Below are 53962 nucleotides of genomic sequence, written 5' to 3'. Positions count from 1 at the left end.
GCTTCCGCGACCTGACGATAGACGTGTTGCGCGAACAGCAGCGTGATGTTGACGCTGATGCCCTTGGAGATGAGATGCTTGATGGCGGCGAGGCCTTGCCGGGTCGCCGGCACCTTGACCATCAGGTTTTCGCGCTTGACCGTCTCCCACAGCCGTTCGGCTTCGACGATCGTCGCTTTGGTGTCGAGCGCCAGATAGGGCGACACTTCCAGGCTGACGAAACCGTCGCGGCCTTCCAGCCGGTCATAAGTCGGGCGCAGCACATCCGCTGCGTGTTGAATGTCTTCAACAGCGAGCGCCTCGTACAATTCGCCGACCGAACGATCACCCTGCTTCAGGGCGGCGCCGATCGCGCCATCATATTCGTCCGACGAGCCGATCGCCTTCTCGAAGATCGAAGGGTTGGAGGTCACACCCTTCACACCGTCATCATCGATCAGTTTTTTCAGATCGCCTTTGGCGATGAAGCCGCGGGCCAGGAAGTCCAGCCAGATCGACTGGCCGTGTTTTTCGAGCGCTTTGACGGGATTCATATGTGTGTCTGTCATTCGGTGCGAGGGGGCCTCGCCTGCATTTCCGTCCGGGAGCGGAAACTTGTCAACACGTCGATCTCACCGGTCGCGGGCGGACATGGCAGAGCCTGATTGACGCGCAAGCCTCCAAAGGGTTCCGGATCTGGACCTATCGCAATGCTGTGATGACCCGATGAACGACGCTTCGAAGCGGTTGCCTTCGAAACGGGCAATGGGTCCGCAGTTCGCGTTCAGGACGCGGCAAGGTCGGACTTAGTCAAATCCCACAACAGCTTATAGACACCGGCCGATATCAGCTGCGTCCCGACGGTGCTTTCGAACCGTTCGCTGAAAGCTGCCTTGACCGGTGCAACGTCGGTGCCTTCGATCACCACGAACCAGTCCGACGCGCCGGGGCTGGTCACGCCCGGCGGATCGGTGAGCGGCCGCGACAGGGTGGGATCGCTTTCGAGCAGGTGAATCGAAATCAGCCCGACGCATGATGTGGGATCGAACTGAGCGGCGATGTCTTGGCGCAGTGCCGCTTGCTCGCCGGTGCGCGGGCGAATGCGGACCAGACCGAGCACGGCGCCGCGTCCCTGGCCTTGGCTCGCCGTGATCCGTGCGACGCCGCGGATCATGTTCTTGAACTTGGCGATGTTGCGGTTGGACCACTCGGTCTGATTGGCGAGCGCCGCCCGATAGGCGGGACTACTCAGCACGTCGAAGCTTTGCGTCGAATACAACGCCAGATATTTCGGCGCCGCGTCGACCGCGACGTAGCGGCGCGCTTCGACAAACCCCTCGATGGCGACGCGCTCGGCGAGATGTTCGCGGTCGTACCATTGATTGAAATCGGCCTCGTCGTCGGGATCGATGTCCATCGACGTCAGCAACATTCCCTTGGCGGCGAGCGGCATCCGGCGATCCTTGTGCTGCGTTCAATGCGACGACAGGCGCGCGCCTGTCTTCTTCGTCTTTCGTACCGATCGCGGCTGCAATGTGGTGTCGCCGGGGGCGAGCAACCGGCCATCCTCGGCGTGGAGTTCGAGCTTTCGCACCGGGCGGCCGCCGTCGCGATCCACCAGCACCGTAGCGATTTCGTCCGGATGGGCGTCGAACTCTTCGCTCCACTGCCGCAGCGCGACCAGGATGGGGAAGGCGCCGCGTCCTTTGGGGGTCAGCCGATAGGCGTGATACGCGCTGCCGTCCGATGCCGGAACGATCTCCAGAATGCCGTGCTCGACGAGCGCGCGTAGCCGGCTGGCGAGGATATTCTTCGCCATTCCAAGCCGAGCCTGGAATTCGCTGAACCGCCGAACGCCCAGCAGGGCCTCCCGGATGATGAGCAGCGACCAGCCGTCGCCGAACGCATCCAGGGCGCGGGCCACCGGGCAGGGGTCGTGCTCAAAACTCGTCCGCTTCACCATCGTCGCCACCTGCCGATCACGCGCTTGTGTGGTTGCAATATAAAACTACTGCGGTACATCGCAATTAGTTTCATCATGCAACTAGAGAGAAGCGACCATGAGGCTGGCGGGCAAGACGGCACTGATCACGGGCGGCAATAGCGGCATCGGGCTGGCGACGGCGAAGCTGTTCGTCGCCGAAGGCGCTAAGGTGACGATCACCGGGCGCGATGCCGGGCGACTGAAGGCCGCTGCGGGCGAGCTGGGAAACGCGGCGCTCGCGGTCGAGGCGGACGTCAACGATGTGGCCGCGCTGGAGCGCGCTGCGGCACAGGCGGCGGAGAAATTCGGCAAGCTCGACATCGTGTTCGCCAATGCCGGCATCCCGGGTTCGACGCCGCTCGGCGCAACCACGCCCGACGCGTTCGAACAGGTGATCCGCACCAATCTGACCGCACCGTTTTTCACCGTGCAGGCGGCGCTGCCGCACCTCAACGACGGCGCCTCGATCATCCTCAATGGTTCGGTGATTTCGGTGCTCGGCAATCCCGGCTACGCGGCCTATGCGGCCAGCAAAGCCGGGCTGCGCGGCATGGCGCGGGTGATGGCGTCCGAACTGTCGCCGCGTAACATCCGCGTCAACGTCGTTGCGCCGGGGGCCGCTCGCACGCCGATCTGGAAGGGCGCCGCGCCGACCGATGCGGCGATGGCCGTGCTCGAGGGCCGCATTGCCGCCGCGACGCCGCTCGGCCGCATCGCCGAGCCGGAGCATATCGCCAGGACGGTGCTGTTTCTTGCCTCCGACGATGCCGCGCATATTCAAGGCGTCGAGATCTTCGTCGACGGCGGCGCCACCGGTCTGCCGGCAGGCGCGCCGATCTATCGCGGCTGAGGATCAGCGCGCGCGTTCGCTGCGATCGGCGACGTCGTTGATCGCAGCGATCACCGCATCACGAATGCCCGGGTCGTACAGCAAATGGCCGGCGGCATCGATGGTGCGGACCTCGCTGCCCGGCCACGCCGCGCTCAGCCGATGCGCTGTCGCGGGTGGGCACAGCAGATCGTAGCGGCCCTGCACGATGATGCCGGGAATTCCGGCGAGTTTGGCCGCCTCCGTCATCAATTGATCCGGCCTCATGAAGCAGTCGTGCACGAAATAGTGCGCCTCCATGCAGGGAGTCGTGGGAAGCGGCCTTGTATCACCGGCTTTCAACGGCTCGAGCCGCGTCCGCTTCGGTGCGATCTGCGACAGGATCGCCTCGGTCTCGCCCCAGCCGCGCACTGCGGGAGCGTGTATCACCGGATCGGGATCGAGAATGCGCCGCCAATATGCATCGAGCGGTGTCGCACGTTCATGCGCGGGAAGTCGCGCCAGGAAGTCGGCGTGAAGCTCGGGATAGAAGGTCGGCAGAGCCTCGAGAAAGGCGGCCTCCAGTTCAGCGCGGGTACCGAGAAACGTCGCCCGCAGCACGATGCCGCTGACGCGGTCCGGATGCGCCTGCGCATAGGCAAGCGCCAGCGTCGCGCCCCATGAGCCGCCGACCACCAGCCAGCGCTCGATGCCGAGCGTCGTCCTGATCGTTTCCATGTCGGCGATCAGATGCGGCAACGTGTTCGCCTCGCGGCCGCCCTTGGGCCGGCTGCGGCCGGCGCCGCGTTGATCGAACAAGATCGCGTGAAAGCGTCGCGCGTCAAACAGGCGGCGATGATCGGGCTGGCAGCCACTGCCGGGGCCACCATGCAGATACGCCGCCGCAACACCGTCGGGATTGCCACTGGTTTCGACGTACACCTCGTGGCCGTCGCCAACGTCGAGCATCCGCGACGTCAGCGGCGCCGCGGGGGTGGTGGTGGCGGGGCGGAGCTCGCGTTCTGCTTCGGGGGCCATTGGGTCTGGTTACAGCCAAATGCGGCGGAACGCGAGCTCGGCAAGGCACTCGCGCGGGCAGGCGCCATGCGGCGGACAGGGTTGCGGATCGCCGTCCGCGCCCTCACTTTCCACCAAAGCACGTACGGAAGGTTGGATGCCAAAGTATTATTTCAATACCAGGATCGGCGCGGAGCTGATCCCAGATCCCGAAGGCGAAATTCTCCGGGACGCAGATCACGCCTGGGAAGTGGCGCGCGCCACCATTCGCGAGATCGTCAAGACCGAGGCTGCGCAGGTCGATCTGATCCGCGCCAGTCTCGAGGTGACGGACGAGCACGGCGAGGTCGTGCTCGATTTTCCCTTCAGCGAAGCCTTGATCGACATGCCGGCGATCCCCCGGAACCGGCACTGACGCGGCCCGATTTGGCGGTGGCGCAGGGCCGATGCCCGCGTTATCACGTCAGTGTCGATCGGGGGTAATATGCAAGACATCTGGCGACTGTCCGCTACCGAACTGGCCGCGCTGATCAGCGCCCGCAAGCTCTCCGCCCGCGAAGCGACCCAGGCGGCGCTGGATCGGCTCGATGCCGTCAACCCTGCCATCAATGCGGTGATCGATCATCGTCCTGCGGAGGCGCTGGCGCGGGCCGATGTCGTCGATGCGGCGCTGACGCGCGGCGATGAGGTCGGGCCGCTCGCCGGCGTGCCGGTCACCGTCAAGGTTAATGTCGATCAGCAAGGCTTCGCCACCACCAACGGCGTCACGCTGCAGCGCGACCTGATCGCGGCTTCGAACAATCCGGTGGTCGACAATCTGCTGAAGGCCGGCGCGGTGATTGTCGGCCGCACCAACACTCCGGCGTTTTCCTTCCGCTGGTTCACGGCCAACAAGCTGCACGGCGAGACCCTCAACCCGCGCGACCCGTCGATCACGCCCGGCGGATCATCCGGCGGCGCAGGCGCCGCGCTGGCCGCCGGCATCGGCCATCTCGCCCACGGCACCGACATCGCCGGCTCGGTGCGCTATCCGGCCTATGCCTGCGGCGTGCATGGGCTGCGGCCGACGCTCGGCCGCATCGCCGCCTTTAACGCCTCGTCACCGGAGCGTGCGATCTGCCCGCAGATCAGCGCGGTATCCGGGCCCCTGGCGCGGACCATCGCCGATCTGCGGCTCGCGCTCGCGGCATTGTCGCAGCCCGATGCGCGCGATCCATGGTGGGTGCCGGCGCCCCTGCAGGGCCCGCCCCGCGACAAGCGCGCGGCGCTGTGCGTCGCGCCGGACGATCTCGCGGTGGTGCCGGAGGTTCGCGACGCGGTGCTGGATGCCGGGCGGCGGCTCGAAGCGGCTGGCTGGACGGTTGAATTGATTGAGACTACGCCGCCGCTGCGCGAAGCCGCCGAGCTGCAGGCGCAGTTCTGGCTCGGCGACGGCTACCGGGCGATGCTCGACGCCGCAGAGCGCGAAGGCGACGAGGGCGCGCTCGCCTGCCTCAATGGCAACCAAACCCGCGAGATCACCGACGCGGCAACGCTGTCGCGCCTGCTGGTCCGCCGTGCGACGCTGACCCGCGACTGGGAGATGTTCTTCCAGCGCTACGCGGTGCTGCTGATGCCGGTGTCGGGCGAACTACCGTTCCCACAGCGGTTGGATTTGAAGGACGAGTCTTCCTTCAAGCGAGTCTGGGCCGCGCAGATGCCGCAAGTCGGCATTCCGTTCGTCGGGCTGCCCGGACTGACAGTGTCGACCGGTCTGGTCGGGCGCGTCCCGGTCGGCGTGCAGCTCGTGGCCGGGCGTTATCGCGAGGATCTGTGCCTGCTCGCCGGCGAGGCGATCGAAGCAGGCGGCACGCCGCCGTCGCCGATCGATCCGGTGCAGTAAGCGCGAAGGGCGAGCGGCGATGACCTCGATCTATGACTTCTCTGCGAAGACGCTGGGCGGCGAGGATATTTCGCTGAAGCAGTTCGAGGGGCAGGTGCTGCTGATCGTCAACACCGCCAGCGCCTGCGGCTTCACCCCGCAATACAAGGGGCTGGAGGCGCTGCAGCAGCGCTACGGCGGACGCGGCTTTTCTGTGCTGGGCTTTCCCTGCAATCAGTTCGGCGCGCAGGAGCCGGGCGACGATGCTGAGATCGCGCAGTTCTGCTCGCGCAACTACGGCGTCAGCTTTCCGATGTTCGCCAAGATCGACGTCAACGGCGCGCAGGCGCATCCGCTGTACACTTTCCTGAAGGGTGAGAAGGGCGGCCTGCTCGGCGCCGGCATCAAGTGGAATTTCACCAAATTTCTGGTCGACCGAAGCGGCCATGTGGTATCGCGTCACGCGCCGACGACCACGCCGGAGTCGCTCGGCAAAGACATCGAGACGTTGCTATGACCGATCCGACTGAGAACATCGAACTGCCCGACCGCCTCTCGGTCGAGGAATCCAGCCCGTACTACAATGAAGCCGTGCTGGCGCTCGACGTCGGCATCCGCTTCAAGGGCCAGGAAAAGACCAACGTCATCGAATACTGCGTCAGCGAGGGCTGGATCCGCGTCGCCGCCGGCAACGCCAAGGACCGCTTCGGCAATCAGCTCGCCATCAAGGTCCACGGTCCGGTCGAGCCCTTCGTTCGGCCGCGAAGCTGAGAGCGTCGGGCGCCCAGCTCGGACCATCGCCGGTACGGGCCGCGCCGATGACGACGCAATGACGATTTCGGTCTGTTTTGACCGAAAAGATGCGGCATTTTCGCAACGATCGGGCGGGCGGATCGACCGTCTGCGCCTGAGCCGGCTGATTACACTTGCGGCCGCGCGTGGTTCTCGTCAGCATTCCCAACGAACTTGCTGCTACGCAGTCCGACCGGTCTGCGTTGATCACTTCGATCGCAGGGGATGGCTGGTGTCGATTGCCGAGAACCGCCAGAAGCGCCGCTTCCAATTGCTGCTGATCAAGCCGTCGCATTATGGCGACGATGGCTATGTGATCCGTTGGTGGCGCGCCACCATCCCCTCCAACTCGCTGGCGAGCGTCTACGGCATCGCGCAGGACAGCGCGGCCCGGCAGGTGCTCGGTCCTGATGTCGAGATCGACATCGAAGCGATGGACGAGTTCAACACCCGGATCGACATCCCCAAATTACTCAAGCGGTTCGCCGCCAACGGCAATTTCGGCATGGTCGGACTGATCGGCGTGCAGTCGAACCAGTATCCGCGCGCGCTCGACATTGCGCGGCCGTTCCGCGCGGCCAACATCCCGGTCGCGATCGGCGGCTTTCATGTGTCGGGGTGCCTGTCGATGCTCGACGGCAAAGCGGTCGATCTCGACGCCTGCCGCGACCTTGGCGTATCGATCTTCGCCGGCGAGGCCGAGGGGCGGATCGATGCGTTGCTGCGCGATGCGGCCAGCGGCAAATTGCAGCCGGTCTACAACTATCTCGACGATCTGCCCGGCATCGAAGGCACGCCGGTGCCGTATCTGCCGCTCGCCAACGTCAAGCGCACGCTCGGGCTGTCGACCTCATTCGATGCCGGTCGCGGCTGCCCGTATCAGTGCTCGTTCTGCACCATCATCAACGTCCAGGGCCGCAAGTCGCGCTATCGCTCGCCGGACGATGTCGAAGCGCTGGTCCGCGCCAACTGGCAGCAGGGCGTTTCGAAGTTCTTCATCACCGACGACAACTTCGCGCGCAACAAGGATTGGGAAGCGATCCTCGATCGGCTGATCTGGCTGAAGGAAGAGCAGGGCATCCCGCTCGGCCTGCTGATCCAGGTCGACACGCTGTGTCACAAGATCCCCAACTTCATCGAGAAATGCAAACGTGCCGGCGTCACCCGCGTTTTTCTCGGGCTCGAGAGCATCAACCCCGAGACGCTGCTCGCCGCCAACAAGCGGCAGAACAAGATCACCGAATATCGCGCGATGCTGCTCGCCTGGAAGGCGCAGGGCATCATCACGCTGGCCGGTTATATTCTCGGCTTCCCGGCCGATACGCCCGAAAGCATTCTGGCCGACATCGACATCATCAAGCGCGAACTGCCGATCGACATCCTGGAGTTCTTCTGCCTGACGCCGCTGCCAGGCTCGGAAGATCATCAGAAGCTGTGGAAGGCCGGGATCGCGATGGATGCCGATCTCAACAAATACGACATCGAACACGTCTGCACCGCGCATCCGAAAATGTCGCAGCAGCAGTGGGAAGCCATCTATCAGCAGGTCTGGCGGCACTACTACGAGCCGGCACACATCGAGACGCTGCTGCGCCGTGCCGGCAAGACCGGTATCAAGATGGACAGCATGGTGAAGCTGCTGCTGACTTTCTCGCTGGCGGTGTCGCTGGAGAACGTCCATCCGCTGCAGAGCGGCATCTTCCGGCTGCGGCATCCGAGCGAGCGGCGGCCCGGCCTGCCGCGCGAGAGCGCGCTGCTGTTCTGGCCGCGACTGGCGCTGGAGCTCGTGCGCAAGACCGGCGTGATCCTGTCGACGGCGTGGGGGCTTAGCAAGGTCGCCTACCGGGTGGCGCGCGATCCCAAGCGCTACGACTACATGGACGCAGCACTGACGCCGGTGACGGACGGCGACGAGACCGAGCTGGAGATGTTCACCCACACCGCCGCCGCCAAGCAGGCGGTGGCGCATCGAGCTAAGGTGCTGAGCCTGACGAAAGGCGCGGCCTGACGCCGCGTTAACGTTTGGAGCGAGATTGGCCGCCACGTTGCGCGTAGTGGCGAGCAGGTGTTGTGGGAAGCTCGGCCACTCTCACCGACATCTAGCCGCCCAGCAGGCTTGTTTGCTGATTCGCGGTGATTCGTCGCCGCTTCGTTCTTCGCGTGTTCCAGACGTTAAGATCGGCTGCGAGCAGTGTCACAGCGCGGGACAGCGATGATGTGCGGCTGAAGATCGGCGCGAGTAAGGCTCGGGAAGCTGAGAGCGGCCGCAAGCCGTGCGGTGTTAACAACTTCTCCGCGTTTCGCACTCCAGAGGAGATGCCGCGCCATGATCTCCAACATCTCGCAACCCTGATTTCCTCGACTTCTTGAGGGGGGCGACAGCCTGCATCCTGATTCGCTCCGATTCGGGCCCGCTTCGTTCCGCCGCTGTTCCAAATGTTAAGATGCGGCGGCAGCCTTGTCGCAAACCGGAACAGCTGGTCAGGAGGTCAGGCTTGCTTGGCCCGCGCCTTGGCGACCAGGCTCCGTCTAAACGCGCGATCGCGCTTGAGGTGCCATTCGCGGCTCATCGCGTCCTGACGGCAGGTGAAGCGCTCGCTGTGGATCAGCACCCAGCTGCGCCCTCGCGTCGAGCGCGCGCCGGTGCCGGCGTTGTGCTGTCCGAGCCGGCGGTCGAGATCGAGCGTCCAGCCGACATAGGTCAGGTAGCGGCCCGCGCTGGCGCAGCCGAGCACATAGACGAAACACTCTTCTTCGGCGGCGATCTCTTGCATCGGGCGAATCTCGCATGACGCCGCGAGTCCGGCAACCCGCCGCGGCATGCGGGCGTTGACAGCACTCGGCGAAAGCCGCTTGCTGGCCTGCAATCAAGCATGGAGAGACCGATGATCTGCAGAGCCCTGGCGTGGACGATGGCGACGGCGCTGCTCGGCAGCACCGCGGCGCTGGCGCAGGACGTTCCTGGCATCGAGATCTGCACCGTCGAGAAGACCATGGAGCGGCGCACCAGCTGCCTGCAGAGCAATGTCGACTTCCTGAAGAAGTCGCTCGACAAGGCGCGGCTCGAACAGCAGCAGAAGCTCGATGCGGCCAACCGTCAGATCGAGGCGCTGAAGACCGCGCTGGCGGCGATGCAGAAGAGCGTCGAGCAATTGCAGGCGCCGCCGAAAAAGCCGGAGCCGGCTGCGCCGGCCCAGGCCGCGCCTAAGGATGCGGCCAAGGATGCGCCTCCGGCCAAGACTGACGCGAAGTAATAACCGCGCGTGCCGTTCCACGGAATTCCGCAACGGCGCTCTGCTTGGCTTCGCCTGCCGACATGCCTAACATCCCGGCCAACTCGGCGCGGGATGCATCCGCCCGGCAACAACAACCATCGGGAGGATTCATGTCCAACATCCGCGTACTCGCCACTGATCTCGCTTTCCCTGAAGGCCCGGTGGTGATGGCCGATGGCTCGGTGGTGCTGGTCGAGATCCGGGCGCAGCAGCTGACGCGGGTCTGGCCCGACGGCCGCAAGGAAGTCGTCGCGAAGATTCCGGGCGGCCCGAACGGCGCCGCGCTCGGGCCGGACGGCAAGATGTACATCTGCAATAACGGCGGGTTTGGCTGGTTTCCGTCACGCGGCACGATGATGCCGGGCGCGCCGGCCGCGCACGAATACATCGGCGGCTCGATCCAGCGCGTCGATCTGCAGAGCGGCGCGGTGGAAACGCTGTTCGACACATGCGGCGAGCATCCGCTGAAGGGGCCGAACGACCTCGTCTTCGACAAGCACGGCGGGCTGTGGTTCACCGATCTCGGCAAGCGCCGCGCCCGCGACATGGACGTCGGCGCGGCTTACTACATCAAGCCTGGCATGAGCGAGATCACCGAGCAGGTGTTCGGCACGCTGCCGCTCAACGGCATCGGCCTGTCGCCGGACGAGACCACGATGTACGCGGCCGAAACCCCGACGGCGCGGTTGTGGGCTTACGACATCTCTGCGCCGGGCGAGGTCAGGCCGCGCGACGTGATCTATCGCGGCGAGAAGGGCAAACCGATCGCCGGCCTCGGCGGCTATCAGATGTTCGATTCGCTGGCGGTCGAAGCCGGCGGCAATGTCTGCGTCGCGACGCTCGTCTCCGGCTGCATCTCGGTGATCGCGCCGGACGGCACGCTGGTCGAGCAGGTGGAGACCGGCGACCGCGTCACCACCAACATCGCATTCGGCGGCCCCGAACTGAAAACGGCCTACATCACGCTGTCCGGCAAGGGCGAACTCATCGCCATGGACTGGCCGCGCGGCGGCCTGCCGCTCAATTTCTTGAACAAGTAAGCGGTTGTCGACGAGCCACTACGACTGCTTCGTCATGCCCGGGCTTGTCCCGGGCATCCACGCCTTGCAGCGATGCGCCGAAAAAGACGTGGATGGCCGGGACAAGCCCGGCCATGACGGCTAAGTTGAGCGCCTCATCAACAAGGAAGCGCGCAGATGCCCTGGCTCGAACCCGTCACCCTCAGCGGACCGCACGCGACGCTGGAGCCTCTGCAGCCGGCTCACCGCGACGGGCTGATCGAGGCCGTGCAGGACGGCGAGCTGTGGAAGCTGTGGTACACGTTCATCCCGGAGCCCGCCAAGATGGAGGCGGAAATCGCGCGCCGCCTGGCGCTGCAGGCGCAAGGTGCAATGCTGCCGTGGACGGTGCGCGATGCGGACGGCCGCATCGCCGGCATGACCACCTACATGAATGTCGACGCCGCCAACCGCAGGGTCGAAATCGGCTCGACCTGGTATGCATCGCGCGTCCAGCGCACCGGGCTGAACACGCAATGCAAGCTGCTGCTGCTGAGGCACGCATTCGAGGCGCTGGACTGTATCGCGGTGGAGTTCCGTACTCACTTTTTCAATCATCAATCCCGCCGCGGTATCGAACGGCTCGGCGCCAAGCAGGACGGAATTCTGCGTAACCATCAGATCGCGCCGAACGGGACGCTGCGTGACACGGTGGTGTACTCGATCATCGCGCCGGAGTGGCCGACCGTGAAAGCGCATCTGAACTATCAGCTGGCGGAGAAGCCGCGGTCGGCCAGCCGGGTTCCCTGTGATCTCTTTCAGACTGCTAACTGCTTGCTGAGCCAAAGGGTGATCGGCTAAGCTCGGCTGGTTTGATTTACATCATTTCGGGGCCGGGCCGGCTCCGCCATGCTGCGACGATGCCGTTCTACCGCTTTCATGTCTGCGATCCGATCAACCGCGTCGATGGCCCGGGCCACGACGGGGCGGCTCTGGCTGACGACATCGACGCGACGCTGTTCGCGGCCGGCGTGATCCAACGGCTGATCCAACTGCAACCGACCGTGCCCAAAACCTGGGCGATCGAGATCATGCAAGACCACCGCCGCGTCTGCGCGCTGCCGTTCGACAAAGGCTGCCAGGTCATGCTGCGCCCCGAATGGGTGTGCGACCAGCCGACGGATGTGCACGAGGGGTGGCGCTGAGCGCCTCGATTCATCGAAGCGCGTCCTAACCTCTCCCCGCGCGCGGGGAGAGGTCGACCCGGCAGAGCGAAGCGAAGCCGGGGCGGGTGAGGGGGCGCGTCCGCGAGCCTGAGCCTTCAATATCTTGTACGATATCGATGAATAGGGTGGGCAGCTCGGCTGCGTGGAAACGCCCCCTCATCCCACCCTTCTCCCGCGCGCGGGGAGAAGGAACTGGCCCTGCCCGGGGAGGGGTTACTTCGTTCCAGAACGTAAAGGGCTTACGCCGCCACGCCCGGCAGTTCATCCGCCCGGTACAGCGTATCGATCGTCACCGTTCCATTCGCGCGCGATACGCAGGGGCAGATCTTGCCGTTGTGCTGCTTCTGCTCGGCGCTGAAGAACACGTCGCGGTGGTCGATCTCGCCGTCGACACGGGCGACGTCGATCGCGCAGACGCCGCATTCGCCGCGCTGGCAATCCGAGATCACCTCGAAGCCGGCGGCGTTGAGGACGTCGAGCATCGAGCGATCGCGCGGCACCAGGATTTCCTGCCCGGTGGTCTCGATCCGGATGCGGAATTCACGGGTCGGCAAGCGGCCGCTTGAGCCGAAGGTCTCGAAGCAGAGATCGCTGGCCAGGCGGCCGGCGTCGGCCCAGGCGTGCTTGGCAGCCTCGAGCATCCGCAGGGGGCCGCATACCACGGCGATCGCATCGGTCGGCAAGGCCGCGAAGGTGGCCGCGAGGTTCAGCCGCGCGCCCTGTGAACTGGCGTGAAGGGTGAAGCGGTCGCCGAGCAAGGCGCTCAACTCATCATGCAGCGCGGCGTCCTCGCGCGACTTCGCTGCGTAGTGCATCGACAGGCCGACGCCCTTGCGGGCCAGCGCCGCGGCGATGCCGAGCATCGGCGTCACGCCGATGCCGCCGGCGATCAGGCAGTAATGCTGCCGGCTCCAGTCGATCTCGAACAGCGAGGTCGGGTTGGTGATCTCCAGGCGGCCGCCCGGCTGCAGCGCCCACATCGCGCGCGATCCGCCGCGGCTGTCGTCGGCGAGGCGCACGGCAATGCGCAGCAGGCCATCCGCACACGGGATCAGCGAGTAGCTGCGCCGCTCCGGCTGGCCGTCGATCAGCACCGCGACGCTGATGTGGCTGCCCGGCGCCCAATTGGCCGCCGGCAGGTCCGGCTTCAGCGTGATCTCGCGAACGGTCGACGACAGATCGCGCGTCGCGACGACGGTGGCGTGGCTCCAGTGCTCGGCGAAACGCATGCGAGGCTCCTATCTGTCCGCCGCCGAGGTCACCAGCGTCAGCGCCGGCAACAGATCGAGATGCGTGCGGTTGCGTAGCGCCAGCCGCAGATTGCGCACCGCGAGCCGCGCGTGCTCGCGCATCACCGCCTCGGCGCGGCCGCCTTCGCGGTTCTCGATCGCATCGACCACGATGCGGTGGTGATCCTGCGCGATCATCAGGATCTGATGCGCCTCCGGCAGCGCCGACTGCGCCATCACGAACGCGCTCGGCGAAGCGAAGGGCAGGGCGGCGACGCGGTCGATCTGCCGCATCACCGGGCCACTCCCGGAGAGTTCGTTGAGCAGCGCATGGAAGCGCGCGTTCAAGGACACGTAGGACGAGAACGCTTCGACCGAGATCGGGTCCTGCTTCACCAACAGATCGATGTCGGCGAGACATTCCTTCAGCGGCTCGAGCTGCCGCGCACTGGCGCCGCGCTCGGCGGCGAAGCGGGCGGCGAGGCCTTCCATCGTGCCGCGCAGCTCGATCGAGTCGAGGATGTCGCGCTCGGAAAACGCCTTGACCATGAAGCCGCCGGACGGGATCGCCTGCAGCAGGCCTTCGTCCTCGAGCCGCACCAGCGCCATTCGCACCGGCGTGCGCGACACCCCGGTGATCTCGACCGCCTGCAGTTCGGAGATCCGTTCGCCGGCGCGAAGCTGGCCGGACAGCACCATGTCGCGCAGCGCCAGCTGCGCCCGCACGGTCTGCGACATCGAGCGGTCGGCGACCTTGTCGTTCATCGCCTACTCCGCAGCCTGCAGCCGTGGTGCGGCTTCCTGCGCTGCCATCCGGTCGATCAGCTTGCGCGACCACATCGCGCCGGCGTCGATGTTGAGGTTGTAGAAGACGCGGTCCGGGTTTTCGCTGATCGCGCGCTGCTGCGCTTCGAGAATGAGCTCGTCCTCGCCGAAAATGCCGGCGACGCCGTCGCGGATCTCGGTGGTGAGGCGCTGCTCGGTGAGCCGGTAGTTACGCACGAACGCCCAGAAGTAGTGGCAGGTCGTCTCGGTCTCCGGCGTCATGGTGTTGAGCACGAAGCCGTTGACGCCCTGCGAACGATCGCCTTCCGGCGCACCACTTCCCGCAGGAGCGACGCCGACGTCGATCGTCACCGTGCCGGGCGCCTCGAAGCGGATGATCTGCCAGCGGTCGACCAGGCCGGGCTTGCGCAGCTGCGCGGCCCAGAACGGCGGAGCCTCGATGCCGCGCATCCAACGCGTCACCGTCACGGTGCGATCACCATGGGTGACGTCGAACGGCGCCTCGGCCACCGCCTCGTTGCCGATCGAGGAGCCGTGTACGTAAGTCTCGTGGGTGAGGTCCATCAGATTGTCGACCACCAGCCGCCAGTCGCATTTGACGTGGATGGTCTTGCCGTCGCCGGCCCAGGCCGGATCGTCGTTCCAGTGCATGTCCGGCACCAGCGCCGGATCGGCCAGCGTCGGGTCGCCCATCCACAGCCAGATGAAGCGATGCCGCTCGACCACCGGATAGCTACGCACGCAGGCCGACGGGTTGATCGTCTCTTGCGACGGCATGTAGGTGCAGCGGCCCTGCGGGTTGTACTTCAGGCCGTGATAGCCGCAGACCACGGTGTCGCCTTCGAGCCGCCCCTTGGATAGCGGCACCAGCCGGTGCCAGCACGCGTCTTCGAGCGCGGCGACCGTGCCGTCGGCCTTGCGATACATCACGACGTGCTTGCCACAGATCGTGCGCGGCAACAGCGCGTGCTTGATATCGGCGTCCCACGCCGCCGCATACCAGGCGTTGAGCGGAAAAGCAGGCATCACGGCCTCCCTGACAGTCGTTCTTATTCTGAGTTCAGATTGTATACCAAAATCGCGGGACAGCAAGTCTGTTCCAGTTAAAAAGGTAGTTTGATACTTATTCTTGTATACCATCAACGAGCCGACAGTCGAAAGGAACATCCCGACTTGGCCTGCTGGGCGGTCTGCTCGTTCGATGCGTCTCCAACATGGGGGCCGCGATGACCGATCTCGAAACATTGGACGATGCCGCGCTCGTCGCCGCATGGTTCGACAGCCTGCCGCGCGACGAAGAAATCGAGCACGTCGGCGCCTACAACCGCCGCTTTCAAGAGAGAGCCCGACAGCGAGGCAGGATCGTGCAGGTCCTGCGCAGCCGAGGCGGGGCGTCGTTACGAGGGCTGCTCGAACATGCAGATCCAACCGTGGCCAAGGCCGCCACGCTGGCCTTGGAGCAGCCGGACGGTCCGCTACCGGCGCAAGTGCCGCCGTTGCCGCCGGAGCATCCGGCGTTCTGGATGATCCGCAATCCTCCGCCTCCGGCCTTGTCGGCGGCGGAGATCGCACATCGGCTCGGCAAAATCCTGCCCGATCACACCGACGCGCTGCTTCGCTGCTTGCGACCCGCTATCGGTCTATGGCCGCAAGCTGAACGACCGGATGCACCGGTGGACGGTTCACGCCTCGGCGGAATGCCTTATGCGCCGCCCGGGTGGGACTGGCCCGTCGCGGCGGGCGAGCCGATGCTGTTCATCGGTCAGATCAACTGCGCAGACGTGCAAGGCCTGCCGGGCGCCGAGGTATTACCGCATCGCGGCCTGTTGTCGTTGTTCGCTGATCACGACACCGCGATGGGCTGCTTGCTCACCGGGCAGGGCGGCGCTGTGTATCATTGGCCTGATACGGACGGCCTCGTGCCGGCCGAGCCGCCGCTGAAGGTCCTGATGCAGCTCGCGCGGGCCGAACTGCTGTTCAGGCCGATGTTCGATCTACCCGATCCGAACAGCAGCATCATCTCCGCGATCCTCCCCGACCGGGAGCATCTAGGCGTCTATGAGAGCTTTTGCCGCGAAATGACCACCTACGGTATGCCCGAGGCATGGAGCGGCGCGAGCGGCAGCAAGCTGCTCGGCTGGCCGGACCTTCTGCAGGACGAGGACTTTGCACTCGACGAGCCATTCGTCGGCTATCGGCTGCTGCTGCAACTCGACAGTTATACCAACGGCCAGGATTTCGTGGATTGGGGGCCCGGTGGCTATCTTTACTACTTCCTCAGCGGCCAAGCGTTCGCACAGCAGCGCTGGGACGCGGCCGAGCTCGCGATGCAGTGCACGTAACGGCTACGCGACCGCGCAAACCAATTCGGACTCGACGGGCGCCCGCTGCGCAAGCGCCCCGGAATGACTGGGACTGGAATAAGTAACAAGCATTTCGTTCGTCATTCCGGGATGCGCCGCGCAGCAGCGCAGGCCCGGAATCGATACTCCCCGTCCTAACTGTGAGGCACGAAGGCCGAGCGGCTGTGCAATAAAGCGAGCACCGACGGTGGATTCCGGGTTCGCGCTACGCGTGCCCCGGAATGCCGGGTCGAGAGGCAGTCAGTGTTGCAGGGCAGCGCCGTGCAAGGGGCAACGGCCGCCCTTACACTTCCCGCCGGCTCAGGAACGCGAGCCGCTCGAAAAGGTGAACGTCCTGTTCGTTCTTCAAGAGCGCGCCGTGCAGCGGCGGGATCAGTTTGCGCGGGTCGCGTTCCTTCAGCTGCTCCGGCGTCATTTCCTCGTTGAGCAGCAGCTTCAACCAGTCGAGCAGTTCGGAGGTCGACGGCTTCTTCTTCAAGCCTGGCACATCGCGGACTTCGAAGAAGATTTTGAGGGCTTCCGCCACCAGCCGCTGCTTGATGCCGGGGAAGTGCACGTCGACGATGGCCTGCATCGTGTCGGCATCGGGGAACTTGATGTAGTGGAAGAAGCAACGGCGCAGGAAGGCGTCGGGCAGCTCCTTCTCGTTGTTCGAAGTGATCACCACGATCGGCCGCTTCTCGGCGCGGATGGTTTCGCCGGTCTCGTAGACGTGGAATTCCATCCGGTCGAGTTCGAGCAGCAGGTCGTTCGGGAATTCGATGTCGGCCTTGTCGATTTCGTCGATCAGCAGCACCGGACGTTGCGCGTGCGTGAAGGCATCCCAGAGCTTGCCGCGCTTGATGTAGTTCTTGATGTCCGAGACGCGCGGATCGCCGAGCTGGCTGTCGCGCAGGCGCGAAACGGCATCGTATTCGTACAGGCCCTGTTGCGCCTTGGTGGTGGACTTGATGTGCCAAGTCAGCAGCGGGGCGCCGAGCGCTCGCGCGACTTCCTCGGCCAAGACGGTCTTGCCGGTGCCGGGCTCGCCTTTCACCAAGAGCGGCCGTTCGAGCACGATCGCCGCGTTGACGGCGACCTTGAGGTCGTCGGTCGCCACATAGTCCTTGGTGCCGGTGAACTTCATGCGTTTCTGCCTCGTCTGTGATCAGGCGGCGCGCGCCATTCTTGTTGTTTATTGTTTGCTTGTCGGGTCCTGGATGTGGTCGCCCCCGGCGCTGCGACCTGACGAGAGCAGCGCCGGGGGCTTGCGTATCAGGCTCTGCGGATCATGGCCAGCAGCACCAGCACGATCACTGCGCCGATGGCGGCGTTGATGATCGCCCGAAAGATGCCGGTGCCGAGTGAGACGCCGAGGAACGGCAGCAGCCACCCGGCAACGACGGCGCCGACAATGCCGACGGCCATATTGCCGATCAGCCCGAAGCCGCCACCGCGCACCAATAGGCCTGCCAGCCAGCCGGCGATTGCGCCCACCAGAAGCCAAATGATGATGGAATCGATACCCATGGAAGATCCCCCTCGATCCTGAGCATGCGGGCAATGCGCCGCAGCACGCCGACTTTACGGGAAACCAGCCCGCAGGGTCTAGGCGTTTGGAACTTGACCGCGCGGGCTCGTCGTCGTCGTCGGGCCTGGAGCTTCGTCCGGAACCAGCGGAGTCGCATCGTCTACCTGGACGACCGCCGCGATGCTGCGATTCCGCCCGCTGCGCTTGGCTTGATACAATGCCATGTCGGCGTCGCGGACCAGCTTCGCTGGGTCGTTCATCGCGGCGGTCCGGCTGGCTACGCCGATGCTGACGGTCAGATAACCGGCAGGAGAGGCGGGATTTGCGAGGCCCAACTGACGAACCGCGCGGCGAACTTGTTGGGCCAGACGCATCGCGGCTTCGATATCGCTGCCGGGGAGCACGATGGCGAATTCCTCGCCGCCATAGCGGGCCGCGTGGCCGCCGGATTCGGCGGCCGCGGCTGCCAGCAGTGAACCGATCAGTTTTAGACCCTGGTCGCCCGCCTGATGGCCCAGACAGTCGTTGAAGCCTTTGAAGTAGTCGACGTCGATCATCACCACCGACAGCTGAAGACTGGTCTTGAACGCAGCCTCGAGGAACTCCTCGTGGGCGCGGCGGTTCGGCAAACCCGTCAGGCCGTCAGTCCGGGCCAGTTCCGTCAGGCGGCAATTCAGCGCATCGACCTCGTCTTCAACCGCCTTGCGACGCGTGACGTCGCGCAGCGTGCAGACGATATGGTTACCCGGTCTGCCGTTCTGACGCGTGAAGCGGAAATTCGCCTCCAGCCAGATCAGCGTGCCATCGGTGCGCTCCATGCGGAATTCGGCCCGCAGCCCGTCGCGGGAATTCGCGAGATGCTTGCCCATCGCGCGCAGGCCGGCGACATCGTCCGGATACAGCATGTCCATGCAAGGACGGCCGACCATCTCGTCGGGAGTGAAGCCGAGCACCCCCTCGGCGGATTCCGAGACGAAACTCACAACGCCGTGGTCGTCGAGTAACACGACGACGTCGGCGATATTGGCGTCGATCAGGCGGTGGCGGGCGTCGCGCTCACGCAGAATTGCATCGAAACGCTGGCGGTTGCGCAATTGCCCGGCGAGCACGGCAGCTAACAGCACGATACAGGCGAGCATCGCGGTGGCGACCACCGTATCCGACCGGACGCCTTCCCGCCATCGGGCCAAGACCGAGTCTTCGGTGCGGGCCACCGTCACCACCAGTGGATAGCGCTGCACGCGTTCATAGGCGTAGTACTTGACCAGGCCGTCGAACGGGGACTGCTCCAGGCTGTAGCCTTTCGGGCTGTGCGGAAGCAATTCGCGGAGCAGCACGGAATTGGCGAGGTCCCTGCCTTCCATTGCGGCCGGCCAGCGGATCATGACCCTGCCGTCGTCTGCGGCGAGCGTGATCGCCCCGTCGCGGCCGAGATCGAGAGTTTTGTAGAAGGCGGTGAAATAGTCGCGTTCGATGGTCGCGAGCACGACGCCGCCGAAGCTGCCGTCGGCGTTGTCGATACGCCGCGTCAATGCGATGATCGGCCGCCCTGAATGTCGCGACAGGATCGGCCCGGTGATTTGCAGTGCCTTGGCCGCGCTGTCGCGATGATGAATGAAGTACTCTCGATCTGCGTTGTTGAACGAAGGCGGCGATGCCAGTGAGGCGTAGCGAAGATCGCCGTCGCGGTCGAGAATCATCAGGTCACTGATCTGATCGAGCTTGTCGACAATTTCGCGCAGCCGGGCATCGAATTTCTGGCGGTCAGGAAGGGTCTGCTGGCGCACGGACGTGACAACATCGTCGATCGCGATGTCGATGGTCTGAAACGTGTGCGAGGCGTGTTCCGCCAGCGAGTGTGCCAGATTTCGCAACTCGGTCTCGCTTTGCGCGATGGCGTTCTGTCGGGCTTCGTAGCCTTTCCAGACAACGAGGCCGAGAACGCAGGCGCTCAGGGCGAGCACGAAAAGGGTCACGACCAGAATCGGCGTCGTCAGCCGACCGGTCAAACTCGGCGATCTGGTGTTGCGGGCGTTCATCGGCGCGTCGGGTTATCTGCGCCTCCACACCTGCACAGCTTTACTTACCCAACCCATAATCGGATTGTTCCGTTTGACGGCATTCCGGGTTCCGCCGACTGTTTTCAACAGCCGGCGGCCCGGCCTGTACCCTTGACGCCCGGCACCACTCGGGCAATCTGTCGTTCATGTTCCTTCAGTTCTTCACGTCGCTGCGCGACGCCCAGGTGCCGGTCACTCTCCGCGAATATCTGACCTTGATGGCGGCGCTCGACGCCGACCTCGCGGATCAGAGCGTAGAGAATTTTTACTATTTGTCGCGGGCCGCCCTGGTCAAAGACGAGCGCAACCTCGACAAGTTCGACCGGGTGTTCGGGGCCACCTTCAAGGGCTTGGAAAACCTCCTCGACGCGATGGAGAAGGCTGAGATCCCGGCCGAGTGGCTGAAGAAGCTGGCCGAGAAGTATCTCACCGAGGAAGAGAAAAAGCAGATCGAGGCGATGGGCTGGGACAAGCTCATGGAGACGCTGAAGAAGCGCCTCGAGGAGCAGAAGAAGCGCCATCAGGGCGGCAACAAATGGATCGGCACCGCCGGCACGTCGCCGTTCGGGGCCGAGGGCTACAATCCGGAAGGCGTGCGGATCGGCCAGGAGAAGAGCCGCCACCAGCGCGCCGTCAAAGTCTGGGACAAGCGCGAGTTCAAGGATCTCGACGGCAATGTCGAACTCGGCATCCGCAACATCAAGGTTGCGCTGCGCCGGCTACGCAAGTTCGCCCGCACCGGCGCGCCCGACGAACTCGATCTCGACACCACGATCCGCGAGACCGCCAATCACGGCTATCTTGACGTTCATATGCGGCCGGAGCGGCGCAACGCCGTCAAGGTGCTGGTGTTCTTCGACATCGGCGGGTCGATGGATTCGCATATCGCGCAGGTCGAGGAGCTGTTCTCGGCGGCGAAGAGCGAGTTCAAGCACATGGAGTACTTCTACTTCCACAACTGCCTCTATGAGGGAGTCTGGAAGCAGAACAAGCGCCGCTTCACCGACCGCACCCCGACCTGGGACGTGCTGCACAAGTTCCCGCACGACTACAAGGTTGTGTTCGTCGGCGACGCCTCGATGAGCCCATATGAAATCATGGTGCCGGGCGGCTCGGTCGAGCACGTCAACGAGGAGGCCGGCTCGGTCTGGCTCGACCGCGTGCTGCGCACCTATCCGCATGCGGTGTGGCTCAACCCGGTGGCGCAGCGGCATTGGGACTATTCGGAATCGACCACGATCATTCGCCGCCTGTTCTCCGAGCGGATGTATCCGATCACGATCGAGGGCCTCGAAGGCGCGATGCGCGAGTTGGTGCGGTGAGGCAGCATTGCGCCGTCATTGCGGACTCGCGAAGCGCGCGCCGCGGGATGACCCAGCGATAAGACAAGAAACTGACAGGGAAGAACCATGCCCCAGACCATCACCCGCGGCATCAAGGCCATGGTCGACGAGGCCAACGCCACGATCGAGACGCTGACCACCGCCGACGCGATCGCGCTCCACAATTCGGGCGCCGAGGACGTGGTGATCGTCGACATCCGCGATCCGCGCGAGATCGAGCGTGACGGCAAGATCCCCGGATCGTTTTCCTGCACGCGCGGCATGCTGGAATTCTGGATCGATCCGCAAAGCCCTTACGCCAAACCGATCTTCCAGCAGGACAAGAAATTCGTGTTCTACTGCGCCGGCGGCCTGCGCTCGGCGCTGGCCGCCAAGACCGCGCATGACATGGGCCTCAAGCCGGTGGCCCATATCGACGGCGGGTTCGGCGCCTGGCGTGACGCCGGCGGGCCGGTGGAGGCATGGATGCCGAAGAAGAAGTGATCGGCAAGGGTCTGGGCGGGTGTCCTATCCATAGTGCTCCGGTCCACGGACTATCGAGGCACTTGCTTCCAACGTCATTGCGAGCGAAGCGAAGCAATCCAGCTTCGTGTTCGGTGCTGGACTGTTCGTCGCTGCTTCTCGCAATGACGAGCCAAGTTGGTCTTTGATCGCATCCGAGGTTATCCATGACCGATTTTACCGATCCGCTGGTGTCGACCGAATGGCTCGCGGCGCGGCTGGGCGATCCCTCCATTAAGGTGCTGGACGCGTCGTTCAAGATGCCAGGGGTGATGCCACGGCCAGGCGACGATTATCTCGCCGCCCACATCCCCGGGGCGGTATACTTCGACGTCGAGGACGTCTGCGACGCCAGCAATCCGCTGCCGCATATGTATCCGGACGGCGCGCAGTTCGCGCGTGATGTCGCCGCGATGGGCGTCTCCACGGGCGACACCGTCGTGATCTACGACGCCGGCGGCTGGGTCGCGGCGCCGCGCGCATGGTGGATGTTTCTGTCGTTCGGTTACGACAACGTCCGCATTCTCGACGGCGGTTTGAAGAAATGGCAGGCGGAAGGACGGCCGACCGAGAGCGGCAAGCCTTCGCCGGCTCCCGGCAATTTCACCGCGACGCTCGATCCAAGCTACTTGCGCAGCAAGCCGCAGCTGGTCGCCAATCTCGACAGCGCGGCCGAGCAGGTGATCGACGCGCGTGCCGCCGATCGCTTCGAGGGTCGCGTCCCGGAGCCCCGCCCGGGGCTGCGCGCAGGGCATATCCCGGGCAGCCGGAACGTACCCTACAACGAGCTGTTCGATGCCTCGACGGGCCTGATGAAGTGCCCTGATGAGCTACGCGCGGCGTTCGAACGCGCCGGCGTGACGCTCGACCAGCCGATTGTGACCAGCTGCGGCTCCGGCGTCTCGGCCGCCGTGCTGACGCTGGCGCTGTACCGGCTCGGCGTCCGCGGCAGCGCGCTGTATGACGGTTCCTGGTCGGAGTGGGGAGCGGCCGACGGTCCGCCGATTGCGGTCGGGCCCGCTTAGTTAGAGAACGCGTCCTCAGGTCGGCGGAAAGCCGAACGGCGACATCGGCGCCATCGCCGGCCGTGCAAAAACCGGAGCTGGCCTGCGCACTTCTGATTGGCGGCGGCGTTTGACCTTGCGTTTCGCCTGCGGCCGCTTGGCGGCCTTCGGTCTGGTCGCGGACGGCGTCTCGGCCTTCTGCTTCGGCGACGTGATCGAAGATGTCGTTTCCGGTGCGTCGGGCTGCACCGCCTGCTCCAGCGCCGTCTCTGAAGAGCTTGGCTGATCCGAGCTGCTGGTGGCCGGCTTGGCCGGTCCCCGCGGATCGCGCCGCGGCGTCGGGATCGGGCCGGTCAAGGCAGCTACCTCAGGCAGTGCCTCGCCGCTCTCGCTCTTTGCCGCCTCTGTTCCAGCCGGCACGGCCGTCGCACCAGCCGCTGGCTGATCGGACTGTTCGTTTTGTGCGACAGGCGCCAGCTTCGCAGCCTCCGCCGGAGTGTCGTCAGGCTTGCGTGGCTCAGACGTAGCAGCGGTCTGGGCGGGCGTCGCATTGGCGGAGGGCGCTGCGCTGGGCACTGTTGCGCCAGCAGGAGCTGGCTCGGTCGCAGTGTCCGGCGCCGCCCGATCGGACTTCGTGGGCTCTGCAGACGGCAGCTCCACGGCGGCGGCCGTCGGCAGGGTCGCGCTGGACTGCTGCGAAGGCTTGTCCGCAACGGCCGGCGCCGCGGAGGGAGCGGTTGCGACAGGCTCCGGCGCGGCAGCGTTCGGCACTGCTTCAGATGTCTGAGCCGGCGGCGTTGACTCGTCATGGCGCACTGCCGGCTGCGCATTGAGCGAGATCGGATCTTGCGCAGGTGTCGCCGATTCCGCCGCAGGAGCTGTCGATACAGCAGCCGGCGCTTGCGGGTCGTTCGTCGGCTCGACGCGCAGCATGCTCAGCGTCGGCATCGGCGGTTCGGCGGGACGGGCCGCAAGCAGGACCGGGGCCGGGCGCACCGTCATGACATTGGCGAATTGCTCGTGGGAGGCGCGCAGCAGGGCCGCAGCGCCGAGCCCGAACACCAGCATCGAGACCGCCAGCGCAACCGCCGCAAACAGAAACCGGATTCCGGGGAGCATCTCGGGTTCATTCCATCTTCGGGCGACGAGCGGACCGAAGGCACTTGAGCAACAACAACGCGGCGACAGCACTCGCTGGGACCGACCGGCGCCGTGGAGGGCGCCGCGAATCACAGCAAATCGAGAATAGCCCAACGGGTTTGTGGCCGGCCGCCAAAATTTTCACCGCGAGGCAGGCGATGCAGGATCAGCGGCAGCGTCGCTACACGCTGGTGAACGCAAGGCGCTACGCAGCGGGAAACGCGACAAAAGCGGCACAGGGGGCCGAATAACCGCGAATTTGGCGTGATTGTGCCGGTGTTGTCTTGAATGTGCCGTGATCCTCCGGCATCTGCGCGTTAACGATCCGGTCTCGGCTTGGGTGTATAAGCGGGCGATGATGAACAATCGAATCTTGACGTTGTTGGCTACGGCTGCGGCAATTGCGGCCGGAACTTCACTGGCGCAGGCGCAGAGCTATCCAGCCTCCGGCGCCTATGCGACCGCCGCTCCTGGTGATTACCGTCGCCAGTTGCCCGACTTCGACAATGTCGACGACGAAGAGGGGCTGTCCGCCGGCCCGTCAGCGGCCTTGCCGCCGCCGGGCCCGGTCATGTCTCCCGATGATCCACGCTACGGCCGTCCAGCTGGTGCGCCAGTCTATTCGGAGCGTGCGCCGGTGCCGCAGGGACCGGTGATGTCGCCGGACGATCCGCGCTACGGCCGCCCGATGAACGCCCCGGTCTATTCGGATCGCGGGCCGGCGCCGCAGGGCCCCGTGCTGTCGCCCGATGATCCGCGCTATGGTCGCCCGGCTGGTCCACCGCCGGTGATCTATTCCAATACAGGTGACGGTTCGCCACGGCCGCCGGAGGGCGTCGGTCAGTACGGCGCCCCGCAGCAGGCGACCGGATCGGTGCAGGGCGCTCCGCAGCTCGGCGGCGATGGCCGGCCGCTGCAGGTCGCCGCGCTGCCGCCGGAAGAGCAGCCCGACGCCGACCAAAGCTACGAGCTGCCGCCGAACCTGCGCCGACAGGAAGTCGCGTTCCAGACCAAAGAGCCGGCCGGCACCATCGTGGTCGATACCAGCAACACCTATTTGTACTACGTGCTCGGCAATGGCCGCGCGATGCGCTACGGCGTGCGCGTCGGCCGCGACGGCTTCACCTGGAACGGCGTGCAGAAGATCAGCCGCAAGGCGGAGTGGCCGGATTGGCATCCGCCGGCGGAAATGATCGAACGCCAGCCCTATCTGCCGCGCTTTATGGCCGGTGGTCCGGGCAATCCGATGGGCGCCCGGGCGATGTATCTGGGTTCGACCGTCTATCGCATTCACGGCACCAACCAGCCGTCGACCATCGGCAAGTTCGTGTCCTCGGGTTGCATCGGCATGCTGAACGACGACGTCAGCGACTTGTTCGAGCGTGCCAAGGTGGGTACCCGCGTGGTGGTGCTGCCTGGTGGCTCGCCGACGGCCAGCGCCAAGCCGCAGCCGGTCGCTTCAGCGGCGCCGTCGGCTGCGCCGCAGATGTCGGCAGCGCCGGTCGCACAGCCGACCTCGGTGGCCCCACTGCCTGCCCCGGTCACGATCCGCTAATCAGAGCACAGCCCTTCAAGCAAAACGCCCGCGCAGATCGCTCTGCGCGGGCGTTTTGCTGTTGTGCTGCGGGTCGACTCGACCTCAGCTGTTGTGCGCGTTGCGGACCGCGTCACGCCCGTGCTTGGCGCGCCATGCCGGGCCGGGGCCCCGCATGTAGTGCAGCTCCGGTCGATACGGGCTGAACGCCTGGACGAAGAACTGGCTCCAGAACTCGCCGATTTCATCGATCAAGCCCGACCGATGCGCGGCAGGCTCGAGCGGGTCAGACCGGACGGGCGTCGATAGCATGCGTCCCATGATGGCCTCGTGATCAGCGCCAGCGGTTGCGAAAGGCGCCGCGGCACGTATCGACTGTCGAACGAGCTCCTTAAAAATTGGTGCGAATTGTCTGAACTGGCATGCCTGTCGCCAGCATGCTGAACGATCGGTTAAGCTGCGTTCCCTCGGGTTGCCCTTTGCCGGCCGCGCCGTTACATCAGCGGCAACCGATTTTCCCCGCCCGCACCGCGCTCAAGGACCACGATGGCTCGCCAGTTCGTCTATTTCATGCAGGGTCTGACCAAGGCCTATCCGACCCGCAAGGTGCTGGATAACGTTCATCTGTCGTTCTACCCGGACGCCAAGATCGGCGTGCTGGGCGTCAACGGCGCCGGTAAATCGACCCTGCTGAAGATCATGGCGGGGATCGACAAGGAATATACCGGCGAGGCCTGGGTCGCCGAGGGCGCTCGCGTCGGCTATCTCGAACAGGAGCCGCAGCTCGATCCGGCGCTGAACGTTCGTGAGAACGTCATGCTCGGCGTCGCCAAGCAAAAGGCGATCCTCGATCGCTACAACGAGCTGGCGATGAACTACTCCGACGAGACCGCCGACGAGATGACGACGCTGCAGGATCAGATCGAAGCCGCCGGGCTATGGGATCTCGACAGCAAGGTCGACCAGGCGATGGACGCGCTGCGCTGCCCGCCGGACGACGCCGACGTCACCAAACTGTCGGGCGGCGAGCGCCGCCGCGTCGCGCTGTGCAAGCTGTTGCTCGACCAGCCCGATTTGCTGCTGCTCGACGAACCGACCAACCATCTCGACGCCGAGTCGGTGTCGTGGCTGGAAAACCATCTGCGCAACTATCCGGGGGCGATCCTGATCGTCACCCATGACCGCTACTTCCTCGACAACGTCACCAGTTGGATTCTCGAGCTCGATCGCGGCCGCGGCATCCCCTACGAAGGCAACTACTCGTCCTGGCTGGTGCAGAAGCAGAAGCGGCTGCTGCAGGAAGGCCGCGAGGACGCGGCGCACCAGAAGACGCTGGAGCGCGAGCAGGAATGGATCGCGTCGTCGCCCAAAGCTCGCCAGGCCAAATCCAAGGCGCGCTACCAGCGCTACGAGGAACTGCTCGCCAAGGCGTCCGACAAGCAGACCCAGACCGCGCAGATCATCATTCCGGTCGCCGAGCGGCTCGGCAACAATGTGGTCGACTTCGAGCACCTCACCAAGGGGTTCGGCGACAAGCTGCTGATCGACGATCTCACCTTCAAGCTGCCGCCCGGCGGCATCGTCGGCGTGATCGGCCCGAACGGCGCCGGCAAGACCACGCTGTTCCGCATGATTACCGGACAGGAGAAGCCGGATCAGGGCACGATCACGGTCGGCGAGACCGTGCACCTCGGCTATGTCGATCAGTCACGCGACGCGCTCGACGGCAAGAAGACCGTGTGGGAGGAGATTTCCGGCGGCAACGAGCTGATCCTGCTCGGCAAGAAGGAAGTCAACTCACGCGGCTATTGCTCGGCGTTCAACTTCAAGGGCGGCGATCAGCAGAAGAAGGTCGGCTCGCTGTCGGGCGGTGAGCGCAACCGCGTGCATCTCGCCAAGATGCTGAAGAGCGGCGCCAACGTGCTGCTGCTCGACGAACCGACCAACGACCTCGACGTCGACACGCTGCGCGCGCTCGAAGAGGCGCTGGAGGATTTCGCCGGCTGCGCCGTGATCATCAGCCATGACCGCTGGTTCCTAGACCGTATCGCCACGCACATCCTCGCCTTCGAGGACGACAGCCACGTCGAATGGTTCGAAGGCAACTTCCAGGACTACGAGAAGGACAAGATGCGCCGCCTCGGCCAGGACGCCATCATCCCGCACCGTGCGAAGTACAAAAAGCTGACGCGCTGAGGCGCGTCGGCGGAAAGGTGGAGAGCGCCGGCGCTATCCCACCTTCTCGCTCAGCCAGATCTTGATCAGCGACTGATAAGGGACGTCACGCTTGTTGGCGGCGACTTTGATCTGTTCCAGCAGGCTGTCGGTAGCCTGATCGAGATCGACGTCGTCGAAGGCCTCAGATTTGGAAAGCGCACTTGCACAGCCTTCGATAGATCAAAGTAGTCCGCTGTATCGTGCGTTTCCCAAAAAACGCGCTCTTCGGCGTCGCGGTCGAATTTTGGGACCTGCTTAAGCTTCCTGGCCATATCTCGCGCGCTCCCCTGCGCTCATTGGTCGGGCAGATATCACTCGGATCTTTGGTGCCTGACGCAGCGTGAAGCTGATCTGGATAGGCGGCCAGGAGCGGTTTTCCCATAGGCGTGATCTGGGCTCACCTTCGCTGTGCGACGTGTCGCTGAACACCAGCAAAGGGAAGTTGCTGTAAACCTGCTCGGCTTCGCCGCGGTCGACGGCGTGCTTCAGGGCGCTCTGACGACTATTGCCCTCGTCCCAGTCGAACCCAACGATGCGCCTCAGATCGATCATCTGGATATGTCACGTATATGGGCCTCGGCGAGGATATTGCAAAATCCTGCCAGATCAATAGCTTTCCAGCCCGACTCGGGGGCGCAAGGGTGGATGGATGGTCGATTGGAGTGCCGAACAATATCTGATGTTCGAGGACGAGCGCACCCGGCCGGCGCGCGAGCTGCTCGCGCAGATCCCGGTTGCGGCACCGCGCAAGGTCGCGGATATCGGCTGCGGGCCCGGCAATTCGACTCAGCTTTTGACCGAGCGCTGGCCGGAGGCGGCGGTGATCGGCATCGATACCTCGGCCGATATGCTGCGCCAGGCCCGTGAGCGGCTGCCGCAGCACAAGTTCATCGAAGCCAACGTCGCGCATTGGGCGCCACCGGCTGGCACCGACGTGCTGTTCGCCAACGCAGTGTTTCAGTGGGTGCCGGATCATCTGAAGCAGTTCAAGCGGTTGCTGTCGGGATTGGAGCCCGGCGGCGTGCTCGCTGTGCAGATGCCGGACAACCTCGACGAGCCGTCGCACATCATGATGCGCGAAGTCGCTTTCCAGGAGCCGTGGCGCCACCAGCTTTCCAAGGCAGCCGAGCTTCGCGACTCGCTGCCGAAGCCCGGCGTGTACTACGACGCGCTGCGGCCGCTGTGCAGCCGGCTGGAGATCTGGCACACCGTCTACAACCACGTGCTCGACGATGCCGTTGCGGTCGTCGAATGGGTCAAGGGTACTGGGCTGCGCCCGTTCGTCGAGCCGCTCGATCTGCCCGAACGCAAGGCCTATCTGGCCGCCTATACGGCGCGCATTGCGGCCGCTTATCCGCCACAGGCGGATGGCAAAGTGCTGTTACGGTTTCCACGTATCTTCATCGTCGCCATCAAGTAGTTTCCGCCGGATTCGTGGCGTGGCGGATGCGGTTAATCGCCGCTGCGCGTCGTCTCGACAGAATCGAACGGAGTTCCCACTTGATAGGTCGCCAATTTCCCCCGCCTGGAGCTACCCGCAATGTCGATGACGCCCGAGACGCCGCTGCCGCCGAAGGGCTCGGCGCTGCGCCCGATCCCTATGCTGATCTTCGGTTCGCGCTGGCTGCAACTGCCGTTGTACGTCGGCCTGATCGTTGCCCAGGGCATCTACGTCGTTCTGTTCTTGAAAGAGCTTTGGCATCTCTTTCAGCACTCGTTCGATTTCAGCGAGCAGCAGATCATGCTGGCGGTGCTCGGTCTGATCGACGTGGTGATGATCTCGAACCTTCTGGTGATGGTGATCGTCGGCGGTTACGAAACGTTCGTGTCGCGCCTCAATCTGCGTGGGCATCCGGACGAGCCGGAGTGGCTGAGCCACGTCAATGCCAGCGTGCTGAAGATCAAGCTGGCGATGGCGATCATCGGCATCTCGTCGATTCATCTGCTGAGGACTTTCATCGAGGCTGGCAGCCTCGGATCGCCCGGCCGGGCTGGTTACACCGAGACCGGCGTGATGTGGCAGACCATCATCCACACCGTGTTCATCCTGTCGGCGATCGGCATCGCCTGGGTCGACCGGATCTCGAATCTCGCGGTGGAAGAAGCGAAGTCTCACGCCGAGCATTGACGATGCGCCGCGGCGCGCGTCTGGTCGCTGTCTGCCTTGCGCTGGCAGCGACCATGATCCCCAACGCCGCGATGGCCTCCGATGCGGGGTTCGCGCGCTTCCTTGCCTCGCTGTGGCCGGAAGCGCAGCAGGCCGGCGTGTCGCGCTCCACCTTCGATACGGTGACGGCCGGGCTCGAGCCGGACTATAAGCTACCTGATCTGCTGCTGCCTGGACGGCCCCAGACCGGCGCGCCGTCGCAGGCCGAATTCGTTCAGGTCCCTGCCGACTACTTAAAAGAGTCGCGGATCGAAGCGCTGGCCGGCCACGGCCGCAAACTGCTGTCGCAATACGGCGCGACATTGCGGGCGATCGAGCAGCGTTTCGGCGTTCCGGCCACAGTGGTGCTGGCGATCTGGGGCCGCGAGACCGACTACGGTCGCTATCGTTTGCCCTACGACGCCGTGCGTGTGATGGCGACGCAGGCCTATGTCGGACGGCGCAAGGATCAATACCGCGTCGAGTTGATCGAGGCGATGAAGATCATCAGCGACGGCGTGGTGCCACGCGAGGCGATGCGGTCGTCGTGGGCGGGCGCGACCGGCCTGACGCAGTTCCTGCCGTCCGAGTACTACAAGCACGGCGTCGATTTCGATGGCGACGGCAAGATCGACATCTGGCGCTCGGTGCCGGACGCGCTGGCCTCGGCCGCGCGGCAACTCGTCAACAAGGACTGGAAACCAGGTGTGCGCTGGGCCTACGAGGTTCGTGCGCCGGCCAATGCCGACTGTACGCAGGGTCGCCCCGACGTGTCGAAGTCGGTCGGGCAGTGGGTGCGCGAGGGATTTACGCCGGTCCGCGGGGAGCGGCTGAGCGCCGAGGAACTCGCCGAGCCGGCGTCGCTGCTGCAGCCCGAAGGCATTTACGGTCCGGCGTTCCTGACGACGAAGAACTACTTCGTCATCAAGGAATACAATTTCTCAGACCTCTACGTTCTGTTCGTCGGCCATCTCGCCGACCGCATCACCAACCCGCAGCCGTTCGCGACGCCGTGGGCGGCGAGCAAGCAACTCCGTACCACCGACGTCGAAGCGATGCAGCGCGGGCTGACGCGGCTCGGCTTCTACAACGACAAGGTCGATGGCAAGGCCGGAATGCTGACGCGTGCCGCGCTCGGTGCTTATCAAAAGGCGGCGCGGCTGAAGCTGGATTGCTGGCCGAGCGAGACCGTGTTGCGATCGATCGAAGCGGCGCGCTGAGAGCGGCGTCCGCAGCTTGATCAGCCAGCATCGGCAAAGCAAATGCCCGGCCGATCGCTCGGCCGGGCATTTGTAAAGACGGCTATAAGAGCCGCGGCTCAGATCAATCGCAAACCTCGACCGGGCGCGAACGCCAAACGCCGCGATAGTCGTCCCAGAAGCGCTGGCGCACGACGCGGCAGGCGGGTTCTTCGACATAGACCGGGGCGGGGGCCGCATAGGCCGGGCGGCTCGCAGCGATCGCACCGCCCAGCAGGGCGCCACCGATCAGGCCACCGGCGACGCCGGCAGCGATCCGGCCGCCGTCAGCCTTCGCCGCGGGGACAGCAGTGACCAGCGAGCCGGCGAGGGTCGCGACCGCAACCATGACCGAAACAGTCTTCTTCATTTCTCTCTCCAGAGTGGCGCCGCGACTGGCGCGTTGACAGAAGGTCGCCCGACCGACGGCACAGCATCAAAAAAGCGCAATGCCGTCAATCGTCGCATATCCAGGTACGGAGCACTGTTCCTCAAAAACGGTGATTTTCGGGCCACCCCTGGCGTTTCCCCTAAGCTCGGAATCTCAGGGGCGATGGGTAGTCGAGCGGCCCGGTCAAAGGTTCAATCTCAGCCGCAGACCCGGACATTGCGGATTCGCCAGGCGTAGCCGTCCCAAAATCGCTGGCGCTGCCAGAAGCAATCGCCGTAGGGGCCGGGTTCGACCACATAGGCAGGTGCTGGCCCGTAGACTGGACGCGGCGCGTAATAGTAGCCGGGCCCGTAGCCATAGCCTGGGCTGGCCAGGGCGCCGCCGACCAGCGCGCCGCCGAGGAGCCCGGCAGCGAGGCCCGCGCCGAAGCCGTCATGTGCCTGGGCAGGCGCCGGTGCGCCGACCGCTGCAAGCCCAAGGGCGGTGACGGCCACCAGCCCCATCAGTGCTTTCCTCATGGATTTCACCCCTTCTTGCTGGTCCGGTCGGATCGAGACCGGTGCGATCGTGTTGCGGGCTGCAGCATCCATGTTTCTCTTGAACGATCCGTGAATACCGCGGCTCAGACGGGCCATGATTGACCTCTGCCTTGCGGCAAACTCGTGGCGCTGTTGTCGGCCCAGAGCGGCGGGCATGCATGCCGGCGCCAGCTGCAACGATCGGCTCGCTGCGGTGAAGTTACAACGGCTCGGCTGCTGCGCTAGGGGGCGGGGAGGAACAGGCTTGCGCGAGATCAATCCCGATTGCCGAGTTTGGAATAGCTTCAAAACACCGGTTTTCCTTTTGCTTCCGTCCTATCTCTTGACTATCCAAAGCGCGTACCGCCATCGGGACCTTCGTACTTCCATGATTGTCTGTTCCTGCAACGTCCTGACCGACCACGACGTCCGTAGCGCTCTGCATCCCGACGGCGGGAAGGCGAGCAGCGCCGGCGAGGTTCATCGCTGCCTCGGCTGCAGCCGCAAATGCGGGCGCTGCATGCATACGATCCGGAAGATCATGACGGACGCCGGCTGCGCGGCCGGCCACGCCCCGGCCCACGTCTCCTAGGCCAAACCGGTCTCACCTCGCCGACGGACAGGGCGGGGATTGCGATGACCCCGACTTCTGATCTAGAACTATTCCAATTCTAAACTGGATGCGCGTCCGGCCTGTCGCCGGATCACGCGCGTTCGCGACAGGAGAAGTCATGAAGGGCGACGCGAAGGTCATCGAATATCTCAACCGCGGCTTGCGCAGCGAGCTGACGGCGATCAGCCAGTACTGGCTGCACTATCGGCTGCTCGACAATTGGGGGCTGAAGGACCTCGCCAAGACTTGGCGCAAGGAATCGATCGAGGAGATGGTCCACGCCGACAAGCTCACCGACCGCATCATTTTCCTCGACGGGTTCCCGAACATGCAGGTGCTCGATCCGCTGCGGATCGGCCAGAACGTCAAGGAAGTGCTGAACTCCGATCTGCAAGCCGAGATCGACGCGCGGACGCTGTATCAGGAGGCGGCGACCTACTGCCACAGCGTCAAGGACTACGTGTCGCGCGACCTGTTCGAGCAACTGATGAAGGACGAGGAGCATCACATCGACTTCCTCGAAACCCAGATCGAACTCGTCAACCGCATCGGCGTGGAACTGTACCAGCAGCACCATATCGGCGAACTCGATCACGATTGATCGCGAACCGGCGCGTCTCCGACCCCGAGGCGCGCCGCTCAGCTGGTCCGGCCGGCGCAAGCGGTAGCGGACACTCGGCATAGGCGGCGTCGATCGCTGCTTCGGAGCCCTCGACCTTGAGCTCGACCGCGCTGTTGCCGGCATTCAGCGCCCGGATCCGGACGAACAGCTTGGCCGATCCGCGCAGCTCGGCCACGAACTGCCGGAGCGCGGCGTCATCCTCGATCACCAGAACCCGGTTGCCGAGCAGCACGCGGGACTCGACCGCATCGTGCCCGGGCTTGTCGTCGAACCGATAGCCGAAGCTGGTGTTGCGGTCCGAGCCGACCCGAAACTGGAAAGCCAGCTTCGCGATCGGCCGGTTCTCGAAGCAGGTCAGCTGCAGGCTGGCGTGGTAGATCCCGGGCGCGGCCGAATTGGTGGCGCCCCATGCCATCGTATAGGCGCCGCCCACGGGAGAGCCGGTGATCCGATCGGGCCGCTGATCGATCAGCCAGCTGCCGGAGCGCGCCGCGCCATTCGACACGCACCCGCTCAGCACGACCACCCCCACCAACGTCGGAATACGCAATACGCCGATCACGTCAGCCTCCGCCGGGTTGCAATGTGCAACCCCGGCGCGAGGCCATCAACCCTATCATGTGCGGATCAGCGAGCGCCGGTGCGCCGACCTGGCGTCGCGATCAGCTTTGCCGCCGTCCGAAGGGCCAATCGACCACTTCAGCGGCGTAGAGCGCCGCCCAGATGATCAGCGGCTGTGCCGCGAGCCTCGGGCCGTGATACCACCAGCTGCTCGGCAGCCCGGCGATGTCGATGCCGCCGAGCGCGTGATTGATGTTCGCCGGCCACACGCATAGCGAATACAGCGCCAGCGCGACGCCAGCCCACCAGCGCAGCGGACGTGTCACCAGCGCCAACGCAGCGGCGAATTCGAACAGGCCCGTCAGCAGGATCACCGTGGGCGCGAGCGGCACCCAGCCGGGCGTCATCGCCAGCAGCTTGTCAGGGACCGCCAGATGCGCAACACCGGCCGCGGCGAAGAACGCCGCCAGCGCCCATCGCATCACCGCGCGATGCAAAGATCCCGTTTCCGGCTCCACGACGTCGTCCTCCATTCACCAGCAATCGGCGTTCCGCTTGTAGCACGCTGCGTCAGATTGACCCGGCGTTGCTGGAATCATGAGTGCCGACACCAGGACAGCCGAGAGGCGCGCCCGCAATCAACTCGCCGATGAGCGAGATCGATGCCGCAGCGCATGGTGACAAGCGAGCCTCAAAGTGAGAAGCGAGGTGCGAAACCGGCCATCGCGTCGTGACCGCACTTGGTGTTTATACCAATGCCGCAGGCAGCCAACCAATCTTGGAGCACAGCCTTCCGCATTACCAACAATGAATAGAAAGGCCCGACCGTGCGCCGCAAGATCCCCAGCACCAGCGCGCTCCTGACGTTCGAGGCCGCCGGCCGGCACGAAAGCTTTTCGCGTGCGGCGGAAGAGTTGGCGATGACCGAAGGCGCGGTCAGCCGCCAGATCGCGCGGCTGGAAGATTTTCTCGGGCTGATGTTGTTCAACCGCGTCAAGGGCCGCATCCATCTCACCGAGGCCGGCAAGCAATACTGGCTGCAGATCGTCGGCGATCTCGACCGGATCGAGCGCGACACGCTCAATCTGCTCGCGCGTCCTGCGGAGGGCGGCGTGCTTGAACTGGCGGTGATCCCGACCTTCACCAACAAGTGGATCATTCCGCGCCTGCCGGATTTCCACGCCAAGAACCCCGGCATCGTCATCAATATGAGCGAGCGGCCGGAGCCGTTTCTATTCGCGGAGAGCCCGTTCGACGCGGCGATTCACTATGATCATCCAGGCTGGGCCGGGATGATCAAGAAGGACCTGTTCGCCGAAGAACTCGTCCCGGTCTGCAGCCCCAAATTAATCGGCGGCCGCCGCTCGCTCTCGCTTGCCGAACTGAAGACGCTGCCGCTGCTGCACAAGCGCGGCCGCATCGATTCCTGGAAGAAGTGGTGGGATCACCTCGGCGTCAGCGGCCTCAATCCGATGCAGGGTGCGCAGTACGACCTGTTCTCGATGACGATCGAAGCGGCTGCCGCGGGCCTCGGCGTGGCGCTGGTGCCAAGGCTCTACGTCGCGCAGGACATGCTGGACGACCGGCTGGTGATTCCGTTCGATCACGATGTGCCCGGGGACAAGCGCTACTGCCTGGTTTGCCCCGAGAACAAATACGGGTCCTGGCCGCTCCGGCCATTCCTCGACTGGCTGGTGCAGGAATCGGAATCCTACGTGCGGCAGCGCGATGCGGCACTGCTGAAGCCCAAACGCGCCGCGGCGCGCGGCTGACTGGCCCATTACATTGTGTCACTGGCTCTTGTACCAGTGTTCATTGAGGCCGTAGAGGGCGGACTTTAGGTTGGCTCCATCAGGAGCACTTAGCTAATGCACAAATACCAACTCTTCATCGACAACGCTTGGCACGATCCCGCTTCCAACGAATGGTTTCCTACCGAGGATCCGTTCACCGGCGAAGCCTGGGCGGAGATTCCGCGTGCCAACGCCGCGGATGTCGATCGCGCGGTGAAGTCCGCCAAGGCGGCGCTCGACGGGCCGTGGGGCACGATGTCGGCGACGGACCGCGGCATGCTGCTGTACCGGCTCGGCCAGCTGATCGAGGAAAATGCCGCGACTCTTGCTGAAGTCGAGGCGCGCGACAACGGCAAGCTGCTCAGCGAGGTCTCGGGACAGGTCCGCTACGTCGCGAAATACTTCTATTACTACGCCGGGCTCGCCGACAAGATCGAGGGCGCGGTGATCCCGATCGATAAGCCCAAGGTGTTCAACTACACCAAATACGAGCCGATGGGCGTCGTCGCGTCGATCACGCCGTGGAATTCGTCGCTGCTGCTCACCGCCTGGAAGATGGCGCCGGCGCTGTGCGGCGGCAATACCTTTATTTCCAAGCCCTCCGAATTCACCTCCGCGTCGATGTTCGAATTAGCCAAGCTGGTCGCCAAGGCCGGCATTCCGCCGGGCGTGTTCAATGTCGTCACGGGCTTTGCGGCAGACGCCGGCGAGCCGCTGATCCGCCATCCGGACGTTGCGCGCGTCGCCTTCACCGGCGGCGACCAGGGCGGCCGCGCCGTGGCGCGGATCGCCGCGGAGAACCTCAAGCGCGTCTCGCTCGAACTCGGCGGCAAGTCGCCGAACATCGTGTTCGACGATGCCGATCTCGATCAGGCGGTCAACGGCGTCATCACCGGCATCTTCTCGGCCGGCGGCCAGACCTGCATGGCCGGGTCGCGGCTGCTGCTGCAGGACAGCATCCACGATGAGTTCGTGGCCAAGCTGCTGGAAGTCACCAAGCGCGCCAAGGCCGGCGATCCGCGCGCGCCGGGCGTGCAGGTCGGTCCGGTGGCCACCAAGCCGCAGTTCGACAAGGTGATGCACTATATCGACGTCGCCAAGAACGAAGGCGCGCGCTGCCTCGCCGGCGGCCGTGCTCTGACCGGGCCGGACTACGGCGCCGGCCGCATCGTCGAGCCGACCATCTTCGTCGACGTCACCAACGACATGCGCATCGCGCAGGAGGAAGTGTTCGGCCCGGTGCTCGCGGTGCTGCGCTTCAAGGACGAGGAGGACGCGGTGCGGATCGGCAACGACATCCGCTTCGGACTCGCCGCCGGCGTCTGGACCCGCAGCCTGAAGCGCACGATGTACATGGCCGACAAGCTCAAGGCCGGGACGGTGTGGATCAACAACTATCGGTCGACCAGCTTCACCACGCCGTTCGGCGGCTTCAAGGACAGCGGGATGGGTCGAGAAGGCGGCGTCGAGGCCGTGAAGGAATACCTCGAAGTCAAGAGCGTCTGGATTTCGAGCGATCTCCAGATGCCCGATCCGTTCATTCGCAAATACTAAACAACAAACAACTCGTGCGCGTCGTGCGCGGGCTTCGTCCCGCCACGACGCGGCATCGAGACAGGGAGGGAATGACTATGGGTGATACGATCACCGCCGCGGCCGCGCCGGCGACTGGCTGGTTCGGCAGCCTGACGAAAAAGCAGAAACACACGTTCTGGGCGTCGTTCGGCGGCTTCGGCATCGATGCGCTCGACGTTCAGCTCTACAGCTTCGTGATGCCGACGCTGATTTCGCTATGGGCGATGAGCCGGGCGGAAGCCGGCATGATCGCCACGGTCGCGCTCCTGGTGTCGGCAGCCGGCGGCTGGGTCGGCGGCATTCTGGCGGACCGCTATGGCCGGGTGCTGACGCTGCAGATCACCATCGCCTGGTTCACGCTCTTCACGTGCCTCAGCGGCTTCACCAATTCGTCCGAACAACTGATGATCGTGCGAGCGCTGCAGGGCCTCGGCTTTGGCGCCGAATGGGCGATCGGCGCCGCGCTGATGAGCGAGATCGTTCCGGCCAAACATCGCGGCAAGGCGCTCGGCTTCGTGCAGAGCTCGTGGGCGGTCGGCTGGGGCGCCGCGGCGCTGATCTTCGCGCTGACGTTCTATCTGCTGCCGGAGACGATCGCGTGGCGCGTGCTGTTCTTCGTCGCGATCATCCCCGCGCTGTTCGTGTTCTACATCCGCAAGCACGTCGAAGAGCCGGAGGTGTTCAAGAAGCACGTCGGCGCGGCGGAGCGGAAGGCCTCGCTGCTCGAGATCTTCTCCGGCCGCATCCTCTACACCACGATCTTCACCGCGCTGCTGGCGACCGGCGTGCAAGGCGGCTTCTACGCGATCGCGACCTGGCTGCCGACCTATCTGAAAACCGTCCGCGGGCTGTCGGTGCTCAACACCTCCGGCTATCTGGCGGTGATCATCGTCGCGGCGTTCTTCGGCTATATCGTCGGTGCCTACCTCACCGACGCGATCGGGCGCCGGTTGACCTTTGCGCTGTTCGCGATCGGCGCCATCATCACGGTGGTGCTCTACACCTTCATTCCGATCTCCGACGCCTGGATGCTGGTGCTCGGCTTTCCGATCGGGTTCTGCTACGCAGGGACCTTCGCGGGACTCGGCTCTTACTTCGCGGAGTTGTACCCGGCTCGCGTCCGTGGCGCCGGAATGGGCTTCTCCTACAATTTCGGCCGGGCCGTCGGCGCTCTGTTTCCGGCATTGGTCGGCTATCTCAGCCAACAGATCGCGCTGGAGACAGCGATCGGGATCTTCACCACCGGCTCCTACGCGCTCGTCCTGCTGGCCGTCATGGCGCTTCCCGAAACCAAGGGGCAGGAACTCCGGGTCGATTGACCTTCGCACCATCTGCAGGAAAGACGCTCATGCCCAACGTTTCCGTCTACATTCCGGGTCCGCGCATGCCGGAAGCCGACAAGCTCGATCGCTTCACGGCGACGTGCACCGAGCTGTGCACCGGCGTGCTCAAGGCCACGCTCGACAACGTCCACATCATTTTCATCCCGGTGCTGCCGCAAGGCCGCGGCCACAGCGCCTGGGTCGAAGTGCAGTACCGGCTCGAGACCTTCCGGCCGCCCGAAGTGATGAAGGACTTCATCGCCAAGGTCGACCGGCTCGTCAAAGACGAGTTCGGCTTCACCGCGCGGATCCGCTGCTTCGGCTACGGCGCCGAAGCGGTCCACGCGCTCAATTGAACCGTCGAGAGGCACGATGAATCCCGCCCCAGTTCAGCAGGTCCCCGGCGTATATCGCCGCCGGATCGGCGATATCGTCGTCACCGCGCTCAGTGACGGCTATCTCGACGCCGACGTCGGCGTGTTTCGATCGATCACTCGCCCCGAAATCGATCAGATCCTCACCGAAGGCTTCCGGCCTTCACCCCCGCGGCTTTCGGTCAACGCCTTCCTGGTTCACGCCAAGGGCCGGACGGCGTTGATCGAGACCGGCGCCGGCGACACGATGGGGCCGACGCTCGGCAAGCTGATCGACAACATGCGGGCGGCGGGCACGCGGCCCGAAGACATCGACACGGTGCTGCTGACCCACATGCACCCCGATCACTCCAACGGGCTCTGCAATGCGTCAGGCGAGCGTAACTATCCGAATGCCGAGTTGCTGATTCATGAGGACGAGGTCAATCATTGGACCGACGACGCCGCGATGAGCGTGGCGCCGGAGCGCAAGCGCGTGCGCTACTACGAAGCCTCGCGCAAGCAGATCGCGCCGTATCGAAGCCAGCTGCGCCCGATCCGCGACGGCGAAGTTTTCCCCGGCGTGACGGCGGTTCCGATCCCCGGACACACGCCGGGCCACACCGCCTATCTGATCGCGGACGGCAACGACTCGGTGCTGGTGTGGGGCGACACGGTGCACGTCCCCGAGATCCAGGTGCGTCGGCCCGAGGTGACGCTCGACTTCGACAGCGATCCTGCCGCCGCCGTCGAGATGCGCCGCCGGCTGTTCGATATGGCGACGACGGACCGGATGCTGATCGCCGGCATGCATGTCCACTTTCCCGGCTTCTCCTACGTCACCCGCCGCGGCGACGGCTACGATCTCGTCCCGGAAGCGTGGTCGCCGGCGCTGTAGCCGGAGGCCGCTGGACCTGCCGCGGCGAGGATAACCACCGCCTTGCGACCCAGCACCGTGATGGAAGGGACAAGCCCGTCCATCACGAGCAGATCGTTTTTTGCATTGATTACTTCAAGCGCCGCCGGACCGCCTGCTGGATCAGCCATCCAGCGATCTATCGGCTCAACTTCGGCCCTTGTCCACTACCGCCGTGTTCGGACGGTCGTCGCCGCGGGCGGTTTCTTCGTGCCAGCGACCGCTCGGGTCTTCGTACTGGATGGCCTCGGTGGGGCCGGGCGCGCGCTGCTCGGCCGCCGCGCGTTTGGCCGCGGCGAGCGCGGCTTCGTGGCTCGGGAAGGTCTCGGAGAAGCTGCCGTCGACCTGGTAGGCCCAGCCGCCGTCGTGTTCGACGATCTTGTAGGTGACGTCGGTCATCGCTGCCTCGTGGTTTGATGGATTGGACTCGTCAACGTCGGCGCCCAGCCGCTGTTCCGCCTCACCGCGGCGCGACCAGCACGGCGGCCTCGTTGCGGCGCAGGAATGGAATGGTGAAGGGCGCGTCGTAGAACAGTCCGAACGGTTCACCGCTCGGCTGCCATTTGCTGGTGCCGAGCGCTGCGACGAGCTGCTGCTGGCGCGCCGGCAGGTCGCGGCCGGTCCAGGTGAAGCGCAACGTGGCGATGGTTTGCTCCGGCACGGTGACGATCTTGACGCGCGGATCGGCGGGGGCGGGGGCGGTGTCGGGGGTGAACCGCGCCGGCAGGAAGAAACGCATCCGGATCGCGCCGTCCCTGCGGTCGGTCTCGACCGGGGCGGTCATGGCGATCTTCTCCGGGCGGGTGACGTCGACCGGCGTCGTCATGGCGATGCGCTGCGCGCCGCGATTGGCGCCGGCGATGTAGTTGAACAGCAGCGTGAAGGCGCGGCCGTCGGCGCCGTCCTGGCGGCCGAGCGCGACCTCGGCGGCGAGCCGCGGCGCGTAGCGGCGGATCTCGATCGCCTCGGCGGGGCGATCCAGCACCGCGTAGGCGGGCTCCTCGTAGAGCCGCAGCCCGAACACGCCGAGCAGCGATTCGAAGATCAGCACGGTGTAGTACCAGATCGTCGACATCAGCCTCTCCGCATCGCAGTTCTCGCGGAGACAGTTAGTGACCCCGTTAGCGAGCGCAAGGCCACGTCCGCGAGGCTCGTGCGGCACACAGGTCGACCGGTATCGAGCCGATCATCGTCGAATCCCGACGTGCCGAGGCTCAGTCCTTGTGCTTGTGCCGCTTCTTCTTGTGCTTCTTGCCGCCCTGGTCCCTGTCGCCGCTGTCCGGCTCGCCGTCAGCAGCGTCGTCGTCCTGCGCCAGTGCCTCGGCCATCTCACGTTCGGCGGCGGCATGCTCGGCGGCTTCGCGGGCTTCGGCCGCTTCGCGCTCGGCGCGGTCGCGGGCGTCCTGCTGGCGCTTGGCCTTGTAGTCCTCATAGGCGTCGAAGATCAGGTGCAGCCACGGCATCACCTGCTCGAGCGCCGGCAGCGCGCCGGCCGGACCTGGCTCGCCGCGCGGGCCGGCTTCGCCGCGCGGGCCCTGCTCGCCGCGCGGGCCTTGTTCGCCGCGGGGACCCTGCGGGCCAAGCTTGCCGTCGGCACCGGTCGGACCGGCTTTGCCGTCCGGGCCGGGCTTGCCTTGCGGACCCTGCGGGCCCGGCTTGCCGTCGGCACCGGGCTTGCCCTGCGGGCCGGCCTTGCCTTGGGGGCCGGGCTTGCCGACCGGGCCTGGCTTGCCGCGCGGACCTTCCGGGCCGGGGCGGCCGGGATGACCTTGCGGTCCAGGACGGCCCGGTTCGCCGGGACGGCCACGCGGCCCTTGTGGACCCGGACGTCCGCGACGGGTGGATTCAGCTTCGGCCACGCGTACCCCCAAACGATTCCAACACGTCTCTCCCTTAGCAGAGACGACTTGACGGCTTCAATTCGGCGACGCGCCTTGCCACGTAACCGGCAGATTGAGCAGGCCGCGAAACGCCCAGCCGCCGATCCGCACCGGCTCGCGCGCGTCGAGCCGCAAGTGCTTCAGCCGTGCGAACAGGCTCGGCAGAGCGACATCCGCCACCATCGCGCGCGACGCGAAGGCGCCGGCGCAATAATGCGGGCCGGCGCCGAACGCGATGCTCTTGGCGTGGTCGCGGCTGACGTCGAATATGTTCGGATCGGCAAAGCAGGCCTCGTCGCGATTGGCCGAGCCGAACATGAAGAATACGCGGTCCTCCGGTTCGAAATCGACGCCACGATAATGGAACGGCTGCGCGACGCGGCGCGGCGACATGCCGATCGGCGCGATCCAGCGGGCGTACTCCTCGAACACGTCGAGCCAGCTCGCCTCGCCGGCGCGCACCTTGGCGTATTGCGCCGGATGCGTCAGCAGCGCCCAGACGCAGCCGCTGATGGCGTCGCGCGGCTCGTTCTGGCCGCCGGAGATCGCCAGCTTGATGTTGGCGCGCACCGAGTCCATCGCCATGCCGGCGGCGAGCAGCACGCTGAGCATCGAGCTGTCCGGATGAGCGCGTAGCACCGGCATCATGTCGTCGATCGCCGCATCGATGCCCGCCGTCGCCGCGTGGCAGCGCGCTTCGATCGCGGCGTCGCCGGTGTAGTTGGCGATGCCGTCGATCATCGCCTGCGACCACGCATCCATCTCTTGGTAAGTGATATTGGTGAGGCCGGTGATATTCTTCAGGCACTCGCCGGACAGCGGCAGCGCGAACGCCTTGACCAGATCGGCGCTGCCTTGCGGCGCCAGCGCGTCCAGGATGCGATCGGCGTGAGCCTGGAACTGCTTGCGCCAGACGTCTCGCACCGTCCGCGGCGACACCGACGGAAACATCGCGGTGCGTTCGGCGAGATGCGCGTCGCCGTCCTTGCGCATCATGTTGTGGCCCATCAGCCGGTTCATCAGCCCGGCCGGCTGATGCGACGAGAACACGTCGATGCGCTTCTCGGTGACGAAGATGTCGTCACGCCGTGTCAGCACCGTCGAGCCGAGCTGCGGCACGAACGCGATCGGCGCCTGCGCGCGCATCTTCGCGAGTGCAGGATAGGGATCGGCCCAGAACGCGGCGACGTCGATATCGAAATGCGGAGCGTTGCTCATGCGGGGATCTGCTGCAGTGCAAGAGAGATTGCGAAGCAACTGCAAGGGTGATCGCGCGCGGCGCGGCTGTCAAATCGAAACGCTTAGTACGTATTCCGCGACACGGGAGGGGCGGGATCGCGTGTTGTTACTCCGCCGAACTACTCCGCCGCGTCGCTGCGCGGCGGCGTCACGGCGCTCGCATTGGCGGCGAGGAACACCAGGCCGTCATCCTTGCGGCAGATGCCGTAGGTGCCGGCGCTGTTCGAGGTCAGCACCTGGGCGGGGTCGCCGCATTTCTCGCAGACCAGCGTGCCGGCGGTGTTGAGGGCGCCGGGCAGGCGGTCCTGCTTGCTGAGCAGCGTGCATTGCTGCGCCTGCGGATCGATGCTGACCTTGGCACCGCAGGAGAAGCAGAACCGCGTCTCGGCCTGCTGCTTGCCCTGGTCGATATTCGCCGGAATCTTGCTGGCGCAGACCGGGCAGTTCACCGACACCGCGCGGGTGAATTGCGAGGCACCGGGCATCCGCAGGAAGATATTGCCGGACGTCGAACGATGGGCGTGGAAGCGCTGGCCGCAATGCGGGCAGGTCGGCTTGGCGCTGTCGCCGGGCAGGCTGCCGATCTGAAACTCCACCGCCTTCTTGCAGGCCGGGCAATTCTCAGTCTCGGTCGCCAGCTTGCGCTCCGGCACCGGGCTGTCGGTGATGCGCGCCTCGATCTGCAGCGTGTCGCGCGCCGTCAGCATCTCGATCACGTCGAACGGCAGCTGCCGGCCGGTGATCTCGCCGATCTCGTGGGTGACGCCGATCAGATTGTCGATGCACTGCTCGATCTGGGCGAGGTACACGGCCGACGGCAACGATTCGTCGCGGCCGCCTTTGACCGATTTGTGGATCTGGCTGATCGAGGTCTCGAGCTGGCGCGCCAGCACGTTGAGATGCGCAGCGGTGCGCGCTTCCGTGGCGCGCTGGCGGACGGTCCACACCACGGCCAGCGTGGCGAGGCTGGCGCCGCCGATCGCCGAGATCTGGCCCCAGAACCAGACCCAGCCGGTTTGTGTGCCGAGCGCGACGCCGAGCAGGATCATGAACAGACCGGTGCACGCGGCGATGGTCTCGACCGGATGGGCCGAAAACACTTTCATGAAAGCTTTGCGCAGCACCGCGGATCCTCGACCTGATGACCTGCCCAACCTACCGCTAATCACCGCGCGCCGAAAGCTGGACCTGCGTCGGGGAGCGGGTTTTACCCGTGGATGATCGGCATTTGTCCGCAAGCAAATGATCGCGAGCGGTGCTGCGACTTTGACGTCGATCAAGGACGTCGCCGGATGCGCGTGCGCCGGCTGCGGCGAAGTGGGAGTCGCGGCCGCCGCCACGTCGGGCCGCAGCCGGGCCGCGGTTACTTCGCCAGCGACGCGACGCCCTCGATTTCGATCAGCATCGCCGGATTGGGTAGTGCCGCGACCACGCAGGTGGTACGCGCCGGGTAGGGCGCCGGCCCGAACGCCTGCGCATACAGCTTGTTCATCGGCACCACGTCCTGCGCGCGGGTCAGCAGCACGTTGACCTTGACGAGATCGCGCAGGCCGGCGCCGGCTTCGCTCAGCACCCGCGTCAGGCTCGCGACCACGAAGCCGAACTGCGCGTCGAATTCGGCCGGCAGATTGCCATGCGGATCGAAGCCGGGAAGGCCGGAGATGAACAGCAGGTCGCCGGTCCGCGTCGCGAACGACAGCGGCGGCGCCTTGAGGTGCGGCGGCGGAGCGAAGTGCTGGATCGGCATGGCGTGTCCTCGATGCTGTGACACCGCTAAGGTAGCATGCAAAGCGCGGGCGTGCCGACGAGCGCTGCGCTCGTGAGCTCGATGGGGGCGGGCTGCAATCATCGCGCTGCGAAGCGTCTGTCTGGTGTGTCATCGCGCCCTCACCGTCCTCGCAAACCACGCCGGCAGAATGTTCCCGATATGTTCTAGTCGTCAAGTCGGGCAACCGCAGGACAGACCCGGTTGCCTCGCCGGGCGGAGCTGGCTACAGCAAGCCGCAAACACGATCAGGGCGGGGCGTTCATGAGCGACACAGTGATCATTGCCGGCGGCGGCATCGGCGGACTGGCAACGGCGCTGACGCTGCAGCAGATCGGCGTGCCCTGCGTCGTCTATGAGGCGGCGCGCGAGATGCGGCCGCTCGGCGTCGGCATCAATCTGCAGCCCAATGCGGTGCGCGAGCTCTACGACCTCGGCATCACCGCGGCGGATCTCGACCGCGTCGGCCTGCCGGCCAAGGAATGGGCGCTGGTTGGCCTCAACGGCAACGACATCTACGCCGAGCCGCGCGGCACGCTGGCCGGCTACGCCTGGCCGCAATACGCGGTGCATCGCGGCCGCTTCCACATGCTGCTGCACGACAAGGTGGTGGAGCGGCTCGGCGCCGGCGCGGTGCAGCTCGGCCGCCGCGTCACCTCCTATCGCAAGACCGCGGACGGCGTCGTCGCCACGGTCGAGCACGCCGACGGCGGCAGCTCGGAGGTCGCCGGCGCGCTGCTGATCGGCGCCGACGGCATTCACTCCGCCATTCGTGCCCAGATGCATCCGGGCCAGCCGCCGATCCATTGGGGCGGCGCGGTGATGTGGCGCGGCACCACCTGGGGCAAGCCGACCCGCACCGGCGCGTCGTTCGTCGGGCTCGGCACCCACAAGCATCGCGTGGTGATCTATCCGATCTCGCATCCCGATCCGAAAACGGGACTGTCGATGCTGAACTGGATCGCCGAGGTGACGCTGGACAACACCGAGGGCTGGAAGCAGCAGGGCTGGTTCCGGCAGGTGCCGACCAGCGAGTTCGCGCATCATTTCGACGGCTGGGTCTACGACTGGCTCGACATGCCGGCGCTGATCCGCAGCGCCGACTCCGCTTACGAGAATCCGATGATCGACCGCGATCCGGTCGCCACCTGGCGCGACGGACCGGTGCTGCTGATCGGCGACGCCGCGCATGCGATGTATCCGACCGGCTCCAACGGCGGCACCCAGGCCATCGTCGACGCCCGCGAACTCGGCGCCGCGATGGTGGCGCATGGTGCTAATCAACAGGCGCTGGCGGCGTTCGACGCCAAGCTGTGCGGCCCGATCTCGCAGCTGATTTTGCGCAACCGCGGCGCGGGCCCGTTCGGTCTCTTGAACCTCGTCGACGAGCGCTGCGGCGGCACCTTCGACAATATCGACGACGTCATCCCGGCCGCCGAGCGCGCCGCCTTCATGGCCGGCTACAAACAGGCCGCGGGCTTTGCGATCGAGAAACTCAACGCCGCGCCGCCGACGATTGCGCCCGGCGCGCGGGTGAAGGAACGGGAAGGCGTGTAGTTGGCTGCGCCAATCGGCGCATATCTTCGGCGCCGTCATCCTGAGGCGCTCGCCCGCAGGGCTCGCCTCGAAGGACGTGGAGGCATGCGTCAAAAGTGTTGCGTTGTTTCGGGCGCGTCTTGTCGCTGAGCTTGCTCCCGACCTCCGTCATGGCCGGGCTTGTCCCGGCCATCCACGCCTTTGCTGCATCTCCGCCTGCAAGGCGTGGATGCCCGGCACAAGGCCGGGCATGACGCGGGGAGGCGAACGTGCCTCATTTCACAGCGCGCATTTGCGGTCAGGCTCTGAGAAGCCGGCGAAAGCGCTCGCTCTCGAAAGTCGCTACGCTCACCCGTCAGTGCTGCTGCTGATCACGATGTCAAACAGCCACGCCTGATCGTTCTCGCGGCGCCGGAGCGTCCGAGGTTTGCGCCCGTCGCTTCGCAGCGAGGGGCGGGGGCGCGCCGGTCGGCGCAGAGTGGTGGAGCTTGTCGCGAGGGCTGCGATCCCTCGCGCGACGCCGGTCCGGCGCGCCCACCGCGGCGAGTTTTGAGCCGAAGGACCGCTCTTCCGGGACCGAGCGAGCTTGCGGGCTTTCCCCGGCCTCCACTCGACCCGTCCAGCCTCTTGAAGCGGCGGCCGCTCGTAGTAGCGGCGGACGGTGGCCCTCGACTTCCCGGACGATGTGCGTGCGAGGCACACCGCGCAGGACGCCGCATCCGGCCGGGCGACGCCGCATCGCGCGACCCCGCCGACCGTCACCGGCCGGTCTCCCGGCCGATGATCCGTCCCGCTTCCAAGCGCCCTCGAGAAGCGCCCCTCACGGACGGGACGAGCGGATTATAGTCCGTATAGGAAAATTGTCAAGCCGTAGCCCGGATGGAGCGCAGCGCAATCCGGGACGCGCCAAGGCGAGGCGCCGGAGATCGGCCGCCTCATACGCGGCCCCTCGATTTCGCTTCGCTGCATCGAGGCTACGGGCCGGCGGGCCTCACGTTCGTCATTCCGGGTCGCCGCACAGCGGCGAACCCGGAATCGCCATGACGACCTGAACTACTCGCCGCGCCCTTGCGCCGCGTTCTCCGCGCCGCTGTCGTCACGCGTCGGCGCCGGGCTCGCCGCGTCGGGCCGCGCCATCTTGCGGCTGCTGCGGCTACTGAGTTGAAACAGCGTGTGCACCTTGCCGTCCACCGTCGCACAGCCGCCGCGCATATTCGGAAGGATCAACGTCGCTTCACTCATCGTCTCACTCCGTCGTTTGCTGATGACGTGATAAATGCGATGTCAACTGTCTGGTTCGCGCTAACGGTGGATTATGCCTAACGAATCGTTAAGAGCGATGTCGGACCTCGCGCCGCGGCTGGCCGGCGGGTTAGCCGAAGGCGTAACTCGCCCGGCCGTTTTGGCGGTTGCATGTGCCGGATGGCGGCCTACGCTTCGCGAGTTCGCTCTCTATGGCGATGCGTTTATTTTTCGCGTCGTTACAAGCCTCACCGATTACCTATTGCCGTTCTTGTTTCTTGAAGGAATTTTTCATGTCGTTAGAAATATTCGTACTCGCGGACCAACGGCTCGACACCATCGCGGCCTGGCAACAGGCGATCGATGCAGCCGGGAGCCCGCTGCAATTGTCGACCGGGCGGCCATTCGCAGAAATCGGAGGTGCGTTGCCGGTGAAGCTGCGCGATCGCCCGACCGCGTTCGAATGCGATCAGTGGGACGCTGCGAAGCTGATGGCGGAGCTCACCGAGATCGCGTTCGATCGTCCGTGGCGGCACGCGTTGGCGTTTCGCTGGGGCGCCGATTTCGACGCCGGCGCCAGCGCCTATCTGGCCGCCGCGGCCTACGCCGAAGCGACCTCCGGCGTGATCTTCGATGGCGAAGAGGGGCGCCTCATCTCACCGGCCCGAGCCCGCGAAGTCGCGCGCGACATGGAGCAGAACGGACCGGCGATCGTAGAGATGATCCTGCGCAACATGAAGCAGCCGCGAGATGGGTAGCTCGCAGGGCGGGTTAGCCGAAGGCGTAACCCGCCGGGCGGCGCTTGCGAGAGTGACGGATGAGCTTCGCTCATCCGCACTACGGGCTAATTGACCGGTGTGACGTCCTTGATCCCGGTCGCCCCCATATAGACGCCGAGCAGGCGCATCGGCACGGCGCCGGTGTTGTGGCCGAAATGCGCGACGCCCATCGCCTCGATCAGCGCATCGCCGGTGCGATAGATCCGGGTGCCCTGAGGGCCGTAGTCGACGGTCAGTTCGCCCTCGAGGATGTAGGCGAACAGCGGCACCTCGTGCTTGTGCAGAATGGTGCGCTCGCCAGCCGCCAGGGTGACGATGGCGGCGGTGACATGGGCGTCGCCGGCCGGGTAGCGGATGGTTTCGCCGAGGATCGTCGTGCCGGTGGAGAGCAGCGGCACCGCCGGGTAGCCATGCGGCGCATCATGCGCGGCGGCGGGGCCGACGCAGGCCAGCATGGCGATCGCCATCGCAGAGGTTTGGGGCCGCATCGGTGATCCTTGTTGTTTGTTGGAAGCAGGAGCGCTTCACCGCGATGATGCGGGCCGCGGGCTGTCAGGACGGTTGACGGCCGGCTCGAACGGAGCCTTGCGCCGAAGCATGGTTGAGGCGGTGTTAATGTGGACGGGCGGATGACGCTGGCGGATGATCGATAGATGCTCCGGGCGAGCTCGTAGGGCGGGTTAGCCGAAGGCGTAACCCGCCGGCACGGCACGCCGCCGCCAATTCTGCTAACATCAATCATGCCAAACTACCGTCGCGCCTTTGTGCCGGGTGGATGCTGGTTCTTCACCGTCAATCTGCTCGAACGCCGAAATACCCTACTGGTCGATCACATCGCGATCCTGCGCGACGCAGTCGCGCGCACGCGGCAGCGGCTTCCATTCGAGATCGATGCCGTTGTGGTACTTCCTGACCATCTTCACGCCGTCTGGACCTTGCCGCCCGAGGATGCCGATTTTTCCACCCGCTGGCGGCTGATCAAGACGCATTTCGCCAAGGGGCTACCAAAGCAAGAACGACTGAGCGTCGTTCGCGCAAGGCGCCGCGAGCGGGGCATCTGGCAGCGCCGGTTCTGGGAGCATCTGATCCGAGACGAGGACGACTACGCGCGCCACGTCGAGTATTGCATGATCAATCCAGTGAAGCATGGACTGGTCAGTCTGGTGCAGGACTGGCCGTATTCGTCGTTTCACCGCGACGTCTGTCGCGGCGTGTTTCCGATCGACTGGACGGGCGATGCCGGTGTCGAAGGAGAGTTCGGTGAGGCGTAGCGACGCTCGACCGTAGGGCGGGTTAGCCAAAGGCGTAACCCGCCGAGCGGCGTTCGCGGCAGCGGCGGATTACGCTTCGCTAATCCGCCCTACGGGCTACGGGCTACGGGCTTTCCATTTTGATTGCCAAACTTACTGAAGAATTCTTCGTCATTTACAACGATGATCTTCTCAGTGCCGGCTTCTTTGATGACTTCGGGAACTGCCGTTGCGACCACAAGATAGCCCATCTCGCATCCCAACCGAGGAAGGGCATCCGACATTCGCTTTATAATGGCAGCGGTCGTTCGGACGTTGGGCGGAAACAGTTTTAGTTCGATTGCGAACTTCTTGTCACCGCATGAAAGGACGAGATCGACCGCCGAATCATTTGAGACTGTTGCGACCATGCCTGATGCGCGTATTGCCCGCACGAACCGGCGCTCGAAATCTTGAGCTTTGAGTGCAAAGTTACGTACCGGCTCAATTTGGCGTGTTGCTGCAGACCTCTCTCGCAACCAATAAACAAGAACTAGAGCTGCAGAAGTAACTAGGATTAGCGCTCCCCCGATTATTAAAATGCGGGGTGACGTTATCCGGCCATCTAAAGTACTCTCGAATATTCCAGTCGCGAGCACGGTCGATATGCCTGCGAGAAGACTTGAGATGAGCCCGAGAAGAATGAACTGTTTTTCATCGCGCCCCTTGACGTCAGTGGCCATCTGTGAGGCTGCTCCATCGGAGGTCGCCCTTTCGGAAACCAATTCAATCCTATTCAGTCGCCCTTCGTCCTGGCTCTCCGATTTGAAGCACTTATTGATCTTGTCCAGCAATTGCTGCCTTTGATCAGTGCCGATGTAGTCGCTGCTGACCACACGAGAGTAAAGAAGCACTAAGAGCTCTTCAACTGAGAGTGAGTCAGATCGCTTTACTCGGTTTTCAAGCGTCTTGCCGGCGGCAAATCGATCGATGTCGTGGTAGGTGATCTGAAATGTAGATTCGAGCGTTAGGCGGCGAAGTAGTGTATCTGCAATGTCGCGGTTTGTTGCTGCTGCCCTCTCTTTTCGCGCGCCAATTGTTTGCCTGTAACCAATCACGAAAAATATTACTGTTAAGGCGACGCCCAGCAGCCCGGCAACTGTTCCAAGATCCATGCTCATTTGATTGCCAAAATAATAGCAGCTTCGAGAATCGCTAAAAAGCGCACCCAATTTCAATACACCGTCAAACCCGGGTCAAGCCCGGGCATGACGTTGTGCTTGGGGAGAGCCTGCCCTTACGACAGCGCCTTGTTACTCTCCTTCACCTTCTCCGCATCCAGATACAGCTTCTCGCCCATCGATTTGAACTTCTCGCTCATCTGCGCCATGCCGTCTTCGATCACGCCGGACATCGTCATGCCGACGTTGCCGAGGGAGCCGCCGCTGGCGAGGTTCAGCGCCGCCTTCTCGTTGTCGCCCAATCCCGCTGCATAGTCCCGCACATCCTGCGTGATCTTCATCGAGCAGAACTTTGGGCCGCACATCGAGCAGAAATGCGCGACCTTGTGGGCTTCCTTCGGCAGGGTCTCGTCGTGGAAGGCCTGGGCCGTGTCGGGGTCGAGGCCGAGGTTGAACTGGTCCTGCCAGCGGAATTCGAATCGCGCGCGGCTGAGGGCGTCGTCGCGCAGTTGCGCGGCGGGGTGGCCCTTGGCGAGGTCGGCGGCGTGGGCTGCGATCTTGTAGGTGATCACGCCGGTCTTGACGTCGTTGCGGTCGGGCAGGCCGAGATGCTCCTTCGGCGTGACGTAGCACAGCATCGCGCAGCCGAACCAGCCGATCATCGCGGCGCCGATGCCGCTGGTGATGTGATCATAGCCCGGCGCGATATCGGTGGTCAGCGGGCCTAACGTGTAGAACGGCGCTTCGCCGCACTCTTTCAGCTGCTTGTCCATGTTGATCTTGATCTTGTGCATCGGCACATGGCCGGGGCCTTCGATCATCACCTGGCAGCCCTTGGCCCAGGCGATCTTGGTGAGCTCGCCGAGCGTTTCCAGTTCGGCGAACTGGGCGCGGTCGTTGGCATCGGCGATCGAGCCCGGCCGCAGGCCGTCGCCCAATGAGAACGACACGTCGTATTTGCGCATCAGGTCGCAGATCTCGTCGAAATGCGTGTAGAGGAAGCTCTCCTGGTGATGCGCCAGGCACCACTTCGCCATGATCGAGCCGCCGCGCGAGACGATGCCGGTGACGCGGCTGGCGGTGAGGTGGATGTATTGCAGCCGCACGCCGGCGTGGATGGTGAAGTAATCGACGCCCTGTTCGGCCTGCTCGATCAGCGTGTCCTTGTACAGCTCCCAGGTCAGCTTGACCGGGTCGCCGTCGCACTTCTCCAGCGCCTGATAGATCGGCACGGTGCCGATCGGCACCGGCGAATTGCGCAGGATCCATTCGCGCGTGGTGTGGATGTTGCGGCCGGTGGAGAGGTCCATCACGGTGTCGGCGCCCCAGCGGATCGCCCACACCATCTTGTCGACTTCCTCCTCGACGGACGACGTCACCGCGCTGTTGCCGATGTTGGCGTTGATCTTGGTGAGGAAGTTGCGGCCGATAATCATCGGCTCGAGTTCGCCGTGGTTGATGTTGGCCGGGATGATGGCGCGGCCGCGGGCGATCTCGTCGCGGACGAATTCCGGCGTGATGAACGCCGGCACTGCGGCGCCAAAACTTTCGCCGTCGGCGAGCGCGGCTTCGGCGCGCTCGAGCTGCTGCTTGCGCCCGAGATTCTCGCGCTCGGCGACGTAGATCATCTCCTTGGTGATGATGCCGGCGCGGGCGAATTCGTATTGCGTGATCGGCGCGTTGCCGACGCCGCGCAGCGGCTGGTGATAGGCGGTGAAGGCTTTGGCGGCGTGCGCGGCGCCGACATTGCCGTTGTCTTCCGGCTTGACGTCGCGGCCCTGATACTGCTCGACGCCGCCGCGCTGCTTGACCCATTCGGTGCGGATGCGCGGCAGGCCCTTGTTGACGTCGATGATGACGTTCGGGTCGGTGTAGGGGCCGGAGGTGTCGTACACCGGCAGGTTCGGCTCGGTGGCGGCTTCAGAGAGGATGATTTCGCGCAGCGGCACGCGCAGGTCGGGCGCGGCGGTCGGGACCGCGTGAATCTTCCGCGACGAGGGCAGGGCGCCGGTGGTGACGGCCGCGCGGGTGGTCTCGGGGTTGGAGCGGATATTCATGCTATCCTCCTGTGATCGGTTGTTATCGGTCCGCTTTGGTCGTGCGTTGCGTTCGCTCAGAGCGTCATTGCGAGGAGCGTTAGCGACGAAGCAATCCAGTTCGGTGCACTGCGCTGGATTGCTTCGCTGCGCTCGCAATGACGAGGAGAGGGTGTGCGGTTCGTCACACCGTCTCCGCGGTGTAGTCCAGCCAGGCGCGCACGCGGGCGTCTGGGTCGGGGTTTTGCGTGACGTCGCTGACGACGGCGATCGAATCCGCGCCGGCGGCAAAGATCTCTTCGGCCTGTTCCAGCTTGATGCCGCCGATCGCGACCAGCGGGATGCTGCCGACGCGCTTCTTCCACTCGGTGATCTTCGGGATGCCCTGCGGCGCGAAGCGCATCGATTTCAGCGTGGTCGGGAAGATCGGGCCTAGCGCAATGTAGGTCGGCTCGGCGGCCAGCGCGGTTTCCAGTTCGGCGTCGTCGTGGGTCGACAGGCCGAGCGTGAGACCGGCGCTCTTGATCTCGTGCAAATCGGCCTCGGCGAGGTCTTCCTGCCCGAGATGCAGATGCTGGGCGCCGGCGACGATCGCGGCGCGCCAGTAGTCGTTGATGATCAGCTTCGTCGGCGTGCCCTTCACCAGTTCGAGCGCGTCGGTGACGAGCTGCAGCGCCTCAGCGTCGTTCAGCTCCTTGGCGCGGAGCTGCACGGTGCCGACGCCGAGCGCGGTGAGGCGCTTCACCCAGGCGAGGCTGTCGACGACAGGATAGAAGCGGTCAGGATACGGCATGCCAGAACGGGGTCCCGATGACTGGGGTGGAGGGCGAGGCGAAATCGCGGGCGCCCATCAGCCCCGCTTCGTATCCGGTGCGGCCGGCTTCGACCGCGAGCTTGAAGGCGCGCGCCATCGCCACCGGATCTTCGGCCTTGGCGATTGCGGTGTTGAGCAGCACGGCGTCGTAGCCGAGCTCTAAGGCCTCGGCGGCGTGGCTCGGCGCGCCGAGCCCGGCGTCGACCACCAGCGTGATGTCCGGCAGGCGGTCGCGCAGCAGCTTCAGCGCATCGCGATTGGTGATGCCGCGGGCGCTGCCGATCGGCGCCGCCCACGGCATGATGACGCGGCAGCCGGCATCGACCAGGCGGTTGGCGACGCTGAGATCCTCGGTGCAATAGGGAAACACTTCGAAGCCGTCTTTGCTGAGGATCTGCGCGGCTTCGACCAGGCCGACGACGTCGGGCTGCAGCGTGTCGTTGTCGGCGATCACTTCGAGCTTGATCCACGGCGTGGCGAACAGCTCGCGCGCCAGCTTGGCGGTGGTCACCGCCTCGCGCACGCTGCGGCAGCCGGCGGTGTTGGGCAGCACGGTGACGCCGAGTTCGCGGATCAGCGACCAGAA

Annotated in this window: 59 protein-coding genes and 1 pseudogene (2 of these 60 running past the window's edge); 29 read left to right on the top strand and 31 right to left on the bottom strand. The window is 65.0% G+C overall.

Annotated elements, in window-relative coordinates:
- From D4Q52_RS10670 to D4Q52_RS10660, 3 genes are all read right to left on the bottom strand, one after another.
- A protein-coding gene (locus D4Q52_RS10670) for a bifunctional transaldolase/phosoglucose isomerase (RefSeq protein WP_119856532.1) crosses the window boundary here: on the bottom strand, positions 1–533 show its start. The gene continues 2320 nt to the left of window position 1, outside the view; only the first 533 of its 2853 coding nucleotides appear in the window; the start codon lies at positions 531–533; its stop codon lies beyond the left edge, outside the window.
- A gap of 230 nt (positions 534–763) precedes the next feature.
- Positions 764–1432, bottom strand: a complete 669-nt coding sequence (locus D4Q52_RS10665; RefSeq protein WP_119856531.1) for a DUF4286 family protein — start codon at positions 1430–1432, stop codon at positions 764–766.
- 21 nt (positions 1433–1453) lie between these two features.
- Positions 1454–1942 carry a winged helix-turn-helix transcriptional regulator gene (locus tag D4Q52_RS10660; protein WP_119856530.1) on the bottom strand — a complete coding sequence of 163 codons (489 nt, stop codon included), beginning with the start codon at positions 1940–1942 and terminating at the stop codon, positions 1454–1456.
- 97 nt (positions 1943–2039) lie between these two features.
- Here D4Q52_RS10660 and D4Q52_RS10655 point away from each other — a divergent pair, with 97 nt between their 5' ends.
- A complete protein-coding gene (locus tag D4Q52_RS10655) occupies positions 2040–2813 on the top strand; it encodes an SDR family NAD(P)-dependent oxidoreductase (RefSeq protein ID WP_119856529.1) in 774 nt (257 codons plus the stop codon).
- 3 nt (positions 2814–2816) lie between these two features.
- Here the strand turns inward: D4Q52_RS10655 and pip are convergent, their stop codons facing one another.
- On the bottom strand, positions 2817–3809 hold the full coding sequence (gene pip, locus D4Q52_RS10650; protein ID WP_119856528.1) for a prolyl aminopeptidase: 993 nt from the start codon (positions 3807–3809) through the stop codon (positions 2817–2819).
- A 136-nt stretch (positions 3810–3945) separates the two neighbouring features.
- On the opposite strand from pip, the gene D4Q52_RS10645 reads away from it, so the two are divergent.
- The 5 genes from D4Q52_RS10645 (at position 3946) to D4Q52_RS10625 (ending at position 8449) form a co-directional block, all read left to right on the top strand.
- Positions 3946–4203, top strand: a complete 258-nt coding sequence (locus D4Q52_RS10645; protein WP_119856527.1) for a DUF6894 family protein — start codon at positions 3946–3948, stop codon at positions 4201–4203.
- A 69-nt stretch (positions 4204–4272) separates the two neighbouring features.
- Complete coding sequence (locus D4Q52_RS10640; RefSeq protein ID WP_119856526.1) at positions 4273–5670, top strand: amidase family protein; 1398 nt, start codon at positions 4273–4275, stop codon at positions 5668–5670.
- 19 nt (positions 5671–5689) lie between these two features.
- On the top strand, positions 5690–6166 hold the full coding sequence (locus D4Q52_RS10635; RefSeq protein WP_119856525.1) for a glutathione peroxidase: 477 nt from the start codon (positions 5690–5692) through the stop codon (positions 6164–6166).
- Positions 6163–6420, top strand: coding sequence for a DUF3297 family protein (locus tag D4Q52_RS10630; RefSeq protein WP_119856524.1), 258 nt, complete (start codon positions 6163–6165; stop codon positions 6418–6420). Before D4Q52_RS10635 ends, D4Q52_RS10630 begins: the two co-directional genes overlap by 4 nt.
- A gap of 253 nt (positions 6421–6673) precedes the next feature.
- Positions 6674–8449, top strand: coding sequence for a B12-binding domain-containing radical SAM protein (locus D4Q52_RS10625; protein ID WP_119856523.1), 1776 nt, complete (start codon positions 6674–6676; stop codon positions 8447–8449).
- 481 nt (positions 8450–8930) lie between these two features.
- Here the strand turns inward: D4Q52_RS10625 and D4Q52_RS10620 are convergent, their stop codons facing one another.
- Positions 8931–9215, bottom strand: coding sequence for a GIY-YIG nuclease family protein (locus tag D4Q52_RS10620; protein WP_119856618.1), 285 nt, complete (start codon positions 9213–9215; stop codon positions 8931–8933).
- A gap of 111 nt (positions 9216–9326) precedes the next feature.
- Between D4Q52_RS10620 and D4Q52_RS10615 the strand changes: the two genes are divergently transcribed.
- From D4Q52_RS10615 to D4Q52_RS10600, 4 genes are all read left to right on the top strand, one after another.
- Positions 9327–9695 (top strand): hypothetical protein, encoded by a 369-nt coding sequence (locus D4Q52_RS10615; RefSeq protein ID WP_119856522.1) that lies wholly within the window; start codon positions 9327–9329, stop codon positions 9693–9695.
- A 131-nt stretch (positions 9696–9826) separates the two neighbouring features.
- Positions 9827–10756 carry an SMP-30/gluconolactonase/LRE family protein gene (locus D4Q52_RS10610; protein WP_119856521.1) on the top strand — a complete coding sequence of 310 codons (930 nt, stop codon included), beginning with the start codon at positions 9827–9829 and terminating at the stop codon, positions 10754–10756.
- Positions 10757–10912: 156 nt separating this feature from the next.
- A complete protein-coding gene (locus D4Q52_RS10605; RefSeq protein WP_234831144.1) occupies positions 10913–11575 on the top strand; it encodes a GNAT family N-acetyltransferase in 663 nt (220 codons plus the stop codon).
- A 59-nt stretch (positions 11576–11634) separates the two neighbouring features.
- Entirely contained in the window at positions 11635–11919 is a 285-nt protein-coding gene (locus D4Q52_RS10600) for a hypothetical protein (protein WP_119856617.1), read from the top strand.
- 260 nt (positions 11920–12179) lie between these two features.
- Here the strand turns inward: D4Q52_RS10600 and D4Q52_RS10595 are convergent, their stop codons facing one another.
- The 3 genes from D4Q52_RS10595 to D4Q52_RS10585 are packed head-to-tail and all read right to left on the bottom strand — an operon-like array spanning position 12180 to position 14981.
- Positions 12180–13169 carry a PDR/VanB family oxidoreductase gene (locus D4Q52_RS10595; RefSeq protein WP_119856520.1) on the bottom strand — a complete coding sequence of 330 codons (990 nt, stop codon included), beginning with the start codon at positions 13167–13169 and terminating at the stop codon, positions 12180–12182.
- Positions 13170–13178: 9 nt separating this feature from the next.
- Positions 13179–13934, bottom strand: coding sequence for a GntR family transcriptional regulator (locus D4Q52_RS10590; protein ID WP_119856519.1), 756 nt, complete (start codon positions 13932–13934; stop codon positions 13179–13181).
- A 3-nt stretch (positions 13935–13937) separates the two neighbouring features.
- Complete coding sequence (locus D4Q52_RS10585; protein WP_119856518.1) at positions 13938–14981, bottom strand: aromatic ring-hydroxylating dioxygenase subunit alpha; 1044 nt, start codon at positions 14979–14981, stop codon at positions 13938–13940.
- A gap of 200 nt (positions 14982–15181) precedes the next feature.
- On the opposite strand from D4Q52_RS10585, the gene D4Q52_RS10580 reads away from it, so the two are divergent.
- Positions 15182–16297 carry a YwqG family protein gene (locus D4Q52_RS10580; RefSeq protein ID WP_119856616.1) on the top strand — a complete coding sequence of 372 codons (1116 nt, stop codon included), beginning with the start codon at positions 15182–15184 and terminating at the stop codon, positions 16295–16297.
- Positions 16298–16601: 304 nt separating this feature from the next.
- Here the strand turns inward: D4Q52_RS10580 and D4Q52_RS10575 are convergent, their stop codons facing one another.
- The 3 genes from D4Q52_RS10575 to D4Q52_RS10565 form a co-directional block, all read right to left on the bottom strand.
- A complete protein-coding gene (locus tag D4Q52_RS10575) occupies positions 16602–17444 on the bottom strand; it encodes an AAA family ATPase (protein ID WP_119856517.1) in 843 nt (280 codons plus the stop codon).
- A 128-nt stretch (positions 17445–17572) separates the two neighbouring features.
- Positions 17573–17827 carry a GlsB/YeaQ/YmgE family stress response membrane protein gene (locus tag D4Q52_RS10570; protein WP_119856516.1) on the bottom strand — a complete coding sequence of 85 codons (255 nt, stop codon included), beginning with the start codon at positions 17825–17827 and terminating at the stop codon, positions 17573–17575.
- Between the two features lie 78 nt (positions 17828–17905).
- Positions 17906–19867: a diguanylate cyclase gene (locus tag D4Q52_RS10565; RefSeq protein ID WP_119856515.1), complete on the bottom strand. Its 1962-nt coding sequence runs from the start codon at positions 19865–19867 to the stop codon at positions 17906–17908.
- A 167-nt stretch (positions 19868–20034) separates the two neighbouring features.
- Here D4Q52_RS10565 and D4Q52_RS10560 point away from each other — a divergent pair, with 167 nt between their 5' ends.
- The 3 genes from D4Q52_RS10560 (at position 20035) to sseA (ending at position 22757) form a co-directional block, all read left to right on the top strand.
- Positions 20035–21210: a vWA domain-containing protein gene (locus tag D4Q52_RS10560; protein WP_119856514.1), complete on the top strand. Its 1176-nt coding sequence runs from the start codon at positions 20035–20037 to the stop codon at positions 21208–21210.
- Between the two features lie 87 nt (positions 21211–21297).
- Complete coding sequence (locus D4Q52_RS10555; RefSeq protein WP_119856513.1) at positions 21298–21714, top strand: rhodanese-like domain-containing protein; 417 nt, start codon at positions 21298–21300, stop codon at positions 21712–21714.
- A gap of 185 nt (positions 21715–21899) precedes the next feature.
- A complete protein-coding gene (gene sseA / locus D4Q52_RS10550) occupies positions 21900–22757 on the top strand; it encodes a 3-mercaptopyruvate sulfurtransferase (protein ID WP_119856512.1) in 858 nt (285 codons plus the stop codon).
- 15 nt (positions 22758–22772) lie between these two features.
- On the opposite strand, the gene D4Q52_RS10545 is transcribed toward sseA, so the two are convergent.
- Complete coding sequence (locus tag D4Q52_RS10545; RefSeq protein WP_147407781.1) at positions 22773–23927, bottom strand: hypothetical protein; 1155 nt, start codon at positions 23925–23927, stop codon at positions 22773–22775.
- A gap of 304 nt (positions 23928–24231) precedes the next feature.
- On the opposite strand from D4Q52_RS10545, the gene D4Q52_RS10540 reads away from it, so the two are divergent.
- Positions 24232–25431: a L,D-transpeptidase family protein gene (locus D4Q52_RS10540; protein WP_119856615.1), complete on the top strand. Its 1200-nt coding sequence runs from the start codon at positions 24232–24234 to the stop codon at positions 25429–25431.
- An 84-nt stretch (positions 25432–25515) separates the two neighbouring features.
- On the opposite strand, the gene D4Q52_RS10535 is transcribed toward D4Q52_RS10540, so the two are convergent.
- Positions 25516–25722 (bottom strand): hypothetical protein, encoded by a 207-nt coding sequence (locus D4Q52_RS10535; RefSeq protein WP_119856510.1) that lies wholly within the window; start codon positions 25720–25722, stop codon positions 25516–25518.
- A 234-nt stretch (positions 25723–25956) separates the two neighbouring features.
- On the opposite strand from D4Q52_RS10535, the gene ettA reads away from it, so the two are divergent.
- Positions 25957–27606 (top strand): energy-dependent translational throttle protein EttA, encoded by a 1650-nt coding sequence (gene ettA, locus D4Q52_RS10530; RefSeq protein WP_119856509.1) that lies wholly within the window; start codon positions 25957–25959, stop codon positions 27604–27606.
- 33 nt (positions 27607–27639) lie between these two features.
- Here the strand turns inward: ettA and D4Q52_RS10525 are convergent.
- Positions 27640–27899: pseudogene (locus tag D4Q52_RS10525) on the bottom strand (BrnA antitoxin family protein).
- Positions 27883–28179 carry a BrnT family toxin gene (locus D4Q52_RS10520; protein WP_119856508.1) on the bottom strand — a complete coding sequence of 99 codons (297 nt, stop codon included), beginning with the start codon at positions 28177–28179 and terminating at the stop codon, positions 27883–27885. The pseudogene D4Q52_RS10525 and the gene D4Q52_RS10520 overlap by 17 nt, the downstream one beginning before the upstream one ends.
- Before the next feature lie 97 nt (positions 28180–28276).
- Here D4Q52_RS10520 and tam point away from each other — a divergent pair, with 97 nt between their 5' ends.
- The 3 genes from tam to D4Q52_RS10505 all read left to right on the top strand — a co-directional run bounded on the left by tam (position 28277) and on the right by D4Q52_RS10505 (position 30993).
- Entirely contained in the window at positions 28277–29047 is a 771-nt protein-coding gene (gene tam, locus D4Q52_RS10515; RefSeq protein ID WP_119856507.1) for a trans-aconitate 2-methyltransferase, read from the top strand.
- Between the two features lie 120 nt (positions 29048–29167).
- The gene (locus tag D4Q52_RS10510; RefSeq protein WP_119856506.1) at positions 29168–29755 is read left to right on the top strand and encodes a TIGR00645 family protein; all 588 of its coding nucleotides are present in this window, start codon (positions 29168–29170) and stop codon (positions 29753–29755) included.
- Between the two features lie 2 nt (positions 29756–29757).
- Entirely contained in the window at positions 29758–30993 is a 1236-nt protein-coding gene (locus tag D4Q52_RS10505; RefSeq protein ID WP_119856505.1) for a lytic murein transglycosylase, read from the top strand.
- Between the two features lie 103 nt (positions 30994–31096).
- Here D4Q52_RS10505 and D4Q52_RS10500 read toward each other — a convergent pair whose 3' ends face one another.
- Both D4Q52_RS10500 and D4Q52_RS10495 read right to left on the bottom strand, forming a co-directional pair.
- Positions 31097–31381: a hypothetical protein gene (locus D4Q52_RS10500; RefSeq protein WP_119856504.1), complete on the bottom strand. Its 285-nt coding sequence runs from the start codon at positions 31379–31381 to the stop codon at positions 31097–31099.
- A gap of 218 nt (positions 31382–31599) precedes the next feature.
- Positions 31600–31920, bottom strand: coding sequence for a hypothetical protein (locus D4Q52_RS10495; RefSeq protein ID WP_119856614.1), 321 nt, complete (start codon positions 31918–31920; stop codon positions 31600–31602).
- Between the two features lie 115 nt (positions 31921–32035).
- On the opposite strand from D4Q52_RS10495, the gene D4Q52_RS26960 reads away from it, so the two are divergent.
- Together D4Q52_RS26960 and bfr are read left to right on the top strand one after the other, a co-directional pair.
- A complete protein-coding gene (locus tag D4Q52_RS26960; RefSeq protein ID WP_349627410.1) occupies positions 32036–32512 on the top strand; it encodes a (2Fe-2S)-binding protein in 477 nt (158 codons plus the stop codon).
- A gap of 139 nt (positions 32513–32651) precedes the next feature.
- Positions 32652–33134 carry a bacterioferritin gene (gene bfr / locus D4Q52_RS10485; RefSeq protein ID WP_119856502.1) on the top strand — a complete coding sequence of 161 codons (483 nt, stop codon included), beginning with the start codon at positions 32652–32654 and terminating at the stop codon, positions 33132–33134.
- Here the strand turns inward: bfr and D4Q52_RS10480 are convergent.
- Together D4Q52_RS10480 and D4Q52_RS10475 are read right to left on the bottom strand one after the other, a co-directional pair.
- Positions 33073–33717: a hypothetical protein gene (locus D4Q52_RS10480; RefSeq protein ID WP_234831143.1), complete on the bottom strand. Its 645-nt coding sequence runs from the start codon at positions 33715–33717 to the stop codon at positions 33073–33075. The two genes, bfr and D4Q52_RS10480, sit on opposite strands and share 62 nt — an antisense overlap.
- A gap of 100 nt (positions 33718–33817) precedes the next feature.
- Positions 33818–34249 (bottom strand): DoxX family protein, encoded by a 432-nt coding sequence (locus D4Q52_RS10475; RefSeq protein WP_119856501.1) that lies wholly within the window; start codon positions 34247–34249, stop codon positions 33818–33820.
- A 294-nt stretch (positions 34250–34543) separates the two neighbouring features.
- Between D4Q52_RS10475 and D4Q52_RS10470 the strand changes: the two genes are divergently transcribed.
- The 5 genes from D4Q52_RS10470 to D4Q52_RS10450 all read left to right on the top strand — a co-directional run bounded on the left by D4Q52_RS10470 (position 34544) and on the right by D4Q52_RS10450 (position 39657).
- Positions 34544–35488 (top strand): LysR substrate-binding domain-containing protein, encoded by a 945-nt coding sequence (locus D4Q52_RS10470; RefSeq protein WP_119856500.1) that lies wholly within the window; start codon positions 34544–34546, stop codon positions 35486–35488.
- Between the two features lie 96 nt (positions 35489–35584).
- Positions 35585–37063 carry an aldehyde dehydrogenase gene (locus tag D4Q52_RS10465; RefSeq protein WP_119856499.1) on the top strand — a complete coding sequence of 493 codons (1479 nt, stop codon included), beginning with the start codon at positions 35585–35587 and terminating at the stop codon, positions 37061–37063.
- Positions 37064–37134: 71 nt separating this feature from the next.
- Positions 37135–38403, top strand: a complete 1269-nt coding sequence (locus D4Q52_RS10460) for an MFS transporter (protein WP_210210136.1) — start codon at positions 37135–37137, stop codon at positions 38401–38403.
- Positions 38404–38432: 29 nt separating this feature from the next.
- Entirely contained in the window at positions 38433–38762 is a 330-nt protein-coding gene (locus D4Q52_RS10455; protein WP_119856497.1) for a hypothetical protein, read from the top strand.
- A 16-nt stretch (positions 38763–38778) separates the two neighbouring features.
- Positions 38779–39657: an MBL fold metallo-hydrolase gene (locus D4Q52_RS10450; RefSeq protein ID WP_119856496.1), complete on the top strand. Its 879-nt coding sequence runs from the start codon at positions 38779–38781 to the stop codon at positions 39655–39657.
- Between the two features lie 165 nt (positions 39658–39822).
- Here D4Q52_RS10450 and D4Q52_RS10445 read toward each other — a convergent pair whose 3' ends face one another.
- The 6 genes from D4Q52_RS10445 to D4Q52_RS10420 form a co-directional block, all read right to left on the bottom strand.
- Entirely contained in the window at positions 39823–40074 is a 252-nt protein-coding gene (locus D4Q52_RS10445; RefSeq protein WP_119856495.1) for a DUF2188 domain-containing protein, read from the bottom strand.
- A 61-nt stretch (positions 40075–40135) separates the two neighbouring features.
- Positions 40136–40750, bottom strand: a complete 615-nt coding sequence (locus tag D4Q52_RS10440) for an SOUL family heme-binding protein (RefSeq protein WP_182915283.1) — start codon at positions 40748–40750, stop codon at positions 40136–40138.
- Between the two features lie 139 nt (positions 40751–40889).
- Positions 40890–41534, bottom strand: coding sequence for a collagen-like protein (locus tag D4Q52_RS10435; RefSeq protein WP_119856494.1), 645 nt, complete (start codon positions 41532–41534; stop codon positions 40890–40892).
- A 57-nt stretch (positions 41535–41591) separates the two neighbouring features.
- Positions 41592–42773 carry a cytochrome P450 gene (locus D4Q52_RS10430; RefSeq protein WP_119856493.1) on the bottom strand — a complete coding sequence of 394 codons (1182 nt, stop codon included), beginning with the start codon at positions 42771–42773 and terminating at the stop codon, positions 41592–41594.
- Positions 42774–42913: 140 nt separating this feature from the next.
- On the bottom strand, positions 42914–43900 hold the full coding sequence (locus D4Q52_RS10425; protein WP_119856612.1) for a hypothetical protein: 987 nt from the start codon (positions 43898–43900) through the stop codon (positions 42914–42916).
- Between the two features lie 257 nt (positions 43901–44157).
- Positions 44158–44541 (bottom strand): RidA family protein, encoded by a 384-nt coding sequence (locus D4Q52_RS10420; protein WP_119856492.1) that lies wholly within the window; start codon positions 44539–44541, stop codon positions 44158–44160.
- A 282-nt stretch (positions 44542–44823) separates the two neighbouring features.
- On the opposite strand from D4Q52_RS10420, the gene D4Q52_RS10415 reads away from it, so the two are divergent.
- On the top strand, positions 44824–46116 hold the full coding sequence (locus tag D4Q52_RS10415) for a flavin-dependent oxidoreductase (RefSeq protein ID WP_119856491.1): 1293 nt from the start codon (positions 44824–44826) through the stop codon (positions 46114–46116).
- A gap of 1032 nt (positions 46117–47148) precedes the next feature.
- Here D4Q52_RS10415 and D4Q52_RS10405 read toward each other — a convergent pair.
- On the bottom strand, positions 47149–47337 hold the full coding sequence (locus D4Q52_RS10405) for a hypothetical protein (protein ID WP_119856489.1): 189 nt from the start codon (positions 47335–47337) through the stop codon (positions 47149–47151).
- Between the two features lie 293 nt (positions 47338–47630).
- Between D4Q52_RS10405 and D4Q52_RS10400 the strand changes: the two genes are divergently transcribed.
- Positions 47631–48095, top strand: a complete 465-nt coding sequence (locus D4Q52_RS10400; protein ID WP_119856611.1) for a hypothetical protein — start codon at positions 47631–47633, stop codon at positions 48093–48095.
- Positions 48096–48181: 86 nt separating this feature from the next.
- Here the strand turns inward: D4Q52_RS10400 and D4Q52_RS10395 are convergent, their stop codons facing one another.
- Entirely contained in the window at positions 48182–48604 is a 423-nt protein-coding gene (locus D4Q52_RS10395; RefSeq protein ID WP_210210135.1) for a cupin domain-containing protein, read from the bottom strand.
- A 252-nt stretch (positions 48605–48856) separates the two neighbouring features.
- Here D4Q52_RS10395 and D4Q52_RS10390 point away from each other — a divergent pair, with 252 nt between their 5' ends.
- Positions 48857–49387 (top strand): REP-associated tyrosine transposase, encoded by a 531-nt coding sequence (locus D4Q52_RS10390; protein WP_119856487.1) that lies wholly within the window; start codon positions 48857–48859, stop codon positions 49385–49387.
- Positions 49388–49476: 89 nt separating this feature from the next.
- Here the strand turns inward: D4Q52_RS10390 and D4Q52_RS10385 are convergent, their stop codons facing one another.
- From D4Q52_RS10385 to D4Q52_RS10370, 4 genes are all read right to left on the bottom strand, one after another.
- A complete protein-coding gene (locus D4Q52_RS10385; protein WP_119856486.1) occupies positions 49477–50526 on the bottom strand; it encodes a hypothetical protein in 1050 nt (349 codons plus the stop codon).
- A 116-nt stretch (positions 50527–50642) separates the two neighbouring features.
- A complete protein-coding gene (gene thiC, locus D4Q52_RS10380) occupies positions 50643–52583 on the bottom strand; it encodes a phosphomethylpyrimidine synthase ThiC (protein ID WP_119856485.1) in 1941 nt (646 codons plus the stop codon).
- Between the two features lie 163 nt (positions 52584–52746).
- Complete coding sequence (locus tag D4Q52_RS10375; RefSeq protein WP_119856484.1) at positions 52747–53355, bottom strand: thiamine phosphate synthase; 609 nt, start codon at positions 53353–53355, stop codon at positions 52747–52749.
- A protein-coding gene (locus D4Q52_RS10370; RefSeq protein ID WP_119856483.1) for a thiazole synthase crosses the window boundary here: on the bottom strand, positions 53342–53962 show its 3' portion. 162 nt of this gene lie beyond the right edge of the window; only the last 621 of its 783 coding nucleotides appear in the window; the start codon falls outside the window, past its right edge; its stop codon occupies positions 53342–53344. The genes D4Q52_RS10375 and D4Q52_RS10370 overlap by 14 nt, the downstream gene beginning before the upstream one ends.

Origin of the sequence: Rhodopseudomonas palustris (genome assembly GCF_003591005.1) — a bacterium.
Lineage (GTDB): Bacteria > Pseudomonadota > Alphaproteobacteria > Rhizobiales > Xanthobacteraceae > Rhodopseudomonas > Rhodopseudomonas palustris_K.
Note: the sequence above shows the minus strand (reverse complement) of the source record. Positions and strands in the feature narration are given on the sequence as shown.

Excerpts from the sequence above, each read along its gene's own strand:
- D4Q52_RS10665 (WP_119856531.1), bottom strand. The coding sequence starts at position 1,432 with ATGCCGCTCGCCGCCAAGGGAATGTTGCTGACGTCGATGGACATCGAT.
- D4Q52_RS10660 (WP_119856530.1), bottom strand. The coding sequence starts at position 1,942 with ATGGTGAAGCGGACGAGTTTTGAGCACGACCCCTGCCCGGTGGCCCGC.
- D4Q52_RS10655 (WP_119856529.1), top strand. The coding sequence starts at position 2,040 with ATGAGGCTGGCGGGCAAGACGGCACTGATCACGGGCGGCAATAGCGGC.
- pip (WP_119856528.1), bottom strand. The coding sequence starts at position 3,809 with ATGGCCCCCGAAGCAGAACGCGAGCTCCGCCCCGCCACCACCACCCCC.
- D4Q52_RS10645 (WP_119856527.1), top strand. The coding sequence starts at position 3,946 with ATGCCAAAGTATTATTTCAATACCAGGATCGGCGCGGAGCTGATCCCA.
- D4Q52_RS10640 (WP_119856526.1), top strand. The coding sequence starts at position 4,273 with ATGCAAGACATCTGGCGACTGTCCGCTACCGAACTGGCCGCGCTGATC.
- D4Q52_RS10635 (WP_119856525.1), top strand. The coding sequence starts at position 5,690 with ATGACCTCGATCTATGACTTCTCTGCGAAGACGCTGGGCGGCGAGGAT.
- D4Q52_RS10630 (WP_119856524.1), top strand. The coding sequence starts at position 6,163 with ATGACCGATCCGACTGAGAACATCGAACTGCCCGACCGCCTCTCGGTC.
- D4Q52_RS10620 (WP_119856618.1), bottom strand. The coding sequence starts at position 9,215 with ATGCAAGAGATCGCCGCCGAAGAAGAGTGTTTCGTCTATGTGCTCGGC.
- D4Q52_RS10615 (WP_119856522.1), top strand. The coding sequence starts at position 9,327 with ATGATCTGCAGAGCCCTGGCGTGGACGATGGCGACGGCGCTGCTCGGC.
- D4Q52_RS10610 (WP_119856521.1), top strand. The coding sequence starts at position 9,827 with ATGTCCAACATCCGCGTACTCGCCACTGATCTCGCTTTCCCTGAAGGC.
- D4Q52_RS10605 (WP_234831144.1), top strand. The coding sequence starts at position 10,913 with ATGCCCTGGCTCGAACCCGTCACCCTCAGCGGACCGCACGCGACGCTG.
- D4Q52_RS10600 (WP_119856617.1), top strand. The coding sequence starts at position 11,635 with ATGCCGTTCTACCGCTTTCATGTCTGCGATCCGATCAACCGCGTCGAT.
- D4Q52_RS10595 (WP_119856520.1), bottom strand. The coding sequence starts at position 13,169 with ATGCGTTTCGCCGAGCACTGGAGCCACGCCACCGTCGTCGCGACGCGC.
- D4Q52_RS10590 (WP_119856519.1), bottom strand. The coding sequence starts at position 13,934 with ATGAACGACAAGGTCGCCGACCGCTCGATGTCGCAGACCGTGCGGGCG.
- D4Q52_RS10585 (WP_119856518.1), bottom strand. The coding sequence starts at position 14,981 with ATGCCTGCTTTTCCGCTCAACGCCTGGTATGCGGCGGCGTGGGACGCC.
- D4Q52_RS10580 (WP_119856616.1), top strand. The coding sequence starts at position 15,182 with ATGACCGATCTCGAAACATTGGACGATGCCGCGCTCGTCGCCGCATGG.
- D4Q52_RS10575 (WP_119856517.1), bottom strand. The coding sequence starts at position 17,444 with ATGAAGTTCACCGGCACCAAGGACTATGTGGCGACCGACGACCTCAAG.
- D4Q52_RS10570 (WP_119856516.1), bottom strand. The coding sequence starts at position 17,827 with ATGGGTATCGATTCCATCATCATTTGGCTTCTGGTGGGCGCAATCGCC.
- D4Q52_RS10565 (WP_119856515.1), bottom strand. The coding sequence starts at position 19,867 with ATGAACGCCCGCAACACCAGATCGCCGAGTTTGACCGGTCGGCTGACG.
- D4Q52_RS10560 (WP_119856514.1), top strand. The coding sequence starts at position 20,035 with ATGTTCCTTCAGTTCTTCACGTCGCTGCGCGACGCCCAGGTGCCGGTC.
- D4Q52_RS10555 (WP_119856513.1), top strand. The coding sequence starts at position 21,298 with ATGCCCCAGACCATCACCCGCGGCATCAAGGCCATGGTCGACGAGGCC.
- sseA (WP_119856512.1), top strand. The coding sequence starts at position 21,900 with ATGACCGATTTTACCGATCCGCTGGTGTCGACCGAATGGCTCGCGGCG.
- D4Q52_RS10540 (WP_119856615.1), top strand. The coding sequence starts at position 24,232 with ATGATGAACAATCGAATCTTGACGTTGTTGGCTACGGCTGCGGCAATT.
- D4Q52_RS10535 (WP_119856510.1), bottom strand. The coding sequence starts at position 25,722 with ATGCTATCGACGCCCGTCCGGTCTGACCCGCTCGAGCCTGCCGCGCAT.
- ettA (WP_119856509.1), top strand. The coding sequence starts at position 25,957 with ATGGCTCGCCAGTTCGTCTATTTCATGCAGGGTCTGACCAAGGCCTAT.
- D4Q52_RS10520 (WP_119856508.1), bottom strand. The coding sequence starts at position 28,179 with ATGATCGATCTGAGGCGCATCGTTGGGTTCGACTGGGACGAGGGCAAT.
- tam (WP_119856507.1), top strand. The coding sequence starts at position 28,277 with ATGGTCGATTGGAGTGCCGAACAATATCTGATGTTCGAGGACGAGCGC.
- D4Q52_RS10510 (WP_119856506.1), top strand. The coding sequence starts at position 29,168 with ATGTCGATGACGCCCGAGACGCCGCTGCCGCCGAAGGGCTCGGCGCTG.
- D4Q52_RS10505 (WP_119856505.1), top strand. The coding sequence starts at position 29,758 with ATGCGCCGCGGCGCGCGTCTGGTCGCTGTCTGCCTTGCGCTGGCAGCG.
- D4Q52_RS10500 (WP_119856504.1), bottom strand. The coding sequence starts at position 31,381 with ATGAAGAAGACTGTTTCGGTCATGGTTGCGGTCGCGACCCTCGCCGGC.
- D4Q52_RS10495 (WP_119856614.1), bottom strand. The coding sequence starts at position 31,920 with ATGAGGAAAGCACTGATGGGGCTGGTGGCCGTCACCGCCCTTGGGCTT.
- D4Q52_RS26960 (WP_349627410.1), top strand. The coding sequence starts at position 32,036 with ATGATTGACCTCTGCCTTGCGGCAAACTCGTGGCGCTGTTGTCGGCCC.
- bfr (WP_119856502.1), top strand. The coding sequence starts at position 32,652 with ATGAAGGGCGACGCGAAGGTCATCGAATATCTCAACCGCGGCTTGCGC.
- D4Q52_RS10475 (WP_119856501.1), bottom strand. The coding sequence starts at position 34,249 with ATGGAGGACGACGTCGTGGAGCCGGAAACGGGATCTTTGCATCGCGCG.
- D4Q52_RS10465 (WP_119856499.1), top strand. The coding sequence starts at position 35,585 with ATGCACAAATACCAACTCTTCATCGACAACGCTTGGCACGATCCCGCT.
- D4Q52_RS10460 (WP_210210136.1), top strand. The coding sequence starts at position 37,135 with ATGACTATGGGTGATACGATCACCGCCGCGGCCGCGCCGGCGACTGGC.
- D4Q52_RS10455 (WP_119856497.1), top strand. The coding sequence starts at position 38,433 with ATGCCCAACGTTTCCGTCTACATTCCGGGTCCGCGCATGCCGGAAGCC.
- D4Q52_RS10450 (WP_119856496.1), top strand. The coding sequence starts at position 38,779 with ATGAATCCCGCCCCAGTTCAGCAGGTCCCCGGCGTATATCGCCGCCGG.
- D4Q52_RS10445 (WP_119856495.1), bottom strand. The coding sequence starts at position 40,074 with ATGACCGACGTCACCTACAAGATCGTCGAACACGACGGCGGCTGGGCC.
- D4Q52_RS10440 (WP_182915283.1), bottom strand. The coding sequence starts at position 40,750 with ATGTCGACGATCTGGTACTACACCGTGCTGATCTTCGAATCGCTGCTC.
- D4Q52_RS10430 (WP_119856493.1), bottom strand. The coding sequence starts at position 42,773 with ATGAGCAACGCTCCGCATTTCGATATCGACGTCGCCGCGTTCTGGGCC.
- D4Q52_RS10425 (WP_119856612.1), bottom strand. The coding sequence starts at position 43,900 with ATGAAAGTGTTTTCGGCCCATCCGGTCGAGACCATCGCCGCGTGCACC.
- D4Q52_RS10420 (WP_119856492.1), bottom strand. The coding sequence starts at position 44,541 with ATGCCGATCCAGCACTTCGCTCCGCCGCCGCACCTCAAGGCGCCGCCG.
- D4Q52_RS10415 (WP_119856491.1), top strand. The coding sequence starts at position 44,824 with ATGAGCGACACAGTGATCATTGCCGGCGGCGGCATCGGCGGACTGGCA.
- D4Q52_RS10405 (WP_119856489.1), bottom strand. The coding sequence starts at position 47,337 with ATGAGTGAAGCGACGTTGATCCTTCCGAATATGCGCGGCGGCTGTGCG.
- D4Q52_RS10400 (WP_119856611.1), top strand. The coding sequence starts at position 47,631 with ATGTCGTTAGAAATATTCGTACTCGCGGACCAACGGCTCGACACCATC.
- D4Q52_RS10395 (WP_210210135.1), bottom strand. The coding sequence starts at position 48,604 with ATGCGGCCCCAAACCTCTGCGATGGCGATCGCCATGCTGGCCTGCGTC.
- D4Q52_RS10390 (WP_119856487.1), top strand. The coding sequence starts at position 48,857 with ATGCCAAACTACCGTCGCGCCTTTGTGCCGGGTGGATGCTGGTTCTTC.
- D4Q52_RS10385 (WP_119856486.1), bottom strand. The coding sequence starts at position 50,526 with ATGAGCATGGATCTTGGAACAGTTGCCGGGCTGCTGGGCGTCGCCTTA.
- thiC (WP_119856485.1), bottom strand. The coding sequence starts at position 52,583 with ATGAATATCCGCTCCAACCCCGAGACCACCCGCGCGGCCGTCACCACC.
- D4Q52_RS10375 (WP_119856484.1), bottom strand. The coding sequence starts at position 53,355 with ATGCCGTATCCTGACCGCTTCTATCCTGTCGTCGACAGCCTCGCCTGG.